This window comes from Helcococcus sp. SA-HE-C1, assembly GCF_985670335.1.
The window spans coordinates 460002-517672 of the sequence record NZ_OZ484652.1 but is presented as its reverse complement, the minus strand read 5'-3'; the positions used below and the strand labels follow the sequence as shown (position 1 = coordinate 517672).

Below are 57671 nucleotides of genomic sequence, written 5' to 3'. Positions count from 1 at the left end.
ATTCAATATCGTGCGAAATCAGTATAAATGCATTTTCATATTCTTGCAAATATCTTCTTAACCACTCAATTTGATTTTCATCTAAATAGTTTGTTGGCTCGTCTAGCATTAAAATATCTGGTTTTTCTAAAAGCAACTTACACAAAAGAACTTTAGAACGTTGTCCACCTGATAAATCTTGAAATTTTGTATCAAGTCCTAAATCTATAATCCCCATACTATTTGCTATTTCATCAATCTTAGAGTCAATAACATAAAAATCTCTTGTTTCAATGATATCTTGAAGAAGCCCCACTTCTTCCATCATATTGTTTAATTGATTCTTCTGACGCATCTGCCATAGCACTATAAATTTCGTTTATTCTTGATTCTTTCTCAAATAAGTCTGAATACGCATCTTGTAATACTTCTCTTATTGTTACATCCTTATGATATGATGCTAGCTGATTTAAATATCCGACCTTTACATATTTTGCCCATTCTATAGATCCATTATCTGGTATGAGCTTACCTGTTATAATATTCATAAAAGATGATTTACCTTCTCCATTTGGACCTACTAGCCCTACATGTTCACCCTTTAATAATCTAAAATTTACATTTTCTAAAATTTCTCTGCCACCATAGCTATGATATAAATTTGAAACTGTCAAAATACTCATAATTCCTCCATTAAAAATCACAGAACTTTCATTCTGTGATTTATATTAAAACTTATTATTTTTTAACTGATATGCACCCCATAGGTAGAGTATACTTAATACTAGTCTTATAGTTACAAATACTTTTACAGATATAATTATGTTGATTATATCTATTGCAACTATTATAATACCAAATTTTATTAATTGATTCTGATTTTAATTGGTTCCCTGAATGTCTAAAACCTTGGAAACTAACATATAATCTAAATAAATTTATTATCATTGTAACTATCCCTAAAAATATTCCTAAAAAGCCCTTAAAAACTCCATCAAATAATGAATTTAATAATGCTTGTGCAGTTGATAGCATCCATGAGAATGGTATAATCATAATTCCTAAAATTGCAAAAATGAAAATTAAAATTGATGTCGTTCTTAATAAATTGTTTCTTCTCATAATTTCTCCTCTCAATTATTTTAAAAGATGTATCAATCTTTGTATTTGAAATCACAGTCAGATATATGATTGTTAATAATACCTATGGCCTGAAGATATGAATAAATTACAGTAGGTCCAATGAACTTAAATCCCATTTCTTTCATATCCTCACAAATTTTTTCGGATAAAGGATTGTTTGTTGGTACTTCAAATTTATTGTCCCAATTATTTATTATAGGTGTATCAAATGTATATGACCAAATATAGTTTGAAAAACTCCCATATTGTTTTTGAACTTCTAAAATTTTATTCGCATTATTTATGCTAGCTCTTATTTTTTGTTCATGTCTAATAATACTGTCATTTTTTAATAATTCATAAATTTTTTTATCATCAAATTTTGACACTTTTTCAATATCAAATTCATCAAACGCTTTTACGAAATTTTTTTCTTTATTTAATATTGTCTGCCAACTAAGACCTGACTGAAATATTTCTAATACTAAGTACTTAAAAAGTTTAGTATCATCTCTACATGGTACTCCCCAAATTTCATCATGATATTTTTTAGACAATTCATTATCTTCAGCCCAGTGACATCTTGTATATTCCGTCATTTCATCTCCTTTCTATAAATACATTTTACCATTTTATATACAATTTTACTAATTATATTTAAGATAAAATGACACATGAACTTTTTCAATACTCTTAAATACTATCTATATTATCAATATCTAAGCAAACTACTTTATCAGATTTCAAAGTTTTCTTTACATCTATTACTCTTTGATTAGAGCTTCCTCGAAATTTCAATCTTAAATCCATTTTTTCTTGTATAAATGGCCCATCAATTAAAATGTCACATTCTTTTAACAATTCTAATCTGTCAGGGTCTTCTATTAACTTTTCATAAATATATCCAGAGTATGCCCAGATTTCCTTATCTGTTTCCTTCTTTACTTTTCTAACAACATCAACTAACCAAGTATTTTGAAATGGTTCTCCTCCTAAAAGTGTTAAGCCCTTTACAGCTGGATCCTTCATATATTCTATTACTAAATTAGTCTCATTTTCTGTCCATTGATTACCAAAATTAGGGTCTTGGTAAAGCTTGTTGAAGCAACCAGGGCAATTATGTGTGCAGCCAGTACAAAAAATGGAAACTCTTATACCAAATCCATTTGCTACATCATACTTTCTAATTTGTCCAAAATTACCGAAATTTTTCATATATGTAATACCCTTGAATTTATTTCCTTTGTTCTACCTTCATTCCAAAAATTTTCACCTAGATAACCGCATGTTCTTCTTATAACTGTCAGTTTGTCCTTGTCTTCATTCCCACAATTTGGGCATTTCCAATTATTTTTTTCATTAACTTTAATTTCTCCATCAAATCCACAATTATGACAATAATCAGACTTAGTATTAAATTCTGCATACATTATATTATCATAGATATATCTAACTAATGTTTCTACTGCTTCAATATTATTATTCATATTTGGTATTTCTGCATAAGAAATCATACCACCTGTAGATAGTGATTGAAATTTGGACTCAAAATTAAATTTTTCAAATACAGAAATATTTTCCCTAACATCAACGTGATATGAATTAGTATAATATCCTTTATCTGTAATATCTTTAATAACACCAAATCTTGCTTTATCAATTTTACAAAATCTATGAGTTAGGCTTTCTGCTGGTGTTCCATAAAGTGCAAAGCCTAAACCTGTTTCTTTTTTCCATTTATCACAAGCACTTCTCAAGCGAAAAACTATTTTTTTAGCAAAATCTTCTCCTACTTCAGTAGTATGACTCTCCCCTGTTATTAATTTAGTAGTTTCATAAACACCAATATATCCAAGTGAAAGTGTTGAATAACCATCATGTAAATAATTATCAATTTTTTCACCTTTTTTTAGTCTTGCTATAGCTCCATATTGCCAGTGAATTGGACTAACATCACTAGTAGAATACTTCAATAATTCATATCGTAGCTCTAGTGCTTTTTTTGCTAATAATAATCTTTTTTCTAGTATTTCAAAAAATTTCTTTTCAGATTTATTTGCTAATATCCCAATTTGTGGTAAATTTAGACTTACTACCCCCATATTAAATCTTCCATTAAAAACATATTTTCCACTATTGTTTTTCCATGGAGATAGAAATGATCTACAACCCATTGGACTAAAAACATTTCCTTCATATAATTCCTTCATTTTTTTTGCTGAAACATAATCAGGATACATTCTTTTTGCAGTGCACTTTGCTGCTAACTTTGTAATATAATAATATTTAGAATCTTCACTTGCATTATGTTCATCTAATACATAAATTAATTTTGGAAACGCAGGAGTGACATAAACATTGGATTCATTTTTTATACCTTGATACCTTTGTTTCAAAATTTCCTCTTGTATTATAACAGCTTCCTTTTCATATTCAAATCCAGGTTCAAAATGCATAAAAAGCGTAACAAATGGTGCCTGTCCATTTGTAGTCATTAAAGTATTAATCTGATATTGTATAGTCTGTATTCCATCACGTATCTCTTTTTTAGTTCTAGACCATGCTATTTCTTCAGCTTTTTCACAATCTTCTTCTATATTATAAATATTTCTTTGTTCATTAAGTGCTATTTTATAATATTTTTCAAAAGATTTTCTTGCAAATGGTGCTAAAATGGTATCTATGCAATTTATACTTTGTCCGCCATATTGGCCACTAGCCACCTGAGCAATTATTTGTGTAGTTACTGTACATGCTACTTGAAAACTTTTTGGAGAATCAATCTTCTTACCATTTACTACTGTTCCGTTTTCAAGCATATCTTTTAAATTTATTAGGCAACAATTAAACATTGGTTGCATTATGTAATCCATATCATGGAAATGTATAGCACCTGTATCATGTGCTAATAATATGTCTGATGGAATTAATTTTCTTCTAGCTATATCTTTTGAAACTTCTCCCGCTATTAAATCTCTTTGTGTACTTACGATTTTTGCATCCTTGTTTGAATTTTCATTAAGAATTTCGTCATTAGTTTTATCCAATATTCCTAAAACAGCGCTATCTATCGTGTTCATTTTTCGCTTAAACTCTTGAACTGATCTATATGACTCATAGGCTTTAGCTGTAGCTAAGTTATTATATTTTATTAATTTATAATAAACTTCATCTTCGATTCTATGTATTGTAATCTCTCTATTTAGTTGTTCTGCTAATTCTTCTATTTCATTTGCAATTTTAAGGGATAAACCTTCTTCAAAAATTCCTGTGAATGAATTCATCGCTTTTTCAATAGCTATTATTATCTTTTCTTTGTCGAATGACGCTATGGCACCATTTCTTTTTATAACTTTCATATAATCCTCCTATATAAATTTTACTATATATTGTACTTATGTCAATTTTTTTTTATATTTTTATCGATATATAGTATATTGAGCATTAAGATTATATTAAAAAAACTCCGTACCATGTAAAATTATTCTTACACGATACGAAGTTTGATATCATCTATGTTCCAGTATTTTTCCAAAAATATATAAAACTACTATTGTAGCTATAAAAGGTATTGTTGGAATATTAATTAATACAAAATTTAAAAATACATTAAATATGTAGACAAATATAAATGTTGCAATAATTAAAACAATTAATAAAATTTTATTATCTATAATTTTTTCTTTTAGTATCTCTAAGTCTTTAGATACATATATTACTGAAATCATCGAAATTAATAGTATTGTTAATAGTATCCCTAGCGTTAATGAAAATCTATATTTTATTATATCCTTTCTGCCTAAAACTATTTCAAAAATAAATATTTCAAATAAAATTAATGCAAATGAATATAGAAATATGCTATACCTATTTATTCCTTTATTTTCTTTTTTTTTCATAATTCTCCTTTTTATTTAATATAAGATTAAATTTTATATTAATCCCTTAAATCCATAAAATGCTAATGATATTAAACCCAGGGAAATAAGCGTAAGTGCCTTTTCTCTAAACTGTCTAGGGACACTTGAATATCTATATTTATCGTTTATAGCTGATATAAGAATAAGTATTAATGAAAAACCAATAGAAACTCCTATTGCATATATCAATGTTTCTAATAGATTTTGTTTTGTATTTACTACTATTAAACTAATTCCTAAAGTTAAGCTATTTGCCACCACATTTGGCATAAATCTTTGAAGCGAATTAAATGAGCTATTATTTGTCAATTTTAATATATTATTATAAATAGTAATTATTATTGTTACTATTAGAACAAATATAAGTAAATTTAGATATTCCATATTCAAATTCACTAAAATATTATCATGAACCAATTTTGTTACAATAGCCACTATTGTCGTAATAATTGAAGTAGCCATTGCCATAGAAAAAGCACTTCCCTCATCGTTTGATGATGCTAACGTTTCATTTAATCCCATAAATTGTGATACGAGAATGTTATTAACAAATACTAATGCAATTATTATGCTTAAATATTCCATTATCTAACCCCTTTCAATTTCTGATGTCTTACATACCAATTGAAGAAACCAAAATATAATCCTAATATTATAAATGCAAATGCAGGAGTTGAAACTATTGGTAAAGTAAATTTTGTAGGTATAATTTGTGTATCAAATATGCTACCTTTACCTAACAATTCTCTTACAACAGCTACATCTAGCATTATAAATAAAAAACCGAACCCATTTGTTATCGCATCAATTATTGAATTACTTACATTTTGAAAAATAGCATAAGTTCTAACTCTATGTAGAATTAATGTATTTACGGCAATTAATGGTAAATATATCCCCATATTTAAGGCAATGGTTGGAAAATATTTTTCTATAAACAATACTGAAATGGTTGAAAATGCAGATATAATTGTCATGTATGCAATATATTCTACATTTTCGTGGATTATCTTTTTAAATATCGACACAAATAGATTTGAACTTAACATTACAAATATAACTGCAAGCCCCATTACTAACGCCTGTTTTAAGTCTTTTGTTAAAGATAAAATTGGAATTAAAGCAAAACTTTGAACCATAACAGGATTATTCATGATTATATTGTCTTTAATTTTTTTCATCATTTTCCCTCCTATTGTTCAACTTTTTCATCTATTTTAAATATATCATCGGCTATAAAGCTAATTTTTTGTACTTCACCTTTTTTTGTCGATTTTTTTACATCATTAAAAATTTTATCAGTTGAAATAGTCTTAAAATTACTGTCATAAGCATAATGATCTGTAAATTTAGCTAATGTTTCAATAACATCATTTAATGAATTTTGAATCGCTTGGGATGTTATTGTAGCACCAGATATTAAAAGTATATCTTTTTCTCCAATTGGATTTTTTCTTAATTTAATAGCTTTTGTTATAAAGTTTTTCTCAAGATTAAGCCCCCTAAATGCATTTATGAATTTTTTATGCTCAATATATTTTCCATAATTTTCTGTTTCATTATGTTTTGCAAATGATACATTAAAAACTCTAAATTCTTTATTTATTCTTAATACATAGTCTATTTCTCCACCAAATCCTTGTGCTTTAACGTATATTAAATATGAATCTAATTCTAATGTACCTTCTTTTTTACCCGGTCTATATACTCTCATTATTCTTTTTACGGATTCTTTGTAAATATCTGTTTTCATAAATTCTTGATATCTATGTTTTTCAGGTATATTAACAAATAAGTCCTTAAATTTTTCTGAATAGTATGGCATTTCTTTTGATGCTGGTTTGACATTATCTGTGAATTGTGACATAGCCGATAGCACATTATTTATGCCTTTTGTTAGTGCCTGTGTAGTTATTGTTGCTCCTGATATAGCCTGTATTTCTCCATTCTCCTTATTATCTGATCCTGGCTTTACACCATTTGTAACATTTATATCCTTGAAACTTTCTTGATATTTTTTTTCTGCAATTTTTGCACCATATCCTTCTGTTTCTGAATGTGAAATAGTTTCAAAACCTTGAATTTTCCCTTCATTTGAAATGCCGATTTTAAAATCTATATCTCCTCCAAATGCGTCTTTTGCTACAGCTTCAAATATATAACCTTTTTCTCCACTATCGTCCGATACTTTTTTTACACTTTTAATATTTTCATTTTCTTCCTTTAATTCTACTACTTCTTCCTTTGTTATATTTGGAAAAACGTTTAAAGGAATACCTGAATCTTTTTTTTCATCCTTTTTTAGTAATAAATTTGCACCAACTACTAATGCTATGGAAATTAAAATTATAAATAATAAATTTAAGTATGAGGTTATTTTTTTCATAGTTCTTCTCCTCCTATTCCATAAACTCTTGGTCTTACATATTTGTCAATTAGTGGTACAAATACATTCATAATTATTATCGCAAAGGAAACTCCTTCTGGATATCCACCATATAATCTTATAACAACAGTTAAAATTGCAGCACCAATTACATAGATATATTGCCCTTTTGGACTCATAGGAGAAGTTGAATAGTCAGTAATCATAAATACCGCAGCAAAAATAATTCCTCCCGACATTAATTGGTAAATCGTATCTTCTATATCATATTTAAGTAAATAGAGTAACGCTGCACAAGTTAAAATATATGCTATTGGCATTCTTAAGTTAACCACATTTCTATAGATAAGATATGCTAAACCTATTAATATTGCCAATTTTGATACTTCACCAAATGATCCTGGTATTTGACCAATGAATAAATCTAAAAGAGAAAATGGTTTGCCAAGACAAAGGAGTTGCTGTTGCTACACCATCCCATGTAAATGTTCCAGTTTGTGCTGCGCAGCATCACCAATAGTAAAGCTCTTGCAGTTAATGCTGGATTCATAAAATTTTGACCAATCCCTCCAAATATTTCTTTAACAATAACAATTGCAAATATAGCTCCAATTATAGCCATCCAAAAAGGAAATCCTACGGGTAAGTTCATAGCGATTAACATGCCAGTCACCACTGCAGATAAATCTCTAACTCTAAGTTTTTTCTTAAATGATTTTTGAATAACATATTCTGATAATACACTGGCTGCTACTGTGACTAAAGTTAAGAGTAATACTCTCAAACCAAAGAAATACGTTGCTACAAAAATTGATGGTAAGAGTGCAATTATAACATCTAACATTATAGATTTAGTTGTTCTTTTTGTTCTAATATGAGGGGCCTTAAATCTATTTTTAACTACATTATTCATTTTTCCCCCTTTTTTAATTTTAAATCTCTAATCATTCTCTTACCTTCTTTAAATGATTCCACTAACGGAATATGTGATGGACAAATATATGAGCAAAGACCACATTCTATACAACTCATAACATTATTTGCTTTTGCTTCTTTTATTTTTCCATTACTAATCAACACTTCTAAATTAAATGGTTGCAGACCAACTGGACATACTTCAACACAAGCTGCACATTTAATACATGGATCTCTATCAGGTTTTTCTGTTTCTTCCTTTGATAAGGCTAAGACTGCATTTGTAGGTTTTTCAATAGGGACTGATAAATCATCTTGATTATATCCCATCATTGGTCCGCCAAATATAATTCTATCTATTATATTTTTATCTGTTCCACCTATATATTTTATACAATCTCTTACTGGAGTTCCAAATTGAATAAGAGCGTTTAATTTTTTATTCATAGCTTCTCCTGTAAAGGTCACTATCCTTTCATACAAAGGTTTATTGTGACAGACCGCTTGCTTAATTGCATATGCCGTTGTAACATTTGACACTATTACACCTGATTTATATGTATTTTCTCCAAAAGGGATTTCTTTTCCCAGAACAGCATCTATAACACGTTTTTCATCACCCTGTGGATATTTTGTTTCAGCTACTACTACTTCTATATTTGCATCATCTTTCGATGCATCTTTTATTGCTTTTATCGCTTCTGGTTTATCGTCTTCTATTAAAATATAGCCATTGGGGGCATTTAATGCATGTAATTCGATTTTTAATCCCACGATAATATCTTCAGCAAAATTTCTCATCATTGTATCATCAGATGTTAGGTATGGTTCACATTCTGCCCCATTAAGTATTACATGATCAACCTGTTCGGACGGAGATAACTTTACATGAGTTGGAAAAGATGCTCCACCTAAACCTGTAATGCCCGCTTCCTCTACTATTCTCACTATTTCTTCGGAGCTTAGATTTTGGTAATCTCTATCTATTTTTTCATACCCAAGTTCATATTTTCCATCATTTTCAACATAAACACATAATACATTATTTCCTCTTGTAGCATTACTGTATTCAATTTTAACAACTTTTCCTGACACACTAGAGTGAACATTGGCTGAAATTGCACCCACTTTATTACCAATTTTCTCTCCTACTTTTACATAATCTCCAACTTTCACTATTGGTTTTGCTGGTGTACCAATATGTTGCAACATTGGAAATTTCATTATATTTGATGCCGGTATTATTATATATTCATTTCCTCGGCTCAGTTCTTTATTGCCTGGAATATAAAATCCATTTCGAATAACTTTCGAAAATACCATATTTACCCCTTTTCTTTTTTTAGTATTATATTCGTTTTAATTATAACATAATAGTTAAATTGATTCTATTTTACTAGTAATTCAATAAAATAGTATTGTAAATAAAATAAGTGAACAACTATCTTTTTATTTAGATTAGTTAGTTCACTTATTTTAATATTTTCCATTATTCATAGATTGTAAAGCTTAATATCTAAAAATATCCAATAAAGAATGCTTTAATAATTTAAATGCTCTCTTAGCTCTATTCTCATTAGTATCATAATAAAAACTATATATTTTTTTATTTAATTTATAATTTTTTTTAATTTTTTTAATATATGCCTTAGTTTCCTTGAATGGTACATTTTCAACATCATCAGGAGTACCTTTTAATATATCTCCCTGTATCCATTTTTCAACATTTCCTGGACCAGCGTTATACGCCATTAAAGCATAGTCGATATTTCTGAATTTACCTATCAAATATGATAAATAGTATGATCCGTATTTAATATTTTTTTCTGGATCCTTTAAGACCTCTTTATCAAATTTTTCATTTAATTTCCCTGATATCCATTTTGCTGTATCCGGCATGAGTTGCATTAAACCTGATGCACCTACTTTAGAAACTGCATCTTTATTGAAACTACTTTCCGCCTTTATTACTGAGAATAACAATTCTTTTTCAATATTATATTCTTGAGAATATTTATCTATTATTTTCATATATGGTTGATGTTTATCATTTGTTACCTTATAAAAAACTCCAAACATTATTACTAGAAATACTAATAAAAATATTAATATTATTTTTATTAATTTTTTTAAAACTTTCATAAGTTATTTAACCTCTTTATCACTTGCTTTTCAAGAAATTTAACATCTTTGGTATTATAAAGTACAAAATCCGACTTAGATACTTTATCATCAATACTCATTTGACTGTTAATTCTATTTATTGCATCTTCTTTTTTTAATGAATTTCTCTTCATTAATCTTTCTAATTGAAGATTTGGTGTTGTATATGCCAGCCAAATCTCATCAATTCCCAGGTCAGTAATATAATTCTTAAAACTTTCAAATAGTAAGGCTATATCTAAAAATATTATATTTATTTCTGACCGATTAATTAACATATCTATTTTATTAAAAATATTATCATGGGTCAAATTATTTAATGCTTTTAGCTTTTCTTTATTATTAAAAACAATATTTCCTAACTTTTTTCTATCTATTTCTTTATTCTTATCTAAAATACATTCTCCAAAATAATTTACAATATTATTATAATTGACTTTTCCTTTTTTCATTAGTTCATGTGTAATTGAATCTGCATCAATAACTAAATACCCTTTTTTTCTTATAATTTCTGTTACCGTAGATTTTCCGGTAGAAATAGATCCCGTAATAGCTATTATTTTTTTATTATATTTCATACCAGTTATTTCCTACTTCCACTTCAACTATTAATTCAACTGATAATTTTATTGCTGATTCCATTTCTTCTTTTATTATTTTTTTTACGATTTCTACTTCTTCATTAGGAGCTTCTATTATTAATTCATCGTGAATTTGTAATATTAATTTTGATTTAAGGCTTTCAGACTTTAGTCTAGTATATACTTTTATCATTGCTATTTTTATTATATCGGCTGCAGTCCCCTGAATAGGAGTATTCAACGCTATTCTCTCTCCAAATGATTTAACATTAAAATTAGATGATTTTAATTCCGGTATATATCTTCTTCTATTGAAAAGTGTTTCTACATAACCTTCTTGTTTTGCACATTTTACAATCGAATCCATATATTCTGAAATTTTTGGATATGACGCTAAATAGTTTTCGATGTATGATTTTGCTTTTTTTCTGGTAATTTGTAAATCTTCGGAAAGCCCATAATCTGATATACCATAAACTATCCCAAAGTTTACAGCTTTTGCCTCTGATCTTTGCATTTTTGTTACATCTTCTAATTTAACATTAAAAACCTCTGAGGCTGTTTTAGTATGAATATCTACGCCCTCCTCAAAGGCATTTAGCATATTCTCATCTCCACTTAAAGCTGCTAATATTCTTAATTCAATTTGTGAATAGTCGGCAGAAACCAACTTTTTATTATCTCCAGATACAAATGCTTTTCTTATTAATCTTCCTTCTGATGTTCTAATTGGAATATTTTGTAAATTTGGATCTGTTGAAGATAATCTTCCAGTTGCAGCAACAGTTTGTTTGAATTTTGAATGGATTCTCCCATCTTTTTTTATTTCTGTTGATAAACCCTCTAAATAAGTATTTTTTAACTTTGTTATTGTACGATACTCTTCAATTAATGGTATAATTTCATTATATTCTCTTAACTTTTGTAAAACGTCAGAATTTGTAGAATACCCAGTTTTTGTTTTCTTTATAACTGGAAGTTTCATTTTTTCAAATAATATTTCTCCTAATTGTTTAGGTGAGTTTATATTAAATTCCTCGCCTGAAATATCATATATTTTTTGTGTTATATCCTCAATTCTTTTTGAAATATCTTCATTAATAATATCTAGTTCACTTTTATCAACTTGTACACCAACAATTTCCATATCAGCTAACACCTTAATTAAGGGCAATTCAATATCATATAATAAGTGTTTCATTTTTGCATCCTCAAGTTTTTTTAATAATTTTTCACTTGATTTTGAAATAACCATAATATTATTTGATACGAATTCTTCAACTAATACCAATTCTAGAGAGGATAAATCTTTTTTATTTTTTCCACTTCCTAGATACTCGTCTAATGATTTTATATCTACATCTAATTCTGAAATTGATATATCTTTAATTGAATAATCTCCCTTTGGATTAATTAAGTACGAAACTAGCATTAAATCCAAATAATTAGAATGTAAATCTATGCCCATTTTATCTAATAAAACTATTTGACCTTTTATATCAAATCCAACTTTTTCAATTTCTTTATCTTCAAATAGTTCCTTAAATTTAGATTTAAAAATTTCTTTGTCTTTTTCTAAATCTACAAGTAAAATTTTACTTTTATCACCTTTAATTCCTACATATTTGGGTTCACTACTTAAATAATCACCATCAAAGATAAAATCGAACACTAACTTTTTATTTCTTTTTATATACGCATAAATGTCACCAATTCTATTTATTCCCACTACATGTGAATCAAAATCATAAGCTTCACTAACTTCTGAAGCATACTCTTTTGTTAGCGTATTAAACTCTAAAAGTTTATATTTTTCATATAATTCAGCTCTATTTTCTTGTTTAACTTCTAAATCTTCTATACTAAAATCTAATTGTAAATTTGTAAATATTTTTCCTAATTTTCTCGACATAAAAGCTATTTCTTTATTATCTATTAAATTTTGGGGTAAAACTTTCCCAGAAATCTTATCTATATTTTCATAAATTCCTTCGATACTACCGAATTGCTTTATTAATTTTATTGCAGTTTTTTCTCCTACTCCTGGTACTCCCGGGATATTGTCAGAAGAATCTCCCATTAATCCCTTTACTTCAATTAATTTTTCTGGAGAAATTTCATATTGTTCATTAACTTTATCCAAATCATATATATCCAAATTTGATATTCCTTTTTTTGTATAAAGAACTTTTGCATTTTCACTAACTAATTGGAAATAATCTCTATCTCCTGTAAGCATATATGATTCTATACCTTGTTCTGTAGCTATTTTAGATAATGTCCCAATTATATCGTCAGCTTCATAATCATCCATGTCATAATGTTTTACGTGATATGAATCTAATAAATCACGTACCATGCCAAATTGAGTTAGTAGTTCATCTGGAGTCTTATCTCGTGTTCCCTTATATTCTGCATACTCTCTAGTACGTATTGTCGGACCTGCTTTATCAAATGCAACTAAAATATAATCCGGTTTTACCTTGTCTACTGCTGATCTAAACATATTTATAAAACCATATACCGCACCTGTCGGTACTCCATCTCTTGTAGACAAATTCTTAATCGCATAAAATGCCCTAAATATTAAACTCGATCCATCTATAAGTAGTATTTTTTTCATTAATTGACCTCTATTTTCTTTTAATAATATTCTTAACCTTCTAATGTTAATATTTTTATGATTTCTATTTTTACTATTTGTTTTTGATAATATAAGTATATCAAATATGTTGAAAAATTAAAAAAAATACAACTTGAACTTTATTTCAAAAAATGTTAAAATAACATGTATCGGCAGGTATGGTGGAATTGGCAGACACGTCAGACTCAAAATCTGATGCCTACCCGGCGTGGGGGTTCGACTCCCTCTACCTGCACCATTGAATATACATCCCCTATATAAATCTAAAACATTTATATAGGGGGATTTTTTATTTTTATTAATTTTTATATCATGTAAAACTATGTAAAAGTACGTTTCTGTAGTCAAAATGTAGTTATTTTAAATTACTCCAAATACTTAAATCAGCATATAATTTGTCCAACACGCTCTAGCGACTAAACCTCATCTCAGTATATATTTTTTTAATTTTCCTTTTTTACCTTTTAATTGATGTTTTGAGTTTTTCGTTGCATTGCCTAAATGTTCATTTAGAACTTGTTGAATTATATTGTGTATTTTGAATCTAATATTTTTATTTAAATATTTTCAAAATTTTTTGTCAGAAAAATTATACATTTAATATCACCACACTAAGAAAATCTTCATATATAAAATTATTTTTTATTATATTAAAAATCTCCTAAATTGATTTTTCATACAATATAGGAGATTAGTATATCTTAATATTCTATTTATTATTCTAGTGATGGTAATGGAACAATTTCAGTTACTTTGCCATTTTTTACTTCTAAATCTTCTAATTGAACTTTAGCACTCTTATCATCTTTGTAAATATTTACTGTACTGCCTATTCTAAAAAATTCACTAATATCATTCCTATTAACACCATATTTTTTTGCAATATAGTCTAATTTTTTTTCATCATTCAGTTCTTTTTCTCCACTATTTTCATTACTTGAGTTTCCTTTACCCGCTAAATCTCCCCAACCTTCTTTTTTAGGTCTTTTTTCTGGATTTTCAACAAAATATTTTAATGTTGCTATTACTTCTTCTGCAGTATAATCACCAAACGTTTTATTTGCTGCTAAATTCGCAATCCTTTCAATTGAAATATTGTGATAATGATCTTGATGCGGAACAATAAATTCATTGGTTTCTTTGTTAAACCCTACAGTATAAATCATTCCACCATATTTTATTGCTTTTTCATAATCTTTAACGGCTAATCTCGCTTCAACTTCATCGTAATTTATTTTTCCAGAAGGATTTTTTTGTTCCTCATTTGGTTTTTCATTTGGTTTTTCATTCGTGTTGTTATCTGTGTTTTCATCTTCTGTTTTATTGTTGTCTTCATTTTGATTATTATCTGAATCTTCATGATCACCATGTGAACCTTCATATTCTCCAACTTCAATCCCTGGCCATATTTTTTGTGGATCTTCTTCTATAACTGTTTCTTCTCCATTTTCATAGTATACATGCCAATGATCTCCATGTTTTAATACTTTTACTACTTTTTCCCCCGTTTGTGGATCAATGTATTCTTTTTTAGGATTTTCTTCCTTTTCATTTTCCTTAGGTTTTTCTGGGTTTGATGGCTCTTCTTTTGCTTCGTTTTCAAATTTAATTTTACCGTCTTCATAAATTAGTTTATCAACAATAATTTTTTTACCACTATTTAACGTTATTTCCCATTTACCATCCTTTTTAACTATATCTTTTATCTCATTATCTGATTTAGACTCTTTTGATGGTTTTTCTTTTTCTGTTTCCTTAGATTTTTCCGGCTTTGATGGTTCTTCTTTTTCTGTTTCCTTAGGTTTTTCAGGCTTTGATGGTTCTTCTTTTTCTGTTTCCTTAGGTTTTTCAGGCTTTGATGGTTCTTCTTTTTCTGTTTCCTTAGGTTTTTCAGGCTTTGATGGTTCTTCTTTATCGTTTCCGTGTGAACCTTCATACTCTGTTACCTTATCAACTAAATTAACAACATTTTTATCATAAGTAATGTACTCATTTCCTTTATCATCATAAACATGATAATGATCTCCATGAACTTTAACTTCTTTTATATTTAGTTTCTTTAAGAAATCTATCTTAACTACTCTAATTCTCTTTGGTATTGATGTTTTTTTATCACTATTATTCTTTTTAGAACTTTCTACTGTGGATTGTTTGCTTGCTTTATTATTTTTTTCGGTAGTAGTACTTTTTGATGGTTTGTTTCTTTCTCTTGATGATTTGCTTTCTTGCGTATTACTTGCAGACTGAGTTCCATGTTCAGGACCATCATACTTTCCAATATATACACCATTTGGTAGATTTGTAGGTCTATCATATGTGATATATTCTGTACCATCTGCTAATTCAATATGATAATGATCACCATGTTTTAATACTTTAACGATTTTTTCTTTATCAATGTTTTCACTCTTAGTAACCTTTACTTTAGACTTTTCTAAATCCTTAGCAGAAATTTTTGTAGGATCTTTGTAAGTTATTGTTTCAGTGCCATCCTGATAAAGTACGTGCCAATAATCTCCATGTTTATAAATATTTTTTATATTTTTACCATTATTTAATTTTGAATAATCATTTTTAGCAGCTATTGTTTTTGACGGTTTATCAAAAACTTGAAATTGATCACCATTTTTTAATAAAACTTGATAGAAGCTTCCATAGTTATCATATGATTCAATATCTTCATCCTTAAAGTTTTTAACTACCTTTTTATCAAATGTAAAAAGTAAGTCATTTTCTTTTTTTAATGCTTCATATTGCTCATTTGTAACATTATATACCTTATCCTTAAATCCTATTAAATATCCTTTTTCCCCTTTTAGAACTTCCACTTTTTGTTTTTGATTATTAATATATAATTCTTCTTGGTTTAGACTGCTTTCTTTACTTGAGTCAGATTCTTTATTTGTTTCAATTTTTGTCTCTTTTTGGGTTTCATTTTTATTATTTCCACAAGCTGTAGCAACTAATGAAACAGCTAAAAGAAACATAGCTAATTTTTTTTTCATCATCCCTCCAATTTTTTTTTCATTCTTTAATATTATATGAGAATGATTATCATTAGTCAATAGTTTTTCTATTTTGATCTTATAATATTAATTTTTAGTAATATTATTTTTCTTATATAACAAAAATACCAGATAAAATTTATCTGATATTTTATAATTTATCTTTTTAATTATGTCGTAGATTTCTTCTATATTATTAGTTTTTTTACATATTTTCTATAAACTAAATTGAGAATTATAAAGTTCTGCATAAAATCCATCTTTATTCATTAATTCGTCATGTGCCCCTAACTCAATAATATTTCCGTCATTCATAACTATTATTAAATCTGCATTAATTATGGTTGATAGTCTATGTACGATTATAAATGATATTTTTCCATGCATTAATTTATCCATTGCTTCTTGAACTATTTCTTCTTTTTCTAATTTTTTTAATAATTTTAGCATAATTTTCCCTATATTTTTTATACTCAAATATATTTATAATAATTTAGTATTGTAAATATCCTCAATAAAAACTTGCATATTATACTGTATTTGATATAATTAATAAGTAACATTTTTGGCGGCATAGCCAAGTGGTAAGGCAACGGTCTGCAACACCTTGATCACCAGTTCAAATCTGGTTGCCGCCTCCAGATATAACCATCGGTATAATTTTTATATTATACTTGATGGTTTTTTATTTTCTACTATATATGAAAGATTGAGATAAAATAAATCTCAATCTTCACTCTTTTTATTATTTTTTTCTATTATTTAAAACCCCATATATTAATATAGCTGCTGAGGTTGACGCATTTAACGATTCTATCCTACCATACATTGGAATTTTAATTAAATCATCACATTTTTGTTTTGTCAATTTAGAAATCCCTTTACCCTCATTACCAATAACTAGGCCTACTGCACCTGAATAGTCAATTTCTGTATATTCTTTTTTTGTATAACCATCTGCCCCATAAATCCAATAGCCATTTTCTTTAAGACTATCAATTGCATGATTTATATTTTTTACCATAACTATTTTCATAAAAGTAGTTGCACCCGCTGATGTTTTGTGTACAGTATGATTTACTGAAGCTGCTCTATGTCTCGGTATAACAACTGCTGTTGCTCCGGCTGCTTCTGCAGTTCGTATAATCGCTCCCAAATTATGTGGATTTGTTATTCCATCAAGTAAAATTATTAGGGGAGCTCTATCTTGTTTTTTACCATATTCGATTACTTCATTTAATGTAAGGTATTTATATTCTTCTGTTTCAATATATACACCCTGATGATTTTTATACTTAAATATTTTATCTAATTTTTTTTTGTCTACATATTCAATAGGAATAGATTTAGACTTTGCAATACTTATTATTTTTTCTATAATTCCTTTTGTATCTCCTTTTTGAATATATAATTTTTTTACATCATCCAAGTTTTCTAGATACTCAATAACAGCATTTCTTCCAATTACAAAGTTTGACATACTAATCTACCTTTCTCCATGTAACTCCATTTGCTGTATCCTTAAGTTCGATACCTCTTTCTCTTAATAAATCTCTAATTTCATCAGCCTTTTTGAAGTCTTTATTTTTTCTTGCTTCTATTCTTTGATTTATTAACTTTTCGATTTCTTCTTCAATTTCATATTCTTTAATTTCAATTCCTAATACACCTAACATCTTATTAAATGTATCAATAATATGTTTTAATACTCTATTTTCAGTCATATCATTGACTTCATTGTAAATATTGTTTATAAAATCAAATATCGCACTTAATGCATTAGCAGTATTAAAGTCATCATCCATTGATTTATCAAATTTTTCTTTCCAAAGATTTACTTTATGAATAGTTAGAGAATTAGTTGAACAAACAAAATATTCTTTTGTTTCTTCATATAATTTTGTTAAATACTCATATGCATTTAAAATTCTATAATATCCATTTTTGATAGAATCTAGATTTTCTTTAGAAAAATCGATTTGTGTTCTATAATGCCCTGATAAAAGCCACATTCTTACTATAATTAAATCATATTCTTTTTTAATATCTTCTAATGTAAAAAAGTTATCTTTTGATTTACTCATTTTATCCTTGTTTATAGTAATCATAGCATTATGCATCCAGTAATTTGCAAGTTTTTTATTATTCAATGTTTCTGATTGTGCAATTTCATTTTCGTGATGAGGAAACTGCAAATCCTCTCCTCCTCCATGAATATCTATTGTTTCACCCAATACTGATTTACACATTGCAGAACATTCTAAATGCCATCCCGGTCTACCTTTTCCCCATGGACTATTCCATGCAGGCTCATTCTTGTTTTTTTGTTTTTTCCATAATGCAAAATCTGCTGGATTCTTTTTTTCTTCTGAAACTTCAATTCTCTGACCATGATTTAAATCTTCTAAATTTTTTTTTGATAATTTTCCATAATTTTCTGCTTTGTTAACACTAAAATAAACAGTATCAGAAGTATCATAAGCTGCATCTTTTTCCACTAATTCACCTATGAATTCTATCATTTTATCTATATATTCTGTTGCTTTAGGTTTTTTTATCTTATGAACTTCTACATTTAATGACTTGGCATCTTCTAAAAATGTATTGATATATTTGTTCGTTATCATTTTAAAATCAACATTCTCTGATTTTGCCTTTTCTATAATTTTATCATCAATATCGGTAATATTCATAACAAAATCAACTTCATATCCTTTATATTCTAAATATCTTCTTACCGTATCAAAGAAAACAAGCGGTCTAGCATTACCAATATGAATATAGTTATACACTGTCGGGCCACAAACGTACATTTTAACTTTATTTTTTTCGATAGTTTTGAAAACTTCTTTTTCCCTAGTCAATGTATTATATATTTTCATTAAAAATTCTCCAAAACAAAATCTATTCTATCTAAAATCCCTTCCTGTCCGAGTATTGAGAATATATTTGACATTTCCGGACCATGTTCTTGTCCTGTTAACGCAGATCTAATTGGGAAAAATAGAGCTTTTCCTTTTATCCCTGTTTCTTTTTGAATTCGTTTCATTATTGTGCCTGCTAATTCTTTATTCATGCCTTCTTCTAAAATTATTGTTTTCATTTTATTTAGAACAATTTTAGCTTCTTCTGATCCTAAATTATCTATAACTTTTTCATAAAATACTCTATTATCCGCTTTTTTAAAAATAAAATCAGTTTTTTCAACTATTTCTGAAAATTTTGATAAAGCGGTCTTAAATGTGCTTGCAATTTCAACTAAATCATTTACATCATATTCTTCTGAAATATAACCTTCTTCTACCAAATATGGTTTAATCTCAACTGCTAATTCCATATCTGTTAAATCCTTTACATAGTGGCTATTCACCCAGTCTAACTTATCTTCATCAAAAACCCCACCTGACCTTGAAACTCTATCAAATGAAAATTGTTCTATTAATTCATCATGAGATAAAATCTCTTCATTTGTTTCTGGCGACCAACCAACTAAAGCTATATAGTTGATTAATCCATCTCTTAAATAACCTTTTTTCTTAAAGTCTTCAACTGCTACATCGGCATTTCTCTTTGATAATTTTTTCTTATCCTTACCTAAAACTGTTGGGAGATGAACATATGTTGGTGATTCCCATCCAAATGCTTCATAAAGATATACATGTTTAGGTGTTGAAGATACCCATTCATCCCCCCTAATAATATGTGTTATTTTCATGTCGTGATCATCCACAACTACTGCAAAATGATAAGTTGGAAATCCGTCAGATTTGATTAAAACTTGGTCATCGAGGTCATTTGTATTAATAGAAAGATTTCCTTTGATAGCATCATTAAATTGAATATCTCTGTTTGCAGGCAACTTTAGTCTTATTACATGATCTTCTCCTGCTTCAACTTTTTTTAATGCCTCTTCCTTTGATATTCCTCTACATAATCCATCATATCTAGGCATCATACCGTCAGCTTTTTGCTGTTCTCTTAATTTATCAAGCCTTTCTTGAGTACAGAAACAGTAATAAGCTTTATCTTCATCTAATAATTTTTGAATGTATTTTTTATATATTCCTTTCTCTACTCTTTTTGATTGGATATATGGCCATATTTTCCTTTCTCAAACAAATTTCCGTTTTCATCTAAAAATACACCTTCATCATATTCTAATCCAGACCATCTTAATACATCAATTAAATTTTCTAATGCTCCTTCTACAAATCTTGTTCTATCCGTATCTTCTATTCTTAAAATAAATTTACCATTTTCATGTCTTGCGAAAAGGTAATTATATAAAGCTGTTCTAATCCCACCAATATGAACATACCCTGTTGGACTTGGCGCAAATCTTACTCTTACTTCACTCATTAATTTCTCCTTATCTAATATTAATTTCTTGTTATTCTTAATTTTAACTTTTCAATTTCTTTTATACTATCTTTTTCAATTTCCTTACCATCAATAAATATTTTCGGCTCTAAATTATACGTTCCTATGAAAAGATTAGATATATCTAATCTTAACTCAATATCTGAATTTTTTATCTTATCTAAGTCACCTGAAAATCCTGATATTTGGAGCTTTATTGAATCATTTAATATTTCATAATTTTTAGAACTATTATTATTAATTTTTATATTTTCTTTTGATAATTCAAAGTTTTTAGTTGTCTTCGATTGAATTTCAAGTTCTAAAAGAAATTCCTCATCTTTATTTAATTTAGAAACATCTGCTGGTAAATTTAATTTTACTGGTATCTTTTGACTAGAAGTTAGATTAGATATATCAATTTCATGAGTATCAATTTTTTCTATTTTATCTATAATTTGTTCTGGTCCAGCAATATATACTTTCAATCTATTTAAATTTTTACTTTCTAATCTATAATTAGAATCTAAATTACCCACTACTAAAAGATTTATATCAACTTCTTTAGTTTTCTTTATTACTGCACTGACATTTACAAAATCTTGTCCTAACTTTACATCTGTAATTTCTATTCCGTCTTCTGCGTAAGCTTTTATTTCCTGATTTACTATTGTATCTTTTGTTATATTTGATAAATCAAGTGTAGCACTAATATTGCTAATTTTCTGTAATTTAGATCTTAGTCCTCTTACCGTCATTTTTTCTGGTGTTGTTTTTGTAGATTCTAAAATATAATTATCAGGAACAGTTCCTTTTGTTTTAACATTAATCACAAATTCAGTACTAATTATTTTTTCTAATACTACAGTGATATGGTCAGGTCCTTCTTCTCTCGTTATTTCATCCGGTAATGAATATTTCAATTTTATAACTTGCGATCCTTCTACAACATTTGAAAAATCTGCTGTTACTCTTATGTGCTGTGGTGTAAGATTTATTATTCTATTTCTTTGTCCAGAAACTGATATATCTACAGTTTTCTTAAAATTTTCTGCAATAGATAAACCTTTAGAATCAAGTGTTTCCATATTTTCTATCACTACTGGTATATTTGAAATTCTTGTAGTTACATTTGGATTTTCTAAAACTATCACAAAAGACCAAAAGAAAATTGCTATAGCTAGAGAAAAGAGTTTAATTTTCCAATTTCTTTTCAATATCTCCATCATTTCCTCCCTCTCTTGTTTTCTTTAGTATTGAATTATCTTGTTCTACAAACATTTTATTTAAAGTATTTCTTAATGTTTCCGAATCAATGTGTCTAGAAATACTTGAATTTTTTACCGTAGATATTACTCCTGTTTCTTCAGATACAACTATTATAAAAGCATCTGATTTTTCACTCATACCAAGAGCTGCTCTATGTCTCGTACCAAGTTCCTTAGACAAACTATTGTTTTGTGTCAAAGGTAAAAAACATGCTGCTGACAAAATCTTTTCATCTTTAATAACTACTGCACCATCATGCAGCGGAGAATTTGGATAGAATATATTAATTAAAAGCTCACTAGAAATATCAGCATTTAAGCTAGTTCCTGATTCTATAATATCTGCTAAACCAACTTCATTTGCTATTACAATTAATGCACCAATTTTTTGCCTAGACAATGATGCGACGGCATTAACTATTTCATCTGTTTTTAACTCATTTTGTTGTGTTTTTATTTTTGTAAATGATGTAATCCATTTATTAGATCTTCCTAATTTTTCAAATGCCCTTCTTAGTTCAGGTTGAAATACTATAATTATCAAAACTAGACCAGCTGTAAAAATGTTGGAAATCATCCAATTTACAGTATATAAATTTAAAGCTAAACTTATTCTTGAAAATATTAATATAACAAATAATCCTTTTAATAACTGTGCTGCTCGTGTTTCTCTCAATAACATAATAGCTTTATAAATAATAAAAGTCATTACGAGAATATCTATAATATCGGTAATTTTAATTGTGAAAAAAACCATTTTTATGTCGTTTAACAATGCCATTTGATACCACCCTTCAACTTATAATTTTATCACAAAATCGCTTATTCTTAAAATTAAATCATAACCACCAGCTTAGCTGGTGGTTTGCACTGCCCCTATAAGGGGCTTTTTCCTGCTGTGCACCTTGTGCACATTGAAAGTCTGCTAACTGCACTAGTTTCTCAACTGGTGCTAAAGCACCTTGTTTACTTTATATTTATTTCATTTTCTTTCCAGAAAACGGATCTATATATTCTTTTATACTTATTTGATCAGCTGTATAATCTTCTTTTAACTGACTTCTTATATATTCTTGTATCTTCTTTGCATTTTTTCCTGCTGTATCTACAAAGTACCCTCTACACCAAAAATTTCTATTTCCATACTTGTACTTTAAATGTGCATGTCTATCAAATATTATTAGACTACTCTTTCCTTTTAAGTATCCCATGATTTCTGAAACACTATATTTAGGTGGAATATCAATCAACATATGAATATGGTCAGGGCATAATTCTGCTTCTATTATATTTATATTTTTTCTCGTCAGCAAATCTCTAAGTATTTTTCCAATATCTTCTTTAATTCTTCCATATATTATTTGTATTCTATATTTTGGTGCAAATACTATATGATACTTACAATTCCAGCTTGTATGTGATAAACTATTTTTATCCATATGGATTGTCTCCTCTCGTATTTAATTGTGCAGTTTGTCAGACTACATCAATTTTATCACGGGAGGATTTTTTCTTGAAGCTAAAGCTATTGATTCCCCCGGCATAGCCGGGGGTTTTATTGTGGTAAACCCACAATAAAAATAAAACTCTCAAAATTGAGAGTTTATTTCCATATAGCAAATAGAACATGAGTTTGTGATATTACTCAATCCATATCCCATTTTTTATTTGTATTTTCATATGAATTCACATCATATATAGTTAACTTTTCATCTTTATCATATTCTGTTAAAACTATATAATGACCGCTACCTTTTGTAAAGTCACCAATTCCGTATTGTCTTACTAATGCAACAACTATTTTACCTTCATCTAATACTTTTTTTAGATTTTTCTTGCTTTTAACTATTTCTCTAGAGTTAAGACCAAGTTGTTGTGGCCCTTTTGTAAATAAGCCATAGGTACCACCTTCACCACCTATATAGTATCCGCTATCTGACATTTTTTTAGCCATTTCAATTGGATTTAATGATGTATCGCCAGTTAAAGATGAATAAATCATAGATAATGTTGTCGGACCACATCCTGAAACAGAAATATATCCACCTCCAACTTTCTCAAACCCCCAACGTTCGTCCCATTGACAAATATAGCTTAATTTTACATTCCTATCTAAAGCTTGGCCATTTTCATAGTCTTTCTTTATGCTTTTATCTATATTTTTATCTTTAACATCAAAATACCTTAATGTTGTAGCTAAGGATTCAGGGTACTTTTTTACCTTCTCTTTCAAAGTTTTAGGTAATTTTTCAACCAATTTTTCTATCTCTGCTTCTGATAATTCTGTATCAGAATAAGGATTTGATATAGTTCCTAATACTTTATTATCTTTATTATCTTTATTATCTTTATTATCTTTATTATCTTTATTATCTTTATTATCTTTATTATCTTTATTACCTTTATTATTTTTGTTTTCTTTGTTATCTTTGTTTTGTTCATCCATTACTTGTTCAATTATTTTTTCAGATTTACTTTTTTCATTTTCTTTTGGAACTTCCATTTTGTTTGAAGTCAATCCTTTTTCATTCAGTATGTTATTAGCATTACTATAATATTTATAATATATAAAAACTATAACCAAAAATAATATTGTTATTCCAAGTTTTACAAATGTAGCATAAACGCTATTCATTTTTCTTTTTATTTTATTTTTGTTTTTCATTTTTTTCACCTAATATATTGACTTTATTTGCTAATCTATTATGTATTGATTTCATTTCATCAAAATCAAATTCTCTAGGATTTAAATAATGCTTAGCTTCTTTCATCAATTCCACTAGTTCATCATCAACTATACCTTGATTTTTTAATATTTCAGCTTTTTTCATTGCACGTCTTATATTTGTAAACATAGTCATTACAACATGCTCTTCTTTATTTTCTGCGAGTAACCTTCTAAACTTCCATTTTCTACTGGTTTCTGTTAATATTGCCTTGTTAGGAAAGTAAAGATTATCTTTTTTTAATTCATCGATAAATTTATACAAATCGTCATTTATAATATTAACAAATAAGATAAATTCCATATCAATTTCCGTTGCATCTTCTACTAAACAATGATTATAATTTTCGTGAATTAAATCATCTACTAAACAGTATGTTTGATTATCTTTAATCTCTATTATTCTATAATCAACCATATCAGCTTTTTCTTTAACTATTTTTAGTCTATTCGGTTTTAAGTTATATACAAGGATTATTTTTTCCTCTGTGTTTATAAAATTTTTCATTTTGTTCCTATTCTTTTATTTAACATATTTTTCAATATACTCGTCATAAGTAATCTTTTCATCTCTATAACTTCCATCTTCAAAGAACTCTATTATTCTATTAGCAACGGAATTTACGAATTGATGATCGAGTGATGTAAATAATATATTTCCCTTATAGTTTATAAGACCATTATTTACTGCCTCAATACTTTCTAGATCAAGATGATTTGTAGGTTGATTGAGTATTAGCATATTTGAAGGTTCTACCATCATTTTAGAAAACATCATTCTAACTTTCTCTCCCCCAGATAAAACTGATGAATCTTTATATACTTCATCTCCAGAAAACAACATCTTACCTAAAAATCCTCTAATAAAAAATTCTGATTGATCTTTTGAGTAATTTCTCAACCAATCAACTAAATTGACCTTATCTTTATCAAAAAATTCTGTATTGTCTTTTGGGAAATATTCTTTTGAAATTGTTTGCCCCCATTTAAATCCAGAATTATTTTCCTCATTTTTAGCTATTAAATCAAAGAATTTTGTAATAGCAATTTCATTACCAATAAATCCTATTTTTTCGTTTTTTTCAACTCTAAATGTTAGGTTATTAATAATTTTCTTACCGTTTTCTTCTATTGTTAAGTTTTCAACATTTAATATTTCATTGCCTGGTTCTCTAGATAATGTAAATCCAACAAATGGATATCTTCTTGTGGAAGGTTGAATATCGTCTAATGTGATTTTATCTAAGAGTTTTTTTCTACTTGTTGCTTGCTTCGATTTTGATTTGTTTGCAGAAAAACGTTGAATAAAGTCTTTAAGTTCTTTAACTTTATCTTCCTTTTTCTTATTTTCGTCTTTAGCCATTTTTAAAGCTAATTGAGATGACTCATACCAAAAGTCATAGTTACCTGTAAACATTCTAATTTTACCAAAATCAATATCTACCATAACTGTACATACTTCATTTAAGAAATATCTATCATGAGATACAACTATAACTATACCATCAAAATTAATTAAAAATTCTTGTAACCATAGTATAGCTCTTAAATCTATACCATTTGTGGGTTCATCAAGCAATAACACGTCTGGCTTTCCAAATAAAGCTTGGGCAAGTAAAACTTTAATCTTGTCGGACTCTTTTAAATCACTCATTTTTTGATAATGCATGGAAACATCTATTCCTAATCCTTGAAGTAGTGTTGACGCTTCAGATTCCGATTCATATCCTCCCATTTCTGCAAATTCAGCCTCTAATTCAGCTGCTCTCATACCATCTTCATCAGAGAAATCTTCCTTCATATAAATAGCTTCTTTTTCTTTTGCTATCTTGTATAGTTCTTGATACCCCATTAAAACGGTATCTAAAACTTCATAATCTTCATATGCATAATGATCCTGGCTTAACTTACTTAGCTTTGTGTTTTTAGGCATAGAGACATTTCCGCTTGTTGGTTCCTTTTCACCCGATAATAATTTTAAAAATGTTGATTTACCCGCACCATTTGCTCCAATTATTCCGTAGCAATTTCCTGGTGAAAAGATTAAATCAACATCTTCAAATAATTTTTTATCTGAAAATATTAAACTCAAATTATTTACTGAAATCATTTTAACTCCTAATGTATTTATTTAAATATATATATCTAAATAATTATATATTTGAATACCGAATTAATCAACACTTGATATATATTTATTAATACAATATAATTGATTTTAGAGGTGTTTATGAAAATTTATAAAAGAAAATTATCCGGAATTTCTAAAAGTTACTTATTAAATATCCTTATTGCAATAGTTGTTTTTTTTGTTGCTTCAATGCTTATAGGCGTATTATATGCTCTTGTATTAACACTTTTTATATATAGTTATCTAATATTTAGAACATATACTTTTGACAAAGTTTATTTTGAAATAGATGGAAGAACATTAAAAAAAATGCGTGGTAAAAAAGAAATTATTATATTGGATTTAAAAAATCAAAAAATCAAAAAAGTTGAAGATAGAAATATATTCGGATTGCAGAAAAAAAGTATACTTATTGGAAACACTATTATTGATTGTTCAGAATTGGATAAAACAACTTTTAATGATATGTTTACAAATTTACCAAAATAATAAAATATTTAAACTTAAATTAAATGTATACTATTTATTAAAATTCAATTAAATAGTATACATTTAAGCTTAAAATCAAAAAATATTTTTATTCTATTCCAAATATTAGTTCTGCTATTTTATGACTATCATGTCTTATTGTTCCATCTACGATTTTGACAACATCATCCTCAATAATTCTTATACCTTCTTTATAAAATAATTCTTTGTCTTTATCATTTAATAATACAAGTTGTGAATTTTGAGATAAATATCTATTTAACACCTTTGACTCAACAATCTCTTTATTTACGATTATAGTATCAATTATCTTTTTTTTCGTATGCTTTAACAACGCTTCATAATGATCCCATACGCCATAATTATCAGTTTCTCCATATTGTGTAACCGCATTAGTTATATATATAACTTCTGCACCTGATTCTTTTATCAATTTAGTCATATCTTTTGCTAGCAAATTAGGAATTATTGATGTATATAGACTTCCCGGTCCCATTATTATATAATCCGCATCTAATATATCTTTTTTAGCATCTTCAAATATTTCCACTTTTTCTGGTTCTAAATAAATCTTTTCAATCTTAGTATTTCCAGATATTACAGCATTTTCAATCTTTGACTCGCCATATACTATTTCACCATTTTCAAGTTTCGCAACTAAATGCGTATTTTCCAAGGTTATTGGCACAACCTTCCCTGTAATTGATAATACTTCTCCTGCTTTATATACCGCTTTAGCAAAATTTTTATATACGTCGGACATAGCTGTTATAAATAGATTTCCAAAGCTATGACCTTTAAGTTCTCCCTTATCAAATCTATAATTAAACAAATCTCTCATATTCGCATCTGTATTAGCTAAAGAAACTAGACAGTTTCTTATATCTCCAGGAGCAATTATACCAAAATCATTTCTAAGTCTTCCTGTTGATCCACCATCGTCAGCAACTGAAATAATAGCTGTTATTTTTGATGAAATACTTTTTAATCCAGGTAATATAGTCGATATTCCACTTCCCCCTCCAATCACAACTATATTAGGTTCTGGCCAAATTTTTGTCTCTCTCATATATACCTCTAACTTTCTTTTATGATTATATCAAATAAGGCATATTTTTGTATAACAACTTTAAAATAAAATAACTTTTGTAGAAAAACTACAAAAGTTATTTTATTAATCTATATTGTAATGCTTTGATAATATCTTAAAGAATTCTTTTGCTAATCTCTCTTGATTATTTAAAAAAGCAGTTGAGTCCTCTAGATTTGTATGAAATACTGATTCTATTAAGAATTTTTGCTTTGCAGTATTATTCTTAAATACAAAAAATGCATCAATAGCATTTTTCTTTGGTGTACGAGTGAAACTCCCCCTTACTTGATCATATTTCACGCCTCTATTTGGAGTATTTAAAATTCTTGACCAAGCCTCAGTAATGTCTTTACCAAATGTTAAATTAGTATTTTGATTACTTCCAAAAATCTCTACTCCTCTTACAGTATTTTTAGCTGCATTTGTGTGAAGAGATAAAAATAAGTCTGCACCTTTTGATATTGCAACTCTTTCCTTAAATGATGGATCCTCATTTCCTGTTGGTCTAGTATTTTTTATTATAAGATTTTTATATTTTTTTCCTTCCCTCATCAAATGTTGTGAAAATTCATAATTTTGATCTCCTTCATTAAATAAAAGACCACCTCTATTAGAACCTATTCCTGGTCCATGACCTGGATCAAGAACTAAGACAAACTTCTCAATTTTTGAATCTGAGGAAGTTTCATTGCTTGCATTTGAAGTTTTATTCAACCATTTATTGTACACATAAACATATTTATTGTTGTAATAAAAGATTGTGTAATCTCCATTGCTATATCCATTTACATAATAATTTTGTGGCAATTGACCGATTATTGAAGAATTAGAAGAATCGCTATTCCTTAAATTCATAATTCTATCCGTATAACCAACCGTTTTATTCTTATATACACCAAAATTATATATATACGCTTTTTTACTATTATAATCTATTTCTAACCAATCATCATATTCTATACCGTTAATATAAGTGCCAACTTCTATATATCCTAATAAATCTCCGCCTATTGAATTTCTAACATTAACATCTCTTCCAATATATCCTGATATACTTTTTTGCTTCGTTTTGCTTAATCCAAAATTATACACTTTAAGAAGTCTATTTCCCTCCTTAAAATATATCCAATCACCTTCTTGTATTCCTTCTACATATGTATTTTTTTTATATTCATCAACAATATTATGGCTTAAATCTCTAATATTTGTTGTATGGTGTAAGTATCCTGAATTATAACTACCATAAATTAATCCAAAGTCCCATATCTTATTAATTCTTCCATTTTCTCTAAAATATATCCAATTATCTTTTTTTATACCTTCTATTTTTGTAAGAGGGTATTTTTGACCTAATAAATTACCATTAATATCTCTATAATTTGTTTCTCTAGTTAAATAACCTGATACATTATTTTTTTCTCTTAATCCAAAATTATATATATATCTTCCATCTGGCATTTCAATCCAATCATCTTTAAGAACTCCAACAATAAATGATCCTGCCGGCATGACTCCTAAAAGATTACCTTTTGCCTTATCACGAATATTAATATCCATATTTGTAAAACCAAACACTTCTTTTCCATTTGACGCACTAACATTTTCAGATATTGGAAATATAATTAATCCTAGTAAAAATATAACTCCCAAAAAACTATATATTCTTTTTTTCAAAACTTTCTCCTTTTATTTAATAAAAAGATTTTACACTATATTTATATTTTCCTCAAGTACTTTGTTGTTTTTTTGTAACTAAAATGTAATTTTTGGAATTTATTTTAATATCAAGATATATTTTTAAATAGAAAAAGCACTTTGCAATAAAACAAAGTGCTTTTTCTACATATTATTAATTAATCCTCATCAACTATTTTTTTGTTAAATAGCTCCATATTATGATTTCCTTCCCATCTATCAACCGATACTGCTGAAACCATAGCTCCTGTTACATTTAGCATTGTTCTTCCCATATCTACAATTGGATTTATACCAAATATAGAACCTATTCTATCAAAATATTGGCCTAATCCAATACCATTAAGTGTTACAGTCGCAGCAACTGTTGCAGTACCTGGAACACCAGCAATACCTATTGAACCAAGTGTTACAACTAGTACTAATAAAAAGTAAAATGCAAAGTTTATTTCAACCCCAGCAGCTGATGCAACAAGAACACCTAACATTGCGGGGAATACACCTGCACAACCATTCATACCAACTGTTGTAGATAATGGACTAATAAAGTTAGTTGTCGTTTTTGAAACACCTAATTTATTTTCTAAAGTATCCATAGTGTATGAAAGTGTACCAACTGATGATTCTTGATGAAAATGCAAACACCATTGTTGGAAACGCTTTTTTATAAAATATAACTGGATTCACTCCAGATACTAATAATATTGGTACATATATCAACAACATTATTAATACACCAGTGTATAGAGCTCCAATAAATCCAATTAATCCCATAATTGACTCTATACCATTTGACATAATTGTTCTTGCTACAAGAGCAACAATAGCATATGGCATAATTTTAATAATATTAATCAATACAGAATTTACTAACTTATGTGTTCCTTTTAAGAAGTCTATTACTGGATCTATTTCATCTTTCCCTTTGTTTTTTAAAAACTTAGCGGATGCAGCAAAAAATATGGATATAATCGCAACTGAAATAACTGATGCATTTTTAGTAAATGTTGCAATTATATTATTTGGTACTATATCAGCAAAGAATGACGGAAATGATGAACTTGAAATTCCTGATATCCTTTCTGCTAAAGATTTATTTATTTCTCCTTGCATTGGAATACTTGTTAGACCAAAAATATTTACGACCAATATTCCTACAACTGCTGAAATGGCAGTTGTTCCTAGCAACATAGTTAATGATTTAGCTGTAATTTTTCCTATATTACTACCTTCAAATTCTAAGATTACAAAGAACAGAGACAAGAATACAACCGGTACAGCCATCATTTGTATTAATTTTACAAATGTTCCACCCACCAAGTTATACCATAAGCTTATTTGTTCCCTACTTACATTTACATATTCCTCATTAGCACCAAAAATTAAATCAACCGTTATACCTATAGCTAAACCAAGTGCCAGTGAAATTAACATTTTACTTGAAAAACTAACCTTTTTATTCAAAAATACTAACACAATAATAGCAATTAACAATAATGCAACAGCAATAATTGTTGGCATTGTGCTAATTTTCAAAAAATTTGAAAAAAAATTATTCATGATTCCCCCTATATTTGTTTATATATTATCATTTATCTTTTTTGTGTTTAATATTTATACCCATTATTTTAGACTTAAACATATTTTCTATACTTTTCAATAGTATTATTAATATAAATATACAATACAAATAAATTGGAGGCAATGTGAATATAATAATTAAAGATAATTATAATGAAATAAGTAATCTTGTTGCTAATAAAATTGTTGAATTATACCAACTCAAAAATGATTTTGTTTTGAGTCTTACAACTGGTGAAACACCAAAAGGCTTATATGATTGTTTGATAGAAAAACATAATGAAAATAAAATAGATTTTTCTGATTCTAAAGCTTTTATTCTTGACGAATATGTTGGTATTACTAAAGATCATCAAATTTCTCATTTTAATTATTTACATAATTTTTTATTTAAGAATATTAATATTAAACAAGAAAATATTTTTTATTTAAATGGAGTAGCTAAAGATTTACAACTTGAATGTGAAAACTACGAGAAAAAAATAGACTCAAACGGTATTGACATTCAAATACTTGGTGTAGATGAAAATGGTACTGTAAGTTTTAATTCCCCATCAAGTAAGTCGGAGCTATACACACATATTGAGGACTTAACACAAGAAAAAATTCAAAAAAATGAAAAATACTTTGAAAATAAATCTGATATTCCAACGATGGCTTTATCTATGGGAATTGGAAGTATTTTCAAATCTAAGGAATTAATTTTAATAGCCTCTGGAGAATCTAAGTCTAAGATAATACACACATTACAAGATAATATCATAACACCGCTAATTCCAGTTTCAATACTAAAGCTTCATCCAAACTTAACTGTCATCATAGATAAAGAAGCTGCAAAATTATTAGACTAATTAAAACTGATTCCTAATTTTTTACATGGCGTAAGCTCAAATAGAAAATATCCTACTTTCATAAGTTTTACTTAATTATACAAAGAATGAATCGAGTAGGAGCTAACATGTAGCCCCTCTCACACCACTGTACGTGCCGTTCGGCATACAGCGGTTTAATTCAAATAATAATCCAAACAACTTTGAAGTCCTCGCTTTGCGAGGATTTCTTTGTTTATGTGATGTAGTCCTGTGGTTTTGGCAACCGCTTGATAGTGGTCTCCAAATCCTACTGACTGTTTTGCCATCCACATCGGAACTCCTAACTTTCGAAGTCCCCATAGGCGTTTCCCACTCGTCTTCCACTGCTTCCATATGACTATTCTCATTCTTGTTCTAAGTCGTTCATCTATCTTTCTAAGGACCGTCTTCATATCTCCTAGTCTAAAATAGTTTATCCACCCTCTAATTACTTGGTTCAGTCTGTTGATTCTATAGGTCATTGGTACTGACCAACTCCTCTTTGTCAACTGTTTCAACTTTCTTTGAAACCTTCGGATTGATTCTTTGTGTGGTCTTGCTTTCCATCCTGCTTTGTCTTTCCAAAAACCATATCCTAAATATTTTAGTTTTATTGGTTTTGTAACTTTGGATTTTGTTGCATTTACTTTTAGTCCTAGTTTCTTTTCTATCCACTTTGTTACTGTTGCCATTACTCTGTTAGCTGCTGCGCTACTTCCTACGGCTATTATGCAGTCGTCTGCATATCTTACAAAGTGTAGTCCTCTTGCTTCTAGTTCTTTGTCTAATTCGTTTAGCATTATGTTACTTAGAAGGGGCGATAGATTTCCTCCTTGTGGTGTTCCCTTGGGTGTTTCTTCATAATTTCCTTTTATCATTACTCCCGCATTAAGATATTTCCTAATTAAGGATTCTGTGTTTGGGTCATTTATGAGGTTATGAACCAAGGTCATAAGTTTGTCTTGTGGGACGTTATCAAAGAATTTCTCTAGGTCTATGTCTACAATATAGCTGTATCCGTCGTTAAAGTATTCAAGAAGTTTCACTATCGCTTGTTGTGCTTTGCGATTTGGTCTAAAACCGTAACTTTTATCACTAAAGTGTGGTTCTGCTATTGGTGTTAGAACTTGTGCAATTGCTTGTTCTATTACTCTGTCTACTACTGTTGGTATTCCTAGATTGCGTACACCTCCATTTGGTTTTGGTATTTCTACCCTTCTGACCGGTTTTGGTTTATACTTTCTTCTTCGAATTTTGTCTCTAATTTCTACCCAGTTGTTTTTGAGATGTTGGTCTATTTCTTCGGTGGATATTCCATCTATTCCTCCTGCTCCTTTGTTTGCTTTCACTTTGTTTAATGCTGCAAACATGTTTTCTCTACTGAGTATTTGTTCTAGCAGTTCTGACATTTGGATTGTCTCCTTTCTTTGTTATGCTCTGTATCCTCTTACTCCTAACTCCTGTGAAAATTTTCCGCCGTTACGTCTTTGGTACGATTTTCTCGTCGGATATGGATACAGACTTTTGCAAGTCCATTTGACTTTGAATTATTCAGCCCTTCGCTCCACCTCTATTACAAAGGCTTCAATACTACTATGGCTTTTGCTGACTTCTCACTATTCGTTGTTACTACTTATTCGCTAGTGAGACCTCACGGGATAAGCCATCAATCTTTCCTTGTCTACCTGCCTAATCTACTTGCATGGTTTACGGTTGCCTTTTGGACTTCACGACTTTTGGTCCGCTTGTCCACCGTGCAAGCCTTAGTATTAGGTTTCTGTTCGTCAGGCTACAATTTTGCTATCCCTTCTTCTCGCCTGCATCTCACGGTGCAAACCTTGGGAATTACTGTGAGGTTCGTTGGCAACTACGCCCTTAGTGGACTTTCACCACAGATTGATGACATGCCCGTCATACCAAAAAAGTAGACTCTACTTCTAAATTCGAAGTAAAGTCTACTTTATAACTCATTTTCTATTCTATTCCATCCACAAATTCAAATACCACTTTTTTATTTTTTTAACTAAAATTCATCAAAGTAAATATAATCAGGATCAACTTTTTTCGCTTTAAGAGATTTTACAATTCCCTCAATCATACGTGGTGATCCACATAGATATGCTGTATATGTTTTTTCCTCATCAATATACTTATCGATTGAATTATTAACTCTACCTTCGTCTCCAGTCCAATTATGTTTTTCCTCTGCTCTTGATAGAGTTGGCATAAATTTGAAGTCATGTAATTTTTCTTCAAACATCTTCATTTCATCAAGTAAGAATAAGTCATCAGGTGTTTTTGCACCAAAGTAAAATCTTGCTTTTTTCTTAATATCATTGTCTAACATATGATATAGTATTGATCTGATTGGAGCGAATCCAGTACCAGCTGCAACCATTACTATTTCATCTCTATCATCATCTTCATAATAGAAATCTCCAAATGGTCCAACCAATGTTACTTCATCTCCAACTTGTAAGATTTTATGAACATAAGTAGATACTCTACCTTCTAGAACTTGACCGATTAATAACTCAACATGATTATCATCTTTTATCGATGATGCAATTGAGTATGCTCTATCCCATGATTCATCTTGAGCTTGATAACCCTCTCCAGATTTGTATGGTTTAGATTGTAATTGAATAAATTGTCCCGGCTTGAAATTGATTTTCATTCCATCAGGCAATTTCATTCTAATTTTAACAATTCTGTCAGTCATTGGAATTTTTTCTACTAAAGTTGCATTAAATTCTAATACGTTAAATAATTCTTGCGGAATTTCAATATCAATATCTTCTTTTACTTTTACTTGACATGAAAGTCTAATATTTCCATTTAGTTCACCTTTTGTCAATAAAGGTTTTTCTGTAGCCAATACTTGGCCACCACCAGAATTAACTTTACATTTACAGTAACCACATGTACCTTTACCACCACATGCTGATGGCAAGAATATTTTTTCATTTTTTAATGTATTTAATAATGATTGTCCACCTTCTATTTCAAAGTTTTTTTCGCTATTTATCTTCAAGTTAACAATTCCATAATCATTAAGAAATTTATCAGCTATCGTAAGTAATACCGCAAATCCCGTTGAAATTAAGGCAACGATTCCTGTTGTTGATAATATATCTTGCATTAAATTCCTCTTTCCTTATGAGATTGACACCATTCCGGAAAAACCGATAAATGCCATCGCCATGATACCTGTAATAATTAGTGTGATTGGTGCACCTTGTAATCCTGCAGGTATACCATTTTCATTAAATCTTGATCTTATTCCCGCCATCGATACAATTGCTAACGCCCAACCAAGACCTGAACCTATACCAAATAATAATGATTGCAAAAAGTCATAATTTCTAGCCACCATAAATAGTGATACTCCAAGAATAGCACAGTTTACTGTTATAAGTGGTAAGAAAATACCTAATGCATAGTATAGATTTGGGATATATCTTTCTAATATCATTTCTAATACTTGCACAAAAGCTGCAATTACAATAATAAATACAATATATGACAAGTATTCGATTCCTAGTGAAACTAATAATTGATTCATAAAATAATTTAACACTGTTGTTACAGACAATACAAACGTAACTGCGATACCTAAACCTGCAGCTGTTTCAACTTCTTTACTTACAGCTATGAATGAACACATTCCTAAAAAATTACTAAAAATCATATTGCTTGTAAATATTGAAGCAAAAAATATAACTAAAGGATTAATATACATTATTTACCTCCCTTATCTTTTCTATTGATAAAATTATACATTCCCCACATTATTAGAGGTAAAATGAAGAATGCTCCTGGTGGCATTATCATTAATGTCCATGCTGTTGCTGTTTTAGGTAAAATTTGAATTCCAAATAATGTACCAAAACCTAATAATTCTCTAAAAAATGCAACACCTAATAATACTAATGTATATCCAGCTCCAGCTGCCATACCGTCTATTAAAGATGCTATTGGTTTATTTTCCATAGCAAAACCTTCTGCTCTACCCATAATGATACAATTTGTAATAATTAAACCAACATATGGTCCTAAGGTTTTACTCATTTCTGGCATGTATGCCTTTAAGTAAATATCTACGATTATTACAAAAAATGAAATAATAAATACTTGTACAACCATTCTTATATGTTTAGGAGTGATGTCTTTTATCAATGAAATAATAAAAGATGATAGTCCTGTTGTAAATACAAGAGCTAATCCCATAACTAATGAGTTAGTTGCATTGTTCGTTACAGCTAAAGCTGAACATATACCGATAACCTGTAATAAAACTGGATTATCATATAATAATTGATCTTTTAATATTTTAGTATACTTGTTCATTAATTAGACACTCCCTTCTCTTTCAAGAATTTTGTTAAACCATCTTTAACTAATTTTGAAACAAATCTAGAAGTTTGTGTAGCCCCTGAAATAGCATCTACTTCTTCGCTAACCTTATCTATTGAAACATCTCTATATTGAGATTTATAGAATTCTTCCTCGATACGTCCACCTAATCCTGGTGTTTCTGACTGTTTAATAAAATCTATTCCTAATATATTTTTATAATCTTTATCTAATGCAATATATCCTGATATCGCCCCCCAAAGCCCTGGACCTTTGACTGCTATAGCGTATCCCTTTATATCTCCATTTTCTTCATACTTAAAAATTGGTTCATCATTAAATTTTTCTCCAGTATCTTTAATTTTTTCATCAAAAATTTTTAAAATATTTTCTTCTTTTCCGTCATTTTTAATGTTAAATGCATATAAAATTTTTGACTTTAATGATATTTCCTGATTTTTTGCGACTATCGGCTTAGTTTGTTGAGCCAATGTCGCTAAGATAACTGTCAATATTGCAGACAATACAAACATAAATATTGCAGGATATAATAATGATTTTTTCTTTTTCTTTTCCATATTATGCCCCCTTAACTTTAGCTTGTGCTGCCTTTTTTGCTAGTCTTTTCTTTTTATTAATTCCCATATAAATATAATCCAGTAGTGGAGAAAATACACTAGTAATTAAAATCGCAAACATCATACCACCAGGGAATAATGAAAATGATCTAATTATAACTGTAATCACACCTATTAGTACACCATATATCCATTTTGCCTGTTTTTGCTTAGGAGCAGAAATTGGATCAGTTGCCATATATACTGCACCAAAAAGTAATCCACCTGAAAGTAATCCTAGGTGTGGTTGTAATACGCCTTGTATCCCTAACATATTAAAAATCAATGAAGTAACAACAAATCCACCTAAAACTGCTGACATAATTTCCCATGAAGCAATTTTTTTATAAATCATATATGCTGCACCTAACAAAATTAATAATTTAGAAATTTCACCTATTGAGCCACTATGTGTACCTAAGAAAAGATCTAATAGGTTCATATTTCCACCATTTGAAAGTATATTCATTGGGGTAGCCCCTGATGTTTGATCAAGTAATGGTGTAGCCCATTTAGTTAATCCACCTAGTCCATTAATTAGTTGTCCATTGTTTGCTGCTTGGCTAAAAGTCAACATTGGTGTTGGAAAATTTATATATATAAATGCTCTACCAACTAAAGCTGGATTGAACACATTTTTACCAAATCCGCCAAATACTTCCTTACCAAAGAAAATACCTACTGCAACCCCAACACCAGACATCCAAAATGGTAACTGAGGTGGTAATGTTAATGTAAATAATGTTGCTGTAACAAAAGCTGCCTCTGTAACTTGTGACTTCTTGTATAATTTTTTTTCTGATATGTACTCTACTAAAGAAGCAACAACTACATTGAAAGCTAATAAAGCTAATATTCTCCAACCAAAAACGTAAATTGCGTAAATGATAATTGGAACTAATGAAATGAGTACTGTTCTCATCATCTTTTGTTTTTTGAAAAATTTCGAATACAAAATAACCTCCTTTTTTTTATGCTGTCTATGACAGGTATTCTAGCGATATACCTATTTAGAATGTAATCTATTGTTTTGAGATTCATAAATAAATCCAAATGATTCTAATTTTTCATTAAACTTCTCAAAATCAATATTTTCACTTAGGCATAAATCTTCTATGTCATTATAAAAATCTCTTAGTTTCATATTTACTATACTGTAAAAAGTTTCACTTTCCATTTTTAAGTAATTCATAGTATCTCCTTATATCACTCATTTATATATAATACCATTAATAATAACAATAGTAAACTCTAAAAATGTTAAAGCGATTACTGATTGTAACCGCAAATAATAATTAATAAATTCATCTTTAATTTTTATAATCTTTCGGGATTTTTTAAGAACTTAAAGAAAATTTTTAGTGCTTGCGCCCAATAAAACCCGTCACATATTCTTTCATCACAAACAAATGCAATTTTCATGACCTTTATTTCCTTAAACTCCCCATCTCTTTTAACTATCTTTTTAGTTTTCTTTCCTATAGTTATAAATGTACCTATAGTTCCAAAATTATAAATATGATGAAATCCTGCATCCAATCCTATAGAACCTAAGTTTGTAATAAATGCACTTGCATGAAATGGACTAGCTTCTAATGGTGCTGATGGAATTAAATTCCACTTATCTAATTGCTTAACAATGCCTACAAAAATCTTAAATAAAAAAGTTGGCATACTTGATAATGCTTTTGCATACTTATCCGTTGCATTCCCCCCCTCAGTCTCTTTATCTTTTTCTAAATTGATTTTTTCATTTATTATCTCTTTTATTTTGATTGGATTTTCATCTCCATTAAAAGAGAATTTTAACGCAGTTTCTTCTCCTTCTATAGACATTTCTTTTTTTACAACCATAGAAATCAATATTTCGTTTCTTTGATAAAAATTTCCGTTCATTATAAATCTATTAATTCTTGGTTTTTCATTTATAGTCTTAACCATAGCGGAATAAATTATGTGCATGTATGATAACCTATTTCCTGTCTCATTATACACCTTCCTTATATAGTCATCGAGCGGCTCAATATCTATTTCCTCTGCTAAATATACAAGAGCATCATTTCTTTCCTTCATTATTAAAGGCACAAACCTTGTGTATGGATCTATATCCTTTACTCTTGTACCATCTTTTCTCTTAAATACCATAGTTTCTCCTTTGTTTATATCTTCAACATTATATTACATAATTAAAATTATGTAAATGTTATTTGTCTATAAAAACAATTGTATTTGTTAATTTATTTTAACATTTACCATTATTTTTATATTTGTTTTTTGATAAGAAATATAAATTATATACACATAATAGATACTGAAATAGTTGCTATTTTTCAGTGTTCAACTTGTTAATTTAATTTACATTATTTAATAGATACTTATAAACCCGATAAAAAATGAATATAATATCATGAGTTTATAAACTTTTATCTCAAATTTATTTAAATAGTATTGACAAATTTGTGATAACATTCTATACTTTAAACATAAACGCAACCGTTTTCATAGTTGCAAAAAATAGGAGGAAATATGAAAAACAATTACAAAAGAATAGTTTCTTTACTTTTAGCTATGGTGCTAGTGTTAGCTGCATGTTCTAATGGTGGAAACAAAAAGAAAGAGTCTTCATCTGCGACAAAACAAAAAGAAGGTAAGTTAAAAGGTGAAATCTCTGTACAAGTAGAGGAAGGTTGGAAGAGCTACTACGAAAAAGTAGCAAAGAAAATAACAGATGCTAACCCAGATGCAAAAATTAATTTCATCACAAAAGGGGCTATTGATCATCTAGATTTACTAAACAGTACTGATGCAAATAATAAAGATTTTGCAGATGTTTTTGCTTTTCCATCAGATAGATTTAATGATTTAGCAAATAAACAAGTTCTTGGTTCAATAGATTCTAAGAAAATTGCTGAAGAATTAGGTGGATTTAATAAATTTGATGAAGGTTTAGGTGGAGTGTTCAAACAAAAAAATGAATATCTAGCATTCCCAATGAATATCGAAACTTTAATCACATATGTTAACAGTAAAAACGCTGAAAAAGAAGGATATAAGTTAGATACTCCAATGGAATTAACATCACAAAAAAAACCACAAAATATTTTAATCCCTGCATCTAACTTATGGTTTGGTGTTGCGATTACAAATACTGGAGAAATTAACCACTTAAATGAAAAGAAAGAATCAGATTTATCAAATGACTTTTCATCTTTACCAAAAGAAAAACAAGATGTATTTAACGCATTATACAGCTACTGGAAAGCACACAATGATGCTGGAACACCACTATTCGATAAAGAAGCATCAAATGCATATACAACAGACGAATTTGTAACAGGAAAATCTGGTGTAGCTAAAATTGACGGTCCTTGGGCTGCAAAAGAAATCGCTGAAAAAGTTGGTGAAGATAACTTAGAAATTAAACCTATAACTCATATAACAGTAAATAATAAACCACTTGCACACTGGAAAGGTGGTTGGGCATTAGGATTAAACTCAAGAATCGAATCTGATAAAGATAAAATAGCATTAGCAAGTGAATTTATTAAAAATATCGTTCATCCAGAAAATGCTGTAGAGTTATTTAAATCAACAGGTAAAGTTTTAGAAAACGTAACATACGAAACATACGAAAAATCTGACTTAAGTAAATTAGATAAAGCTGTAATTAAAAATGTTTTAGAATCATACAAAGCTTCACCATCAAGACCATTATTTAAAGAATTTGGTAGTGTATGGTCAACATGGGAAAATGCAATTCTATCATGGAACTCAGTAAAACCTGCTAACACAGAAGCAGCATACAAAGAAATTAAAGCATCATACGATGCAATGTTATCACAAATTAAACAATAATATAAAACAACTAAAGCCAAAACATTATGTTTTGGCTTTACTTGAATAAAGGAAAGAAATGATTAAATTTACGGATATTGAAAGAAAAAAAATTAATAGAATATATATAATTTCGGCAGTTATTATTTTTATAGCATCTATGGAAGCTTTGTTTTTAGCTAAAAATAAAGAATTATTAAATAATTTCCTCATGCTAAATCCTAAACTTTCTCCACATAGTTATATATCATTGGTATTAGTAACATATTTAACAAATATATTAGAACCTATTATAATTTCATTGTTTACCTTATTTACTATCAATAAATTTGGTCTATCTAGATTATATAAATATGTTTTCACTGCAATTATAATATTGAGATTGTTTTTTATAGTATTAACATTTTCATTTAATTCGATATTTTATTTTTTTCTAGTTATATCGTATGTAATATTTATATATATCATCGTTTCATTACCTATAATTTCAAGAAGGAGGAAAAATGGCATACAAAAATAAAGTTGTGAATGATATTGGGATCAGCCATCCAAGAAAAAACCAGTATCTTTTAGATTTATCCAATGGTAAAAAAATTGATAAGTCTAGTCATCCATACATTAAAAAGTTGGAAGAATTTAAGAATAAAGAAAAATCTTTTTTATCTAATCTAAAAAAAGAATTAGAAGGTAAATATGACACTAAAGATAAGATAAAAAAAATAGAGAAAGAAATTTATGAAGCTAAGAAAAAATTAGCTTTTTATGAAAATCATATTGATTTAACTTATGATGCAGAATTAGAGTACAGAGTTTCAGCAATTAAGCTAAGACATTTGCCAGATATTATTGAAAATGATCATAATCTTAAGAATGAGCTTAAAGAAAAGAAGCAGAAATTAAGTTCAATCACTGAAAAAGATGTTGAAGAAGCAAAAGAAACTATCGCTAAAATGAAAGCTGATAGAAAAAGAATCTTAGATATGAACATTAAAAGATTAAAAGAAAAAAATAAAGCAGGATTTATCTCTGATAAAGCTCTAAAAAATGAAATTAAAAGAGAGAAACTTTCATATAAGGAAAATGTTGATGCATATGAATACATTAACAAGAAAAAATCTTATGAAGAAGACATTAAAAATATAAAACATAGAATTAAATTAGATTATAAAACAAAACAAAATGTTTTAAAATCTGATATTTCTGATATAAGAAGAAAACTTCCTATTGAAGTAGAGAAAAAAACTCCTATTATTGCGTTTTTAACTATGTTATTCCCTGGATTAGGACAACTTTTATTAAAACAATACATCAAGGCGTTTCTATTTTTTATAGGCACACTATTTACTTATTTAGTTGCTGTCCCATATTCATTAGGCTACGGAAATTATCAAGGTACAGGTATTTCAGGTTTAATTTCTTTAGCAAGTGAAGGTAAAAGATTAGATAAATCTATAATATTCCTTATCGAAGGTGTTATTGCTATAATGCTCTTGATTATAGCATTTTTTATCATATATATCTCCTTTAGAGATGTATATAAAACAGAAAAAAATGAAATTTTAGGTATAAGAAAAAATAAATGGTTTGAAACAAAACAAAGTATTGAAAAAAATGGTTTCCCATATATTGTAAATTCTCCTGCATTGATTGTTACAATGTTTATAGTATTAGTTCCCATTGTAACTGCAATTTTAATTTCATTTACTAATTTAAATCCAAATCATCAATCTAAATTTACATGGATAGGATTTGAAAATTATCAAAAATTATTCCTTGGTGAAGGTCTAGTTGGACAGTCATTTTGGTTGATTCTTGGTTGGACATTAATCTGGACATTTGGTTCTACAACTTTAGCTATAGCTCTAGGATTTATACTTGCCTTAATAGCAAATCAAGATAGAATAAAAGGTAAAACATTCTTTAGAACTATTTACTTGTTACCTTGGGCGGTTCCAGCATTTATAACAATAATGTTCTTTTCATTGATGTTAGCTAAGAATGGACCTATAACTGAATTTATAAATAAATTATTCGGAGTTTCACTGGATGTTAAAAATAACACAATACAAACAAGAATTACTTTGATGTTATTACAAGGTTGGTTAGGTTCCTCATATGTATTCTTATTATCAACAGGAGTATTACAAGGTATACCAAGTGATTTATATGAAGCTGCAGAAATTGATGGTGCAACTGGATTTAAGAAAACCTGGAGAATAACAATACCTTTAGTTTTATTCCAAACTGCCCCACTCTTGATTGGACAATATACATTTAACTTTAATAACTTTTCAATAATTTATTTATTTAATGGTGGTGGACCTTTCAATCCTTCACTATATGGAAACTTAGCTGGATCTTCAGATTCTATTAATTTCATACATTTATAAATTAACAATGCAAAATAATTATCAAGCCGTAGGTGCGGCTGTGTCCATTGTAATATCATTTGTATTAATGTTCTTTGCTTGGTTAGGTTTCAAAAATACAGCTGCTTTTAAGGAGGATTAGATGTTTAAGAAAAAAAATAAATCAGACAATTTATATTTATCAGACAAACAACCATTAAACACAGCTGGTAAAATACTACTAGGATTGTCTTATATAATATTAATTGCATGGGCTTTGATTATTATTATTCCGTTAGGAATGATGTTGTTATCAAGCTTTAACGGTAACCAAGGAAGATACATTTCATTTGGTGGCGAGTATATATTTTCACTAAAAAATTTCAAATATTTATTTGAAAAAACACTATACTTGAAATGGGTCGTAAATACTATAATAATAGCATCAGCAACAGCTATTTTAACTTTACTAATTGTATCTTTTACAGGATATGCATACTCAAGATATAAGTTTAAGGGTAAAAAAGCAAGTTTAATGTCTATTATGTTAATTCAAGTAATACCTACATTTGCAGGTATTACCGCATACTACGCAATTCATTCAATCGTTTCTGGCGTGATTCCTGTATTTTCAAGATCTATGATGTTGATTCTAATTTATGCCGGAGGTGGTATAGCCGGAAATACATTTATTTTAAAAGGGTACATTGATTCTATATCTAAGGAATTGGATGAAGCTGCAAGGATAGATGGTTGCTCAAACTTACAAGTTTATAGACTTATTATAATGCCAATAGCAAGACCAATGTTAGCTATAATTGCCTTGTGGTCATTTATTGGACCATTTATGGATTACTTACTACCAAGTATATTATTAACAAGTCCCGAAAGTTATACATTAGCGACAGGGCTATTTACAATGATAACAGATATAAGAACTATGAATGCACCAGCATTCGCTGCAGGTGGATTATTAACAGCAGTACCTATAGTAATACTATTTACTACATTGCAAAAACAATTAGTATCTGGATTAAGTTCAGGGTCTGTTAAAGGTTAGGAGGAAAAATGAAAGTAACATTAAAAAATATTGGTAAAAAATATGAAAGTAGAGAAAATTTTACCATTAGAAATATAGATTTAGAAATAAAAGATTAAGAATTTTGTGCTATTCTTGGACCTTCTGGATGTGGTAAATCAACTCTATTAAGAATGATTGCCGGATTAAATTCAATCACAGAAGGAGAATTGATATTTGGAGAAAAACTTATGAATAAAGTTGCTCCTAAGGATAGAGATATTGCAATGGTATTCCAATCATACGCTTTATATCCTCATTTAACTGTTTATGATAATATGGCATTTTCATTACAAATGAAAAATGAAAGAAAAGAAATTATTCATAGAAGGGTTTTAGAAGCAGCTGAAATATTACAGCTAAATGATTATCTGTACTCCAAACCATCTGATATATCTGGAGGACAGAGACAGAGAGTTGCTCTTGGTCGTGCTATGGTTAGAAAACCTAAAGTTTTCTTAATGGACGAGCCTCTTTCAAACTTAGATGCAAAACTTCGTGAACACATGAGAGTTCAATTAGTTAGACTTCATAAACAATTAGAAACAACTTCAATTTATGTAACACATGATCAAACTGAAGCAATGACCATGGCAGACAAAATTATTTTATTAGATAAAGGTATTGTACAACAATTTGGAGAGCCAGAAGAATTTTACAACAAACCAGCTAATTTATTCGTTGCTGGATTTATTGGTTCACCAACAATGAATGTATTTAAAGGTAAATTTGAAAATGGAAAATTTACTTCAAATGAAGGTTTGATAAATGTAGTTCCAAATAATGAAGATTTACACGCACTAAAACCTTACGATGGTAAAGAGGTTTATTTAGGAATTAGACCAGAAAGATTTTTAGCTAAAAAATCTGAAAATTCTATAGAAGGTTATATAGATGTCGTAGAAATGCTAGGTAAGGAAAAAATTATTTACGCAAAACTTAAAGATAACACTGAATTTATCGTATCCCAGCCAGGTCATTTTGACTATTCTGCTGATGAAAAACATAATTTTTCATTTGATACTGATGCATTACATTTCTTTGATGGAGATACACAAGCAAGAATAAACTAAGGAATTTATATGAAAAAAAAAGTCACAATAAGAGATGTTGCTTACATTTCAGGTGTTAGTATATCTACTGTTTCTAGAGTTGTTTCTGGTAAAATAAAAGTTAGTGAAGAGACTCAAAAAAAAGTACTCGAAGCTATTGAGAAAACTGGATATGAACCTGATTATACGGCGAGAGCTCTAGCTACAAACTCTACCGACACTATAGCTGTTATTATAGATAGGAGTCCAAGCCGTAGCTTTTCAAATGCCTTCTTCATTGAAATTATTAAGTCTATAGTTACTCAACTAACAAAATATAAAAAAGATATGATACTTCTTATAAAAGAAAGTGAATATAATGAAGAATACAATGAAGTTAAGAGATTAATTAAATCAGGGAAAGTAGATGCTGTTATAAAATTATCTGTTCAAAAAGATGATATGACCTTAGACTATTTAATAAGTACAAATACTCCAACAGTTGTAGTTGGAAGATGTGATAACAATAATATTTTTACAGTTAACAATGACAATAAAAAAGCTATGTATCTGTCTGCAAAAAATCTTATCGATAGTGGATGCAAAAAAATAGCATTTGTTGGAGGTAGTTCCGATTATGTTGTTACAGTAGATAGACAATTGGGTTTTGAAACTGCATTAAAAGAAAATAATATCGAAATAAATAAAGATGACTTTTATTATATAGATTTTTCAACTGATTCCGGATATGAATTGGCAGAAAAATTATTAGATAAAGATTATGATTCAATAGCTTGTACAGACGATTTAATCGCCTTTGGTATAGCTAAATATTACAATGAACAAAATAGATATATTAAGATAAACAGTTTTAATAACACTAATTTATCTGAATTCTCTCCCATACCTTTTTCAAGTGTTGATGTAAATGCTAAAGAGCTTGGGAAAGAGGCTGTTGACTTGTTATTTAACAATCATGAAAAGATAAAGGATGTTATAGTTGAAACAAATTTAATAATAAGGAGTTAATATGACAGAAGAAAAGTACAATTATCAAAAAATAAATGATGACAGAAAATCAGGGCTTCTCTTACACATTACATCATTACCTGGTCCATATGGAATAGGTACACTTGGTGATAATGCTAAAAAGTTTATAGATTTTCTATTTGAAGCAGGACAATCCTATTGGCAAGTTTTACCAGTAGGCCCTACATCATATGGTGATAGTCCATATCAATCTTTTAGTACATTTGCTGGTAATCCTTATTTAATTGACTTGGATTATTTAAAAAGAGATGGACTATTAAATCAAGAAGATTTAGATCAATTAGGACAAGATTATGATCCTGAGAGAGTTGATTATGGTAGGCTTTATAACGAAAGATTTGCTATTTTAAGAAAAGCATTTAGGAATTTTAATCTAAATGATGAAAGTTTTAGAGATTTTCTTAAAAAAGAAGATTTTTGGCTACAAGATTACGCACTATTTATGGCTATAAAAGATCATCATGAAGGAAAGTCCTGGATAGAATGGTCTGATAATTTTAAGAAACGTGATGCAGATACCATTAAAACATTTAAGCATGAATTTAATGAAAATATTTCATTTTATCAATTCCTACAATTTAAGTTTTACCAACAATGGAATGATTTAAGTGATTACGCTCATTTCAAAAATATTGAACTTATTGGTGATATTCCAATATATGTAGCTATTGATAGCTCCGATGTATGGGCAAATCCTTCACTATTTAAACTAGAAGAAGATTACTCTCCAAAATTTGTTGGAGGATGTCCACCAGATGCATTTTCTGACGATGGACAACTTTGGGGAAATCCTGTTTATGATTGGTACGAAAATAAGAAAACTGGTTATAAATGGTGGATTGAAAGAATTAGAGCCTCATTTAAGCTATTCGATGTTATCAGAATTGATTATTTTAGAGGATTTGAGTCATATTGGGAAATACCTGGAAAAGACGATACTGCTGCAAATGGTAGATGGGTTACAGGTCCTGGATATGAATTATTTAAGGCTATAAAAGAAGAACTTGGTGATTTACCAATTATTGCTGAAGATCTTGGATATATGACTAAAGAAGTTTATGAATTTAGAAAACAAACAGCCTTTCCTGGTATGAAAATTATTCAATTTGCATTTAATGAAGAAATGAATAGTGAACATATACCACACAATTATACCTCTGATTTTGTAGTATATGCTGGTACTCACGATAATGAAACTTTAGGTGGCTGGTTAAGAGCAAATGAAGGCACTGAAATGATGAATAGAGCAAGAGCATATGGTAATCTAACCCATGGTGAGGGATATCATTGGGGAATTATTAGAATGGCAATGAATTCAGTAGCTAATACCGCTATTTTTCAAGTACAAGATTTATTAAATCTTGGAAATGAAGCTCGTATGAATGAACCTTCTACTGTTGGTACCAACTGGACCTGGAGATTAAAAGAATTTCCTGAAGACATAGTATTAGAAAAACTACACTTCTATACTAAAAATAGTGATAGATTAAATAAAAAATGATAATAAATAAGAAAATCACCTATGTTAAAATAGGTGATTTTCTTTAATATTAATAATGTTTTTATCTATCTCTAAAATTATATTCTATGCTTTCAATCAATTCCTCACCTTTTTTTAGTATATAATTTGGTAAAAAGTCTTTGTTTATAAAATCTGGCTGATATTGTGCCTCAAAACATATTCCTTGATGATTGTATGACTGTCCTTTACTTATTGAATAGTTTTCCCCTATTGCATTTCCAGAATAAACCACTATAGAAGGATATGATGTAGTCATTTCCATTTCCATATCTTCATTTTTTAATATAATATGTGGTATTTTACCATTTAAAATGAATGTATGATTGTATCCACCAAACTTTTTAATTTGTTCGTGATTTAGACTATCTAATAACCTCAGTGATTTTAGCTCGTTAAGGTCAAAATCTGTATTTTTAGAATTTAATTTTGCTATTGGTACACAATTATCATCTACTTCTAATATCTCATCTGAATTTATTAGTAATTCATGGTTTTTAATAGAATTAGATTTATCATAATTTAAATTGAAATAACTGTGATTTGTAATATTCACAATAGTGTCTTTATCAGTTTTTGCAAATATTTCTAATCTCAAAGTACTCGATATTAAAATATATTTAACTAAAATTTCAACATTTCCTGGATATCCAGAATCTCCATCATTAAGTTTTGTACTTAATATAATATAAGGATTTGATAATCTATCTTCAATTTCCTTTATCTCCCAATACTGCTTAGTTAGATTTTTGTCTCCACCATGAATAGAATAATTTGACTCATTATTATCTAAGTGATATGTATTGTCATTTAAATCAAATTTTGCATTTGATATTCTTCCTGCAACTCTACCAACAATTGCCCCTAAATAAATAGGATTATTCTTGTACATCATTAAATTATCGTATGATAATACAACATTTCTATCTTTATACTTTAATTCATAAATTGATGCACCTATATTTAAAATGCTTAATTCTAAAAGATTATTTTTTATTGTATATTTTTTTATTTCCATATGTAACTCCTTTTCACACATATTATAACATAATATTAGATTATAGAAATGTATTTAAGTTCACTTATTATACTATTATAAATTTTTATGAAATCGATTGTTTATTTTTGTTTTTTTTTGTATAATGAAATTAATATTAAAGATGCATAGCAAGAAAGGATTTAAGATGAAAAAAAATTAAAAGCAGGCTTATTTTGTGTTTACTATTATTTGGCGTATTACTAAATTAGAAAGAGGATTATCACATGAAAAGAAAACGTTTTATACTTAATTTAAAATTTACTATATTAATCTTTTTGGTTTTTATTTTTTCAGCTTGTCAAAATAAAAAAATAGATGTTAACAAATATGATAATTCATCATTTTATAACGTTGGCAAACATAATATCGTCGAAACCGAGATTGGATATTATAATTTATATAACAATATTCTCACATTTATCGATAAAAAAACTCTTAAACCTTTTGTATTTGGTAATGAGAGAAATGATTTAAATACACTTATAAAAGACGAAAGTAAACGTATAAATTCCGATGCATATTTTGAGCATTCTAAGGAAATTTTTTATGAAGATGGACAAATATATGTATCAGCATCCCATTACATAAAGCAAATTGATGAAAAAAATAATACTGTAAAAACATTTGATAAAATTGGTTATTCACATAACCGTGTATTACACAAAGGGGTATTTTATTATATCCCCATTCCGATTAATCCTGATAAAGATTATGTAGACATAATAGAAAAATTTGACACTAACACTAATAAATACGAAGAATTTATTAGTCTAAAGCAAGTTTTAGAAGAACAAAAAGTCAATGAAATTAGTGAACAAAAAATGTTTATAAAAAACAACATACTATATATGAGTGCAGTTTTAACTGGAGATAAATTTAACAAAGATTGTTTAATTTCTATTAATCTCGATGATAAAAGTATAAAAGTAGATAATTTTGATAATTTTAAAAATTTTGCTTTTTCTCAATATCATTTTCAAGGAGATAGTAGAATTGATTTATTAACACCATTTGATATTAACGATGAACATGCTTGGACCAAATCTCCTTCACTATTAGTTGAAAATAATACTAAAACAAAGTTACCTCTCTTGAGACATAGAGTATTTTCAAATAATGCCTTTGTAGAGACACCATTCAGTGCATTAGCCGCCTACAAATCTTACGGCATTAAAGATAATGGTCTTGAAAATACAGATTACGTATTAAATTTTGAAGGAAAAGATATAAAATTAGACGACAGTCACTTTATAAGAAGAAATGGTTTTAGTGTAATATTATCCGATTCAAAAGATATAATATTATCTTATCACAATGGATATCTAAAAATTATAAGGGATGGTAAAATTTATGACATATATAAATAATATACTTCAAATAAAAAATTTGTGCAAAAAATATAAAAATGCAAATAACTTTGCCTTAGAAAATATAAGTATGGATTTTACACCTGGTATATACGGTATTTTAGGTGCAAATGGTGCTGGTAAAAGTACTTTATTTAATATTATTTCAGGAATAATTGATAAAACTTCAGGAGAAATATTATTTAATGGAGACGACGTCTCAAATAATCTTGAAAATTTCAAAGGTCATATTGGATATATGCCCCAAAATCAAATGCTATATCCTACTTATAGCCTAAAAAGATTTTTATACTATATTGCTAGTCTTAAAGGAATAGATAAAAAAGAAATTGATAATGAGATAAATAGAGTATTAAAAATAACGGAACTATATGATATTAGAGATAATACAATATCTTCTCTTAGTGGAGGTATGAAACAAAGACTTCTAATATCTCAATCTCTACTATCCAATCCTGATATATTAATCTTAGATGAACCAACTGCTGGTCTTGATCCAAAACAAAGAATTATAATAAGAAATTTTTTATCTAAAATATCAAAAGATAAAATAGTCTTGATTTCAACACACGTAGTGTCTGATATTGAACATATTTCAAAAGAAATAGTAATAATAAAAAAGGGGCAATTAATTTTAAAAGATACGCCTGATATGGTATTAAAAAATTTCAAAAATATTTCTCATGAAACTGAAATTGATCCTTCAGATGCTGATTACTTTTTGAAAAACTATAATGTGAGTCAAATGCAGATTAGAGGAAATGGTAAAAATTATATTAAAATATGTGGGGACTTTAAGGAATCTATGAATTATAAATCTTATAAATTTAGTGAAGCTGATGTAGATTTAGAGGACGTTTATCTTTATCTTTTTGAAGGTGGTGATTAAATGAGGATAAATATTCGCGAGGAGTTTAGAAAATTACTCAACCAAAAAGAATTTATATTATTATTAATATCCTTTTTAATAATATTTTCTCTGCTTAATTTTAACAAAATAAACTCAAATAATAATCCTAATATAAATAATGTAAATGATACAACTCAAATAAATAATTATATTGACAATTATAAAGATAATATTAAAAAGTCTGTACAAACTTTAAGAGATAAAACTAATAGTCCTCAAATTAGATTTAATGAATTACTCAAAAATAGTATAAATAGACAGGCTGATGCTTATGAAAAATTATCTAATGAAAATTTAATTTTAAGACATAGCAGAAATGATGGTGTATTGTATTTAAATGACACAATAGGTATTGATAATTTATTGATTGCCCTTAGCTTTTTTATTGGGTTTTTGATTTTTAATTTTGATAGAAAATATAAGACAAACTCATTTATTTCAACAATTAAAAATGGACGTCATAATAAAGCTTTTTCTAAAATATCCCTATATATTTTGATAATATTTGTAATTACAATATTTAGCTATATTTTATATTTAATATTAGTATCTAGGTTTATTGGTTTTGGCGATATTGGCTTAAATATACAATCTTACGAGGTTTTTAGGGACGCAACATTAAACATAAATATTATACAATATATACTATTTTTCCTATTACAAAAAATTATAACAATCATTTTTGTTATATCAATTTTTTCATTAATATTTTCATTATTTAAAGATAATAGAATTCAAGTTTTAGTAGCTATATTCTTTATTGGTATCTCATATATATTAAATAATAATATTTCTAATAATAGTATTTTTGAATTTGTTAAAGCCACTTCAATCTATTCAATGCTTGATGTTTTTTCTATATATGGTAAATATTCTGATGTTTATCTATTTTTTATTTTTTTAGATACAAATACGTATATAATGATATTTTCGATAAGTATGATTATCTTGACATTAATAATATCATATATTATTAATAAAAATGAGATTCTAGATTCAAAAACAACTTATAGATTAAATATAGTTAATAAATTAAAGGCTAAATCTCTATTTGCTAATGAATTTATTAGATTTATTTTTGACTCAAAGGGATTTATCTCTATAATTTTGTTGGTCTTGATAGCCACTAATCAATACCCTAGTAAAGAAAGAGAAAAATACGACTTTTTCAGATTTTCATATGTGACTTCTCTTAATGAGTTTAAAGGGGAAATTAATCAGAATATGTTAGAACGGCTCGAATTAAAAAAAGAATATTATAATTCACTCGAAAAAAAAGCCGAAGAAATTAAAGAGCAGTATAACCAGGGAAAGATTAATTATCAAGAAAGAAATATACAACTTTCCAATATAGAATCCGAAAGTGCCAAGAAACATGGTTTTGACAAGATATTTAAACAGGTAAATACCGCAAATAAAAATGTAAATAAATCAGATAACTTATATCTAATCGATGAAAAAATAAGTGAATATAATTTTCAATATAACGACTATAATTTAATGTTTTCTGGGATTTTTTATTTAATTTTGATATTTGTGATATCTGAAGTATTTCTTAAAGATGATTCATTAAAAATGAATGGTTTAATAAAATCAACTAAAAATGGACATATTAAATTATTAAAAAATAGAATTAAAATATCAATTTTTTATTCAATATTAATATTTAGTATAATACTAATGGTTTTATATATTTACTCTAAAGTAGGTGATTTTGGAATCAATCTCAGTTATGTAGTTCAATCATATACTGATTTAGTAAATTTACCTTCTATACGTTTATTTTATATATTTATATTTTATTTGATTTATGGAATAGTAAATATAGTTTTTATTGTCAACTTTATTATTTACATAAATTTAAAGATAAATAATAAAATAGTAATATATGCTGTACTATTAAGTTTGAGTGTACTCCCAATAGTATTTTCTATAATAAGTAACAATATCAATATATTAACGCTAAATATTTTCTCAAATATATTCACAATTATATTTTCACTATATAGATATGGCATATATGGAATATTTGCTGAATTTATGCTACTAATAATTTTATCTATTATACTTATTAAACAAAACACAAATCAATGGCAATCGAAAATAAATAATTAGATTATTTTAAGAAAAGAGTATTACTTTATAAAGCAATACTCTTTTCTTATTATTATTTTAGCTCTACTCTTTTAATATCAATATTATCTTTATCGATATTCATAACTATATAGGATTCAAATTCTCCACCTCTATCATACCCAGCTGATCCCGGATTAATAATTCTTACTCCATCAATTATAGTATCTTCATAAATATGTGTATGCCCATAAAAAGCTATATCTGCATTACATTCCTTAGCTTTATTTACCAAATCGCCATATCCATTATTTATTTTTTCTTTATGTCCATGAGTTAAAAGAATATTATATTCTTCTATTTTAACAACTTCATACCAAGGAATATTCTTATCTAGGAAATCATTATTTCCTCTAACCATTTTTACTGGGATATCTGTACTTTTTTGAATTTCTTTTGCATCATTCACTAAATCGCCCAAATGAAAAATGTATTCTGCGTCATTATGATTTTTTAATTCTTGTATAAATGGCCTCGTAATACCATGATTATCTGAAACAACTAATATTTTCATTCTAATCCTTCTTTATTTTTTCTAATAACACTCTTAAATTTTCTAAAGCTTTTGATCTATGACTAATCTTATTTTTTTCTTCTGCACTTATTTCAGCAAGAGATTTATTTTTATCAAAAATAAACAATGGATCATATCCAAATCCGCCCTCGCCTTTTAATTCATTAGAAATATATCCCTCAAGTTTACCTGAAGCATAATGCACATCTCCATTTTGTGTTATAAGACAAATTACCGTTTCAAAATATGCTTCTCTATCAGATTCACCATATAATTCTCTTAACAATTTTTTATTATTGGCAAAATAATCGCCATCCTCACCTGCATATCTTGCTGAATAAACTCCTGGCTCTCCATTTAATGATTTCACAAAAAGACCCGTATCATCAGCAATAACATTTATTTTAACTTTATCATACAATAATTTAGCTTTTTTATAAGCATTTTTTTCAAGTGTATCTCCATCTTCTTCTATATCAAGCTCGTCTAAATCAAAATCAGATTTCAATAATAATTCATATTCAGAACCTAATATACTCCTAAGTTCTCTAACTTTTCCCGCATTAGATGTTGAGAGTAATATTTTCATCTTTTTGCCAACTCTTCCTTTATTAATTTATTAGCTTCTTGTGGATTTGCTTTACCTTGCGATTTTTTCATGACTTGTCCCATTAAAAACCCAACTGCTCTATCTTTTCCCCCTTTAAAGTCTTCAACAGATTGAGGGTTTTCGTCAATTACTTCATATACTAATTTAATTAAAAATTCAGAATCATTATTTTGCTCTAGTCCTAATTCTTGCATTACTTCAACAGGATTTCTATTTGTTTCAAAAATTTCCCTAAATATTTTTTTTCCTGAATTATTTGATATTTTTCCATCTTTCATAAGTTTAAGTAAAGTTATAAAATTTTCATTTGAAAGTTTAATCTCAGTAATTTCTATTTCGTATTCTTTTAATCTTCTCATAGTTTCTGTTAATATCCATGTAGCAATTAATGAACCATCACTAAATTCAGATACAAGTTTTTCAAAATAGCTCGAAATATCCTTATCTCTTGATAAAACATCTGCATCATATTCTGATAAATTATATTCTTTTATATATCTTGTTTTCTTTTCCCTCGGTAACTCAGGAAGAGAGTTTCTTATATTTTCTATAAATTCATCGTCTAAAATCACTCTTGGTATATCTGATTCAACTGTAAATCTATAATCATTTTCATCATCTTTTTTTCTCATTAATATTGTAGTCATACTTGCTTCATCCCATCGTCTTGTTTCTTTTGATGAAGTTATATCTCTTGAAAGATTTTCCGATTGTCTTTTTTCTTCGTATTGGATTGCTCTTTCTACCGCTCTAAATGAGTTTAGATTTTTAATTTCTGATATAGCATGTTTAGTACCATTATCGTCCACAATATTTATATTCACATCACATCTTAAGAATCCTTCTTCCATCTTTACATCCGATGCTCCTATAAATTTTAATCTCTGTCTTAATCCCTCTAAAAATTCTTTAGCCTCTTCGGAACTTGATAAGTCTGGCTTTGTAACTATTTCAATTAATGGTACCCCCGCTCTATTATAATCGAGCAATGTTTTACCATTATCAAGGTGCGTTGATTTTCCAGTGTCTTCCTCAACGTGAATTCTTTCAATTCTTATTTTTTTACTTTCTCCATTAGATTCAATATCTAAAAATCCATTCTCAGCAAAAGGTTCATCTTGTTGCGTAATTTGAAATCCCTTTGTTAAGTCTGGATAAAAATATTTTTTTCTATCAAACTTCATATTTTTTCTGATATCACAATTAAATGCAATACCAGACCTAATTGCTAGTTCTAATGCTTTTTTATTTATTCTAGGAAATGTTCCTACTATCCCTAAACATGTTGGACAAACTAAAGTATTTGGAGTGGCACCAAATTCATTTTTACATGAACAAAACATTTTTGTTTTTGTTGCTAATTCTGCATGAATTTCTAAACCTATGATTGTTCTCATTTAATGCCCCCTTCAATAATTTCTGATATTTTTAATAATTTCATATCTTCAAATCTTTTACCAGCGATTTGTATTGAACCAAATTTACCATTTTCCATAGGAATTGATATAGCTGGTATATTAGATAGATTTGTAATCATATTAAACATTCCACTATCAAATGATGAGTAAGAATCTTTAATTGTTTCTCCTACTTTTTTAGGTAATTTAGTTGTTGTTGGTGTGATTATACAATCATAACTCTCAAAAATTTTATCTATTTGAGTTTTTACTTCTCCCCTAATTTTCATAGCTTGTTTATAATACTTTTGATCATAGTCTTTAGATGAAAATAAATTTCCAAGTGCAATTCTTCTTTTTACTTCTTCACCAAAGTTTTGAGTCCTATTTTTAATATAGAATTCTTCTGTGGACGAATATTCATCTACTGACTCTCCGTATCTAAGTCCATCTATTTTCGCAATATTTGACTCTACTTCTATTGACATGATTACGGTATAAACCTGATTTATATATTCAATATATTCAAGGGTTATAACATCTATATTCGCTCCCAATGATCTTAACTTTTCTATGGTTTTATCAAATTCCTGTCTGATTTGTTCGTCTATACCATAAGCATCTTTAAGATCTATGATAGCGATTTTTAGGTCCTCAATACTTAAATCTTCTGTAAAATCCTCTATATCAATTGTTGTAAAATCAGAATCACATTTCCCTTTTATAACCTTAAAAAGCTCTCTTACATCTGAAGTTGTATTGCCTAATACTCCAACTCTGTCAAAGCTATTTGACATTGAAATAACTCCATGTCTTGGGATTGCTCCATATGTAGGTGCAAATCCTACAATATGGCAATAATCAGCAGGATTTCTTACTGACCCCCCTGTATCTGTTCCTAATGAAACAACAGCCTCTTCTCCAGCTATAGCTGTAGCAGAACCTGATGATGATCCTCCCG

At 28.1% G+C, this 57671-nt stretch carries 54 protein-coding genes, 2 tRNA genes and 2 pseudogenes (2 of these 58 cut by a window edge); 14 read left to right on the top strand and 44 right to left on the bottom strand.

Annotation, left to right across the window (positions count from 1 at the left end):
* The 16 genes from AC4KN9_RS02805 to polA form a co-directional block, all read right to left on the bottom strand.
* Positions 1-307 carry the beginning of an ABC-F family ATP-binding cassette domain-containing protein gene (locus AC4KN9_RS02805; protein ID WP_491017144.1) on the bottom strand. Its footprint begins 902 nt before the window's first position, so the window shows 307 of its 1209 coding nt (coding positions 1-307); its start codon is at positions 305-307; its stop codon lies beyond the left edge, outside the window.
* A complete protein-coding gene (locus tag AC4KN9_RS02800) occupies positions 270-662 on the bottom strand; it encodes an ATP-binding cassette domain-containing protein (protein WP_491017143.1) in 393 nt (130 codons plus the stop codon). Before AC4KN9_RS02800 ends, AC4KN9_RS02805 begins: the two co-directional genes overlap by 38 nt.
* Positions 663-717: 55 nt before the next feature.
* Positions 718-1101, bottom strand: coding sequence for a hypothetical protein (locus AC4KN9_RS02795; protein WP_491017142.1), 384 nt, complete (start codon positions 1099-1101; stop codon positions 718-720).
* Between the two features lie 32 nt (positions 1102-1133).
* Positions 1134-1700, bottom strand: coding sequence for a DNA-3-methyladenine glycosylase I (locus AC4KN9_RS02790; protein WP_491017141.1), 567 nt, complete (start codon positions 1698-1700; stop codon positions 1134-1136).
* 94 nt (positions 1701-1794) lie between these two features.
* Positions 1795-2316: an anaerobic ribonucleoside-triphosphate reductase activating protein gene (nrdG, locus tag AC4KN9_RS02785; RefSeq protein ID WP_491017140.1), complete on the bottom strand. Its 522-nt coding sequence runs from the start codon at positions 2314-2316 to the stop codon at positions 1795-1797.
* Complete coding sequence (gene nrdD, locus AC4KN9_RS02780) at positions 2313-4460, bottom strand: anaerobic ribonucleoside-triphosphate reductase (RefSeq protein ID WP_491017139.1); 2148 nt, start codon at positions 4458-4460, stop codon at positions 2313-2315. Before nrdD ends, nrdG begins: the two co-directional genes overlap by 4 nt.
* 150 nt (positions 4461-4610) lie before the next feature.
* Positions 4611-5000, bottom strand: coding sequence for a hypothetical protein (locus AC4KN9_RS02775; RefSeq protein WP_491017138.1), 390 nt, complete (start codon positions 4998-5000; stop codon positions 4611-4613).
* 33 nt (positions 5001-5033) lie between these two features.
* Positions 5034-5606 (bottom strand): Rnf-Nqr domain containing protein, encoded by a 573-nt coding sequence (locus AC4KN9_RS02770; protein ID WP_491017137.1) that lies wholly within the window; start codon positions 5604-5606, stop codon positions 5034-5036.
* Positions 5606-6202, bottom strand: coding sequence for an Rnf-Nqr domain containing protein (locus AC4KN9_RS02765; protein WP_491017136.1), 597 nt, complete (start codon positions 6200-6202; stop codon positions 5606-5608). Before AC4KN9_RS02765 ends, AC4KN9_RS02770 begins: the two co-directional genes overlap by 1 nt.
* An 11-nt stretch (positions 6203-6213) precedes the next feature.
* Positions 6214-7407 carry an FMN-binding protein gene (locus AC4KN9_RS02760; RefSeq protein WP_491017135.1) on the bottom strand — a complete coding sequence of 398 codons (1194 nt, stop codon included), beginning with the start codon at positions 7405-7407 and terminating at the stop codon, positions 6214-6216.
* Entirely contained in the window at positions 7404-7784 is a 381-nt protein-coding gene (locus tag AC4KN9_RS02755; RefSeq protein WP_491017134.1) for an RnfABCDGE type electron transport complex subunit D, read from the bottom strand. The genes AC4KN9_RS02760 and AC4KN9_RS02755 overlap by 4 nt, the downstream gene beginning before the upstream one ends.
* A gap of 47 nt (positions 7785-7831) precedes the next feature.
* Positions 7832-8320, bottom strand: a complete 489-nt coding sequence (locus tag AC4KN9_RS02750; protein WP_491017133.1) for an RnfABCDGE type electron transport complex subunit D — start codon at positions 8318-8320, stop codon at positions 7832-7834.
* Positions 8317-9645 (bottom strand): electron transport complex subunit RsxC, encoded by a 1329-nt coding sequence (rsxC, locus tag AC4KN9_RS02745; RefSeq protein WP_491017132.1) that lies wholly within the window; start codon positions 9643-9645, stop codon positions 8317-8319. The genes AC4KN9_RS02750 and rsxC overlap by 4 nt, the downstream gene beginning before the upstream one ends.
* Before the next feature lie 186 nt (positions 9646-9831).
* Positions 9832-10464, bottom strand: coding sequence for a lytic transglycosylase domain-containing protein (locus AC4KN9_RS02740; RefSeq protein ID WP_491017131.1), 633 nt, complete (start codon positions 10462-10464; stop codon positions 9832-9834).
* Positions 10461-11063, bottom strand: a complete 603-nt coding sequence (gene coaE, locus AC4KN9_RS02735; protein WP_491017130.1) for a dephospho-CoA kinase — start codon at positions 11061-11063, stop codon at positions 10461-10463. Before coaE ends, AC4KN9_RS02740 begins: the two co-directional genes overlap by 4 nt.
* The gene (polA, locus tag AC4KN9_RS02730) at positions 11053-13689 is read right to left on the bottom strand and encodes a DNA polymerase I (RefSeq protein ID WP_491017129.1); all 2637 of its coding nucleotides are present in this window, start codon (positions 13687-13689) and stop codon (positions 11053-11055) included. Before polA ends, coaE begins: the two co-directional genes overlap by 11 nt.
* 173 nt (positions 13690-13862) lie before the next feature.
* On the opposite strand from polA, the gene AC4KN9_RS02725 reads away from it, so the two are divergent.
* Positions 13863-13948 (top strand) — tRNA-Leu (locus tag AC4KN9_RS02725).
* A gap of 478 nt (positions 13949-14426) precedes the next feature.
* On the opposite strand, the gene AC4KN9_RS02720 is transcribed toward AC4KN9_RS02725, so the two are convergent.
* Together AC4KN9_RS02720 and AC4KN9_RS02715 are read right to left on the bottom strand one after the other, a co-directional pair.
* Positions 14427-16715 (bottom strand): hypothetical protein, encoded by a 2289-nt coding sequence (locus AC4KN9_RS02720; RefSeq protein ID WP_491017128.1) that lies wholly within the window; start codon positions 16713-16715, stop codon positions 14427-14429.
* Between the two features lie 216 nt (positions 16716-16931).
* Positions 16932-17135, bottom strand: a pseudogene (locus AC4KN9_RS02715) (ABC transporter ATP-binding protein); the annotation flags it as partial.
* A 147-nt stretch (positions 17136-17282) separates the two neighbouring features.
* On the opposite strand from AC4KN9_RS02715, the gene AC4KN9_RS02710 reads away from it, so the two are divergent.
* A tRNA-Cys gene (locus AC4KN9_RS02710) sits at positions 17283-17356 on the top strand.
* Between the two features lie 104 nt (positions 17357-17460).
* Here the strand turns inward: AC4KN9_RS02710 and rlmB are convergent.
* The 9 genes and pseudogenes from rlmB to AC4KN9_RS02665 all read right to left on the bottom strand — a co-directional run bounded on the left by rlmB (position 17461) and on the right by AC4KN9_RS02665 (position 27177).
* Entirely contained in the window at positions 17461-18195 is a 735-nt protein-coding gene (gene rlmB / locus AC4KN9_RS02705; RefSeq protein ID WP_491017127.1) for a 23S rRNA (guanosine(2251)-2'-O)-methyltransferase RlmB, read from the bottom strand.
* Position 18196: 1 nt separating this feature from the next.
* Entirely contained in the window at positions 18197-19597 is a 1401-nt protein-coding gene (cysS, locus tag AC4KN9_RS02700) for a cysteine--tRNA ligase (RefSeq protein WP_491017126.1), read from the bottom strand.
* A pseudogene (gene gltX, locus AC4KN9_RS02695) lies at positions 19597-21074 on the bottom strand (glutamate--tRNA ligase). Before gltX ends, cysS begins: the two are co-directional and overlap by 1 nt.
* A gap of 20 nt (positions 21075-21094) precedes the next feature.
* A complete protein-coding gene (locus AC4KN9_RS02690) occupies positions 21095-22300 on the bottom strand; it encodes a CdaR family protein (RefSeq protein ID WP_491017125.1) in 1206 nt (401 codons plus the stop codon).
* Entirely contained in the window at positions 22269-23123 is an 855-nt protein-coding gene (gene cdaA, locus AC4KN9_RS02685; RefSeq protein ID WP_491017124.1) for a diadenylate cyclase CdaA, read from the bottom strand. Before cdaA ends, AC4KN9_RS02690 begins: the two co-directional genes overlap by 32 nt.
* Before the next feature lie 196 nt (positions 23124-23319).
* The gene (tnpA, locus tag AC4KN9_RS02680) at positions 23320-23781 is read right to left on the bottom strand and encodes an IS200/IS605 family transposase (RefSeq protein WP_491017123.1); all 462 of its coding nucleotides are present in this window, start codon (positions 23779-23781) and stop codon (positions 23320-23322) included.
* 206 nt (positions 23782-23987) lie between these two features.
* A complete protein-coding gene (locus AC4KN9_RS02675) occupies positions 23988-25007 on the bottom strand; it encodes a C39 family peptidase (RefSeq protein WP_491017122.1) in 1020 nt (339 codons plus the stop codon).
* Positions 24991-25575 carry a DUF3783 domain-containing protein gene (locus AC4KN9_RS02670; RefSeq protein WP_491017121.1) on the bottom strand — a complete coding sequence of 195 codons (585 nt, stop codon included), beginning with the start codon at positions 25573-25575 and terminating at the stop codon, positions 24991-24993. Before AC4KN9_RS02670 ends, AC4KN9_RS02675 begins: the two co-directional genes overlap by 17 nt.
* A gap of 15 nt (positions 25576-25590) precedes the next feature.
* Positions 25591-27177, bottom strand: a complete 1587-nt coding sequence (locus AC4KN9_RS02665; RefSeq protein WP_491017120.1) for an ABC-F family ATP-binding cassette domain-containing protein — start codon at positions 27175-27177, stop codon at positions 25591-25593.
* A 120-nt stretch (positions 27178-27297) separates the two neighbouring features.
* On the opposite strand from AC4KN9_RS02665, the gene AC4KN9_RS02660 reads away from it, so the two are divergent.
* Positions 27298-27687, top strand: a complete 390-nt coding sequence (locus AC4KN9_RS02660; RefSeq protein ID WP_491017119.1) for a hypothetical protein — start codon at positions 27298-27300, stop codon at positions 27685-27687.
* 88 nt (positions 27688-27775) lie between these two features.
* Here the strand turns inward: AC4KN9_RS02660 and AC4KN9_RS02655 are convergent, their stop codons facing one another.
* The 4 genes from AC4KN9_RS02655 to AC4KN9_RS02640 all read right to left on the bottom strand — a co-directional run bounded on the left by AC4KN9_RS02655 (position 27776) and on the right by AC4KN9_RS02640 (position 32035).
* A complete protein-coding gene (locus tag AC4KN9_RS02655; protein ID WP_491017118.1) occupies positions 27776-28756 on the bottom strand; it encodes a gluconeogenesis factor YvcK family protein in 981 nt (326 codons plus the stop codon).
* A 105-nt stretch (positions 28757-28861) separates the two neighbouring features.
* Entirely contained in the window at positions 28862-30454 is a 1593-nt protein-coding gene (locus AC4KN9_RS02650) for an N-acetylmuramoyl-L-alanine amidase family protein (protein ID WP_491017117.1), read from the bottom strand.
* 179 nt (positions 30455-30633) lie between these two features.
* Positions 30634-31116: a dicarboxylate/amino acid:cation symporter gene (locus tag AC4KN9_RS02645; RefSeq protein ID WP_491017116.1), complete on the bottom strand. Its 483-nt coding sequence runs from the start codon at positions 31114-31116 to the stop codon at positions 30634-30636.
* Positions 31052-32035 (bottom strand): cation:dicarboxylate symporter family transporter, encoded by a 984-nt coding sequence (locus AC4KN9_RS02640; protein ID WP_491017115.1) that lies wholly within the window; start codon positions 32033-32035, stop codon positions 31052-31054. Before AC4KN9_RS02640 ends, AC4KN9_RS02645 begins: the two co-directional genes overlap by 65 nt.
* A 146-nt stretch (positions 32036-32181) precedes the next feature.
* Here AC4KN9_RS02640 and AC4KN9_RS02635 point away from each other — a divergent pair, with 146 nt between their 5' ends.
* A complete protein-coding gene (locus tag AC4KN9_RS02635) occupies positions 32182-32907 on the top strand; it encodes a glucosamine-6-phosphate deaminase (protein ID WP_491017114.1) in 726 nt (241 codons plus the stop codon).
* A 155-nt stretch (positions 32908-33062) separates the two neighbouring features.
* Here AC4KN9_RS02635 and ltrA read toward each other — a convergent pair whose 3' ends face one another.
* The 8 genes from ltrA to AC4KN9_RS02595 form a co-directional block, all read right to left on the bottom strand.
* Positions 33063-34316 (bottom strand): group II intron reverse transcriptase/maturase, encoded by a 1254-nt coding sequence (ltrA, locus tag AC4KN9_RS02630; RefSeq protein ID WP_491017113.1) that lies wholly within the window; start codon positions 34314-34316, stop codon positions 33063-33065.
* A 614-nt stretch (positions 34317-34930) separates the two neighbouring features.
* Positions 34931-36049 carry an NADH:ubiquinone reductase (Na(+)-transporting) subunit F gene (locus AC4KN9_RS02625; RefSeq protein WP_491017112.1) on the bottom strand — a complete coding sequence of 373 codons (1119 nt, stop codon included), beginning with the start codon at positions 36047-36049 and terminating at the stop codon, positions 34931-34933.
* 15 nt (positions 36050-36064) lie between these two features.
* Positions 36065-36649 carry an NADH:ubiquinone reductase (Na(+)-transporting) subunit E gene (locus AC4KN9_RS02620; protein WP_491017111.1) on the bottom strand — a complete coding sequence of 195 codons (585 nt, stop codon included), beginning with the start codon at positions 36647-36649 and terminating at the stop codon, positions 36065-36067.
* Positions 36649-37257: an NADH:ubiquinone reductase (Na(+)-transporting) subunit D gene (locus tag AC4KN9_RS02615; protein ID WP_491017110.1), complete on the bottom strand. Its 609-nt coding sequence runs from the start codon at positions 37255-37257 to the stop codon at positions 36649-36651. Before AC4KN9_RS02615 ends, AC4KN9_RS02620 begins: the two co-directional genes overlap by 1 nt.
* Positions 37257-37841: an FMN-binding protein gene (locus AC4KN9_RS02610; protein WP_491017109.1), complete on the bottom strand. Its 585-nt coding sequence runs from the start codon at positions 37839-37841 to the stop codon at positions 37257-37259. Before AC4KN9_RS02610 ends, AC4KN9_RS02615 begins: the two co-directional genes overlap by 1 nt.
* A 1-nt stretch (position 37842) precedes the next feature.
* Complete coding sequence (locus tag AC4KN9_RS02605; RefSeq protein WP_491017108.1) at positions 37843-38835, bottom strand: RnfABCDGE type electron transport complex subunit D; 993 nt, start codon at positions 38833-38835, stop codon at positions 37843-37845.
* Between the two features lie 51 nt (positions 38836-38886).
* Complete coding sequence (locus AC4KN9_RS02600; RefSeq protein ID WP_491017107.1) at positions 38887-39072, bottom strand: DUF4250 family protein; 186 nt, start codon at positions 39070-39072, stop codon at positions 38887-38889.
* A gap of 125 nt (positions 39073-39197) precedes the next feature.
* Positions 39198-40025: a 2-oxo acid dehydrogenase subunit E2 gene (locus tag AC4KN9_RS02595; protein WP_491017106.1), complete on the bottom strand. Its 828-nt coding sequence runs from the start codon at positions 40023-40025 to the stop codon at positions 39198-39200.
* A 381-nt stretch (positions 40026-40406) separates the two neighbouring features.
* Between AC4KN9_RS02595 and AC4KN9_RS02590 the strand changes: the two genes are divergently transcribed.
* The 7 genes from AC4KN9_RS02590 (at position 40407) to malQ (ending at position 48722) form a co-directional block, all read left to right on the top strand.
* Entirely contained in the window at positions 40407-41735 is a 1329-nt protein-coding gene (locus tag AC4KN9_RS02590; protein WP_491017105.1) for a sugar ABC transporter substrate-binding protein, read from the top strand.
* Between the two features lie 58 nt (positions 41736-41793).
* Positions 41794-42234 carry a hypothetical protein gene (locus AC4KN9_RS02585; RefSeq protein WP_491017104.1) on the top strand — a complete coding sequence of 147 codons (441 nt, stop codon included), beginning with the start codon at positions 41794-41796 and terminating at the stop codon, positions 42232-42234.
* On the top strand, positions 42218-44104 hold the full coding sequence (locus AC4KN9_RS02580) for a carbohydrate ABC transporter permease (RefSeq protein WP_491017103.1): 1887 nt from the start codon (positions 42218-42220) through the stop codon (positions 44102-44104). The genes AC4KN9_RS02585 and AC4KN9_RS02580 overlap by 17 nt, the downstream gene beginning before the upstream one ends.
* A 121-nt stretch (positions 44105-44225) precedes the next feature.
* Complete coding sequence (locus tag AC4KN9_RS02575; protein ID WP_491017102.1) at positions 44226-45122, top strand: sugar ABC transporter permease; 897 nt, start codon at positions 44226-44228, stop codon at positions 45120-45122.
* 110 nt (positions 45123-45232) lie between these two features.
* Positions 45233-46213 carry an ABC transporter ATP-binding protein gene (locus AC4KN9_RS02570; RefSeq protein ID WP_491017925.1) on the top strand — a complete coding sequence of 327 codons (981 nt, stop codon included), beginning with the start codon at positions 45233-45235 and terminating at the stop codon, positions 46211-46213.
* Between the two features lie 9 nt (positions 46214-46222).
* Positions 46223-47200 (top strand): LacI family DNA-binding transcriptional regulator, encoded by a 978-nt coding sequence (locus AC4KN9_RS02565; protein WP_491017101.1) that lies wholly within the window; start codon positions 46223-46225, stop codon positions 47198-47200.
* Between the two features lies 1 nt (position 47201).
* Entirely contained in the window at positions 47202-48722 is a 1521-nt protein-coding gene (gene malQ / locus AC4KN9_RS02560) for a 4-alpha-glucanotransferase (protein WP_491017100.1), read from the top strand.
* A gap of 61 nt (positions 48723-48783) precedes the next feature.
* Here the strand turns inward: malQ and AC4KN9_RS02555 are convergent, their stop codons facing one another.
* The gene (locus AC4KN9_RS02555) at positions 48784-49758 is read right to left on the bottom strand and encodes an aldose epimerase family protein (protein WP_491017099.1); all 975 of its coding nucleotides are present in this window, start codon (positions 49756-49758) and stop codon (positions 48784-48786) included.
* A gap of 245 nt (positions 49759-50003) precedes the next feature.
* Here AC4KN9_RS02555 and AC4KN9_RS02550 point away from each other — a divergent pair, with 245 nt between their 5' ends.
* The 3 genes from AC4KN9_RS02550 to AC4KN9_RS02540 are packed head-to-tail and all read left to right on the top strand — an operon-like array spanning position 50004 to position 54171.
* Positions 50004-51146: a hypothetical protein gene (locus AC4KN9_RS02550; RefSeq protein WP_491017098.1), complete on the top strand. Its 1143-nt coding sequence runs from the start codon at positions 50004-50006 to the stop codon at positions 51144-51146.
* Positions 51130-52035, top strand: coding sequence for an ATP-binding cassette domain-containing protein (locus AC4KN9_RS02545; RefSeq protein WP_491017097.1), 906 nt, complete (start codon positions 51130-51132; stop codon positions 52033-52035). The genes AC4KN9_RS02550 and AC4KN9_RS02545 overlap by 17 nt, the downstream gene beginning before the upstream one ends.
* Complete coding sequence (locus AC4KN9_RS02540) at positions 52036-54171, top strand: hypothetical protein (RefSeq protein WP_491017096.1); 2136 nt, start codon at positions 52036-52038, stop codon at positions 54169-54171.
* A 52-nt stretch (positions 54172-54223) separates the two neighbouring features.
* Here AC4KN9_RS02540 and AC4KN9_RS02535 read toward each other — a convergent pair whose 3' ends face one another.
* The 4 genes in view from AC4KN9_RS02535 to AC4KN9_RS02520 are tightly spaced (at most 1 nt apart) and all read right to left on the bottom strand, a layout consistent with a single transcriptional unit that may run on beyond the window.
* On the bottom strand, positions 54224-54703 hold the full coding sequence (locus AC4KN9_RS02535; protein ID WP_491017095.1) for a metallophosphoesterase family protein: 480 nt from the start codon (positions 54701-54703) through the stop codon (positions 54224-54226).
* A gap of 1 nt (position 54704) precedes the next feature.
* Complete coding sequence (gene rdgB, locus AC4KN9_RS02530) at positions 54705-55292, bottom strand: RdgB/HAM1 family non-canonical purine NTP pyrophosphatase (RefSeq protein ID WP_491017094.1); 588 nt, start codon at positions 55290-55292, stop codon at positions 54705-54707.
* On the bottom strand, positions 55289-56710 hold the full coding sequence (gene gatB / locus AC4KN9_RS02525; RefSeq protein WP_491017093.1) for an Asp-tRNA(Asn)/Glu-tRNA(Gln) amidotransferase subunit GatB: 1422 nt from the start codon (positions 56708-56710) through the stop codon (positions 55289-55291). Before gatB ends, rdgB begins: the two co-directional genes overlap by 4 nt.
* A protein-coding gene (locus tag AC4KN9_RS02520; protein WP_491017092.1) for an amidase family protein crosses the window boundary here: on the bottom strand, positions 56707-57671 show its 3' portion. 430 nt of this gene lie beyond the right edge of the window; 965 of the gene's 1395 nt are visible here — the last part of the coding sequence; the start codon falls outside the window, past its right edge; its stop codon occupies positions 56707-56709. The genes gatB and AC4KN9_RS02520 overlap by 4 nt, the downstream gene beginning before the upstream one ends.

What these genes read in the sequence shown, in the direction of transcription:
- AC4KN9_RS02800 (WP_491017143.1), bottom strand. Translation starts at nt 662, where the DNA reads ATGAGTATTTTGACAGTTTCAAATTTATATCATAGCTATGGTGGCAGA.
- AC4KN9_RS02795 (WP_491017142.1), bottom strand. Translation starts at nt 1,101, where the DNA reads ATGAGAAGAAACAATTTATTAAGAACGACATCAATTTTAATTTTCATT.
- AC4KN9_RS02790 (WP_491017141.1), bottom strand. Translation starts at nt 1,700, where the DNA reads ATGACGGAATATACAAGATGTCACTGGGCTGAAGATAATGAATTGTCT.
- nrdG (WP_491017140.1), bottom strand. Translation starts at nt 2,316, where the DNA reads ATGAAAAATTTCGGTAATTTTGGACAAATTAGAAAGTATGATGTAGCA.
- nrdD (WP_491017139.1), bottom strand. Translation starts at nt 4,460, where the DNA reads ATGAAAGTTATAAAAAGAAATGGTGCCATAGCGTCATTCGACAAAGAA.
- AC4KN9_RS02775 (WP_491017138.1), bottom strand. Translation starts at nt 5,000, where the DNA reads ATGAAAAAAAAAGAAAATAAAGGAATAAATAGGTATAGCATATTTCTA.
- AC4KN9_RS02770 (WP_491017137.1), bottom strand. Translation starts at nt 5,606, where the DNA reads ATGGAATATTTAAGCATAATAATTGCATTAGTATTTGTTAATAACATT.
- AC4KN9_RS02765 (WP_491017136.1), bottom strand. Translation starts at nt 6,202, where the DNA reads ATGAAAAAAATTAAAGACAATATAATCATGAATAATCCTGTTATGGTT.
- AC4KN9_RS02760 (WP_491017135.1), bottom strand. Translation starts at nt 7,407, where the DNA reads ATGAAAAAAATAACCTCATACTTAAATTTATTATTTATAATTTTAATT.
- AC4KN9_RS02750 (WP_491017133.1), bottom strand. Translation starts at nt 8,320, where the DNA reads ATGAATAATGTAGTTAAAAATAGATTTAAGGCCCCTCATATTAGAACA.
- rsxC (WP_491017132.1), bottom strand. Translation starts at nt 9,645, where the DNA reads ATGGTATTTTCGAAAGTTATTCGAAATGGATTTTATATTCCAGGCAAT.
- AC4KN9_RS02740 (WP_491017131.1), bottom strand. Translation starts at nt 10,464, where the DNA reads ATGAAAGTTTTAAAAAAATTAATAAAAATAATATTAATATTTTTATTA.
- coaE (WP_491017130.1), bottom strand. Translation starts at nt 11,063, where the DNA reads ATGAAATATAATAAAAAAATAATAGCTATTACGGGATCTATTTCTACC.
- polA (WP_491017129.1), bottom strand. Translation starts at nt 13,689, where the DNA reads ATGAAAAAAATACTACTTATAGATGGATCGAGTTTAATATTTAGGGCA.
- AC4KN9_RS02720 (WP_491017128.1), bottom strand. Translation starts at nt 16,715, where the DNA reads ATGAAAAAAAAATTAGCTATGTTTCTTTTAGCTGTTTCATTAGTTGCT.
- rlmB (WP_491017127.1), bottom strand. Translation starts at nt 18,195, where the DNA reads ATGTCAAACTTTGTAATTGGAAGAAATGCTGTTATTGAGTATCTAGAA.
- cysS (WP_491017126.1), bottom strand. Translation starts at nt 19,597, where the DNA reads ATGAAAATATATAATACATTGACTAGGGAAAAAGAAGTTTTCAAAACT.
- AC4KN9_RS02690 (WP_491017125.1), bottom strand. Translation starts at nt 22,300, where the DNA reads ATGGAGATATTGAAAAGAAATTGGAAAATTAAACTCTTTTCTCTAGCT.
- cdaA (WP_491017124.1), bottom strand. Translation starts at nt 23,123, where the DNA reads ATGGCATTGTTAAACGACATAAAAATGGTTTTTTTCACAATTAAAATT.
- tnpA (WP_491017123.1), bottom strand. Translation starts at nt 23,781, where the DNA reads ATGGATAAAAATAGTTTATCACATACAAGCTGGAATTGTAAGTATCAT.
- AC4KN9_RS02675 (WP_491017122.1), bottom strand. Translation starts at nt 25,007, where the DNA reads ATGAAAAACAAAAATAAAATAAAAAGAAAAATGAATAGCGTTTATGCT.
- AC4KN9_RS02670 (WP_491017121.1), bottom strand. Translation starts at nt 25,575, where the DNA reads ATGAAAAATTTTATAAACACAGAGGAAAAAATAATCCTTGTATATAAC.
- AC4KN9_RS02665 (WP_491017120.1), bottom strand. Translation starts at nt 27,177, where the DNA reads ATGATTTCAGTAAATAATTTGAGTTTAATATTTTCAGATAAAAAATTA.
- AC4KN9_RS02660 (WP_491017119.1), top strand. Translation starts at nt 27,298, where the DNA reads ATGAAAATTTATAAAAGAAAATTATCCGGAATTTCTAAAAGTTACTTA.
- AC4KN9_RS02655 (WP_491017118.1), bottom strand. Translation starts at nt 28,756, where the DNA reads ATGAGAGAGACAAAAATTTGGCCAGAACCTAATATAGTTGTGATTGGA.
- AC4KN9_RS02640 (WP_491017115.1), bottom strand. Translation starts at nt 32,035, where the DNA reads ATGAATAATTTTTTTTCAAATTTTTTGAAAATTAGCACAATGCCAACA.
- ltrA (WP_491017113.1), bottom strand. Translation starts at nt 34,316, where the DNA reads ATGTCAGAACTGCTAGAACAAATACTCAGTAGAGAAAACATGTTTGCA.
- AC4KN9_RS02625 (WP_491017112.1), bottom strand. Translation starts at nt 36,049, where the DNA reads ATGCAAGATATATTATCAACAACAGGAATCGTTGCCTTAATTTCAACG.
- AC4KN9_RS02620 (WP_491017111.1), bottom strand. Translation starts at nt 36,649, where the DNA reads ATGTATATTAATCCTTTAGTTATATTTTTTGCTTCAATATTTACAAGC.
- AC4KN9_RS02615 (WP_491017110.1), bottom strand. Translation starts at nt 37,257, where the DNA reads ATGAACAAGTATACTAAAATATTAAAAGATCAATTATTATATGATAAT.
- AC4KN9_RS02610 (WP_491017109.1), bottom strand. Translation starts at nt 37,841, where the DNA reads ATGGAAAAGAAAAAGAAAAAATCATTATTATATCCTGCAATATTTATG.
- AC4KN9_RS02600 (WP_491017107.1), bottom strand. Translation starts at nt 39,072, where the DNA reads ATGAATTACTTAAAAATGGAAAGTGAAACTTTTTACAGTATAGTAAAT.
- AC4KN9_RS02595 (WP_491017106.1), bottom strand. Translation starts at nt 40,025, where the DNA reads ATGGTATTTAAGAGAAAAGATGGTACAAGAGTAAAGGATATAGATCCA.
- AC4KN9_RS02590 (WP_491017105.1), top strand. Translation starts at nt 40,407, where the DNA reads ATGAAAAACAATTACAAAAGAATAGTTTCTTTACTTTTAGCTATGGTG.
- AC4KN9_RS02585 (WP_491017104.1), top strand. Translation starts at nt 41,794, where the DNA reads ATGATTAAATTTACGGATATTGAAAGAAAAAAAATTAATAGAATATAT.
- AC4KN9_RS02580 (WP_491017103.1), top strand. Translation starts at nt 42,218, where the DNA reads ATGGCATACAAAAATAAAGTTGTGAATGATATTGGGATCAGCCATCCA.
- AC4KN9_RS02575 (WP_491017102.1), top strand. Translation starts at nt 44,226, where the DNA reads ATGTTTAAGAAAAAAAATAAATCAGACAATTTATATTTATCAGACAAA.
- AC4KN9_RS02565 (WP_491017101.1), top strand. Translation starts at nt 46,223, where the DNA reads ATGAAAAAAAAAGTCACAATAAGAGATGTTGCTTACATTTCAGGTGTT.
- malQ (WP_491017100.1), top strand. Translation starts at nt 47,202, where the DNA reads ATGACAGAAGAAAAGTACAATTATCAAAAAATAAATGATGACAGAAAA.
- AC4KN9_RS02555 (WP_491017099.1), bottom strand. Translation starts at nt 49,758, where the DNA reads ATGGAAATAAAAAAATATACAATAAAAAATAATCTTTTAGAATTAAGC.
- AC4KN9_RS02550 (WP_491017098.1), top strand. Translation starts at nt 50,004, where the DNA reads ATGAAAAGAAAACGTTTTATACTTAATTTAAAATTTACTATATTAATC.
- AC4KN9_RS02545 (WP_491017097.1), top strand. Translation starts at nt 51,130, where the DNA reads ATGACATATATAAATAATATACTTCAAATAAAAAATTTGTGCAAAAAA.
- AC4KN9_RS02540 (WP_491017096.1), top strand. Translation starts at nt 52,036, where the DNA reads ATGAGGATAAATATTCGCGAGGAGTTTAGAAAATTACTCAACCAAAAA.
- AC4KN9_RS02535 (WP_491017095.1), bottom strand. Translation starts at nt 54,703, where the DNA reads ATGAAAATATTAGTTGTTTCAGATAATCATGGTATTACGAGGCCATTT.
- rdgB (WP_491017094.1), bottom strand. Translation starts at nt 55,292, where the DNA reads ATGAAAATATTACTCTCAACATCTAATGCGGGAAAAGTTAGAGAACTT.
- gatB (WP_491017093.1), bottom strand. Translation starts at nt 56,710, where the DNA reads ATGAGAACAATCATAGGTTTAGAAATTCATGCAGAATTAGCAACAAAA.